Genomic DNA, 57,284 nt, shown 5'->3' on the forward strand with positions numbered 1-57,284 from the left:
CTGAGACGAGATCAAAGTCGATGTGATAGGCCAACGTCTATGGCAAACGGAGCGGGGCCCGCGCCGCGGAGTGCGGCGGGGCCCCGGTCGGGGGTGTGGGGCGGGGTCAGCGCAGGCGGGCGATGACCGTGGAGCCGCCGGAGACGCGGTCGCCGGGGGCGACCAGGGCCTCGGCCTTGTCGGCGGGCAGGTAGACGTCGGTGCGCGAGCCGAAGCGGATCAGGCCGAAGCGCTCGCCCTTGGCCAGCAGCGCGCCGATCGGGGCCCGCTGCACGATGCGCCGGGCGATCAGGCCGGTGCGCTGGGCGACCACGACCCGGCTGCGCTCGGGGGTCTCCAGCACGGTGTACGCCGCCACGTTGTGCTCGGCCTCGGGCTTCATCGCGTTGGCGTACCCGCCGTCCTCGACGAAGTAGTCCACCACCTTGCCGGCCACCGGGGCCCGGTTGACGTGCACGTCGAACACGGACAGGAACACCGCGATGCGCAGGAACTCCTCGTCGGCGAAGCGCTCGTCGTAGATGTGCTCCACGCTGAGGACCTTGCCGTCGGCGGAGGCGACGACCGCGCTCGGGTCGGCGGGCACCTCACGCTCGGGGTCGCGGAAGAAGGCGGCCACGGGGGCGGCCAGCAGCGCCGGGAGCACCCACGCCTTCGACTTCGGTCGGGTGGCCTTGAGGAACGCGGCCGCGCCCAGCGCGATGCCGGCCGCCGCGACGCCGTTGGAGTCGATGTTCATGGTGCCGTAGAGCGGCACGCTGGACGGCCGGAACGCCGGGCTGAGTTTGGCGGCCACGGCCGGGTCGACGTCGGTGAAGCGCAGGCGGTGCACGCGTACCGGCGGGGTGTTGCGCAGCACCAGGTCGGAGCCGACGCCCTGGCGGGCCGCGATGCGGTCGAGCTCGTCGGTCGCGCCGCCGGACAGGCCGGGCAGGGCCACCGCGGCGATGATCAGCAGACCGCCCTCGGCGACGTACTTGCTCAGCTGCTCGACGGTGTTGCGGGCCTCCTCGCCGGAGCCGACCACCGGCTCGGCGACGATGACCAGGTCGGCGGCCTCGGCCGCGGCCAGGTCGTCGACGACCTTGACCCGCTCGGCGAGGAAGCTGCCCAGGGTGGTCAGGTGGCCCGCGACGCCCGTGTCGGCGGCGACGACGGTGAGCTTGTCGCCGGGCAGCAGCGCGTCCAGCGCCTCGGCCAGCACCAGCGAGTCCGCGGACGCGCCGACCAGCAGGGCCGTCTTGGGGCCGGCGTGGCGGGCCAGCTCGGTGGTCAGGGTGCGGGCGGCGCGGTCGCCGATCCGGATCTGGCCGAGCGGGCCCAGCGCGGGGGCGCCGGGACGATCGGTCGGGTGCTGGCTCATTCCTTCTCCTCAGTGCGCTCTTCGGCGGCGTGACCGGGCGTCGTGGTCGGTTCGCTGCGCTCGCTCACGCCTGCTGCTCGCTGCGCTCGTCGGCAGCCTGGCCGAGCGGGTCGTGCTCGCTCACGGCGGCTGCTCCTCGTCGTCGTCGACCGGTGTGTGTCTCACCGGTCAGCATAGAGCGCCCCTCACCGCGGGCTCGCGCGGTGAGGGGCGCTTGGTGGGGGATGCTCAGCCGGCGTGCTCGGGCTCGGCCCGTTCCGCCTGCTCTGCCTCGTCCGGCGCGGGCTCGACCGCGGCGGGCTCGGCGGCCCGCCGGGGCGACAGGGCCCCGAGCACGGCCAGCACACCCAGGATCATCAGGCCGCCGGCGATGAACCAGCCCAGCGAGGGCAGCTCCACGTCGATGACCTCGCGGGCCAGGAACGCGCCCGCGACGAGCAGGAAGACCAGGCCGAAGAAGAGCGATACCGAGTCGGTGCGGTGGTTCTTCACCGGATCACCTCCGCGTGACCGAGGTTGACGTCGAGTACGAGCTTGAGCTTGCCGGGGCCCGGCTTGCCGTCGTCGCCGAGGCTGGTCTGGGTGTCGCGCTGCCCGGCCCCGCTGATGCTGCGGCCGAACACGTCGGCGTCGGCCAGGTTGACCTCGGTGACGACCGTGACGTCCACGTCCGGCGGCACGATGACCGTCAGGTCGCCGCCGGTGATCTGAGCGGTGACCTGGATGTCCTTACCGGTCAGGTCGAGCCCGGTGAGGTCCAGGGTGGCCTCGCCGAAGCGGTGCTCGTATCGGTCGTGCAGGTCGTCGAAGGTGGTCGGGGCCCAGGTCACGCTGCCGGCCTGGGTGCGCTCGCGGCTCCAGTCGCCGCTCGCGGCGGCCATCGGCAGGGCCAGGGCGAGCGCGATGCCGATCACGATGTAGCCGCGGGCGCGGCCGAACCACGCGCCGATGACCAGGCCGACGCCCACCACGGCGAGCGCGGCGGCGACGTAGGTGCTGCCCGGCACGGACCGGCCGGTCATGTCGATCATGGCCAGGGCACCGAGCGTGAGCATGGCCAGCCCGAAGATCAGCCGGCCGAGCCGGGACGGCTCCCGCTTCACCTTCGGCGCCTTGAGCGGGGGCGGCGGAGGAGGCGGGGCGGCGGGGGCGTACGGCCCGTGCGGGGCGAACGGGGGCCGGTAACCGGTCGGCTCCACGGGCGGTGCCGGCACGGTCACCGGGGCCGGTGCGGCGGCCGGCACGGTGACCGGCTGCGTCGCGTAGTCCGGGGGCAGGTAGGTCGCGCCGGGCCGGCTGCGCGGCTGCTGGCCTGCCGTGTTGCGGCTCACCACCAGCGCGGCGATGACCAGCCCGATCGCCGCGATCACGGCGACCTCGAAACTGTTGGTCACCGCCCCGATGAGGATCACCGTCAGCACGCCGATCACCAACGTCAGCGTCGACGAGGTGCTGGAGTAGCCGCGGCCGAACAGCGCCTCGACCGGCGAGGAGCTGTCGCCCTCGGCCGGGGTGAGCAGCCAGGCCGCCAGGTAGATGACGACGCCCACCCCGAAGACGCAGAGCACGCCGATCAGCACCCGCCACAGCAGCGGGTCGGTCTTGGTGGCGCGGCCCAGCGCGCCGCACACGCCGGCCAGGTAGCGGCCGTGCCGCGGCCGGATCAGGCCGTACGGCGCCGCCCAGGACACGTACGGTGAGGTGGGCTCGCCCTGGGGAGGGGGTGGAGCCTGCGCCGCGGGCGGAGCCTCCTCGGAGGGCGCCGCGCCGGGGGGCGTCGGGGTCTCATCGCTCATGCTGTCGATAGTCCCGCTGAGCAGGCCTGACCTGCCTCAGGCGGCGACCCTGAGCGGACCCTGAGAATGTCGCACGGCCCATCTCCGGGGCCTCACCCGTGGGCGATGGCGCACCTCCCGTGAAACCATCGGTGCTGTGCAGCCCTCCGTGCCGGAATACCCCCGCCTGACCCGCTCCCGCTCCGACCGCCTGGTCGCCGGGGTGGCCGGGGGCATCGCCGCGAACACCCGGCTGTCGCCGACCCTGATCCGGATCGCCTTCGTGCTGCTGCTGCCGATCAACGGCCTGGGCGCGCTGCTGTACGCCGCCTTCTGGGCGGTACTGCCGGCCGGACCGGGGGAGACCCGGCCCCGCTCGCTGCTGCGGCTGGCTCCCTTCGTGCTGGCCGGGCTGGCGCTGATGACGGTCAGCACGCTGATCAACCACAACGGCGGGATCGGGATGACCGTCGGCTGGCTGGTCGCCCTGGTCGCGGTCGGCGCGGGCATCATCTGGCACCAGAGCGACCCGGACCGCCGCCAGCGCTGGTCCGACGAGTCGCCGTCGGCGCCCTGGCTGGCCGCCCTCTCCGACGGCGACCGCCGGATCTACCTGCTGCGCTTCCTGGCCGGCGGGGTGCTGGTCGCGGTGGGCATCCTCGGGCTGGTCTTCCTCTACTCCCCGGTCGCCAACATCTCCTGGGCCGACATGTGGCGGGCGATCGCGTTCGCGCTGGTGGCGCTCGCCGGCGTCGGCCTGGTCGCGGCCCCGGTGCTGTGGCGCACGCTGACCGCGCTGCGCGCCGAGCGCGAGGGCCGCATCCGCGAGCAGGAGCGCGCCGAACTGGCCGCCATGGTGCACGACCAGGTGCTGCACACGCTGGCGCTGATCCAGCGCAACGCGGGCGACCCGGCCGCGGTGCAGCGCATCGCCCGCGGCCAGGAGCGCAGCCTGCGCAACTGGCTCTACCAGCCCACCGGGTCGCCGACCGAGCATTTCGCCGCCGCGCTGCAGCAGGCGGCCGCGGAGGTGGAGGACACCTACGGCATCGCGGTGGAGGCGGTGGTGGTCGGCGACCGCATGGTGGACGACAAGGTGACCGCGATCGTCGCCGCGGCGCGCGAGGCGCTGGTCAACGCGGCCCGGCACGCCAAGGTCAAGACCGTGTCGTTGTACGCCGAGGCGGAGCCGACGATGCTGAGCGTGTTCGTCCGCGACCGGGGCGTCGGGTTCGACCCCAACGGTGTCGAGGAGCGGCGGCACGGCGTCCGTGGTTCGATCATCGGGCGCATGTCGCGGCACGGCGGCCACGCGGAGATCCGCAGCGAGGTCGGAGAGGGCACCGAGGTCAGACTGACCATGACGGTCACCTCCCCGAAGGAGCCCAAGGAGACGCCGGCATGAGCGCGGTCACCGGAGATGAGCGGGCATGAGCGAGCGCAGCGAGGCAATCATCGGGCACTGGGCGGCTCAGGCACGTGACGAGCGCAGCGAGGAGAGGGCATGAGCGAGCAGCGGTTGCGGGTGTTCCTGGTCGACGACCACGGGATGTTCCGGGCGGGTGTGCGGGCCGAGCTGGGCGCGCACGTCGACGTGGTCGGCGAGGCGGCGACGGTGGCCCAGGCCGTGTCGATGATCGGGTCGGTGGTCCCGGACGTGGTGCTGCTGGACGTGCACATGCCCGACGGCGGGGGCCGCGCGGTGCTCGACGCGGTGCGCAAGACCCAGCCGCAGGTGCGTTTCCTGGCGCTGTCGGTCTCCGACGCGGCCGAGGACGTGATCGGCCTGATCCGGGCGGGCGCGCGCGGTTACGTCACCAAGACGATCTCCCCGGACGACCTGGTGGACGCGATCCGCCGGGTCGCCGACGGGGACGCGGTCTTCTCGCCGCGGCTGGCCGGCTTCGTGCTGGACGCCTTCGCCGCGCGCCCGGACGCCCCCGTGGCCGACCCGGAGCTGGACCAGCTGACCAACCGGGAGCGCGAGGTGCTGCGGCTGCTGGCGCGGGGGTACGCGTACAAGGAGATCGCCAAGGAGCTGTTCATCTCCATCAAGACGGTGGAGACGCACGTGTCCAATGTGCTCCGCAAGCTGCAGATGTCCAACAGGTATGAATTGTCGCGTTGGGCAGCAGATCGACGCCTCGTGTGACTCTCGGTATCGCCCACAGGCTGGGATGCCAGTTACCATCGTGTTTCGTTCCTCGATCGACTACGGCGCTGACCAGCACAAAACCCGCTGGTCAGGGGGCGACGTAGAGATGTGAAGCATTTCTTTGCGGGATATCGGCGTCGTCCCGTCTCGGTAACGGGTTGGTATCAGGCCCTTCCGGCGCGTGCTCGCGGGGTGCGAAAGTGTGGCCACCTCACACCCCCTCGTGAGCGCCTGAGGAGGCACACGCATGCGTGGGATTACCCCATGGAAGGTGGCAGTCGGTCTGACCGCTGTCGCCCTGGCCGCGGCTGGTTGCACCAGCACGCCTGAGCCGGAGACCCCCAAGAACGACGGCTCGTTCATCATCAGCTGGGGCGAGCCCCAGAACCCGCTGGTGCCGGCCGGTACCTCGGAGACCCAGGGCGGCGTGGTCATCGACGCGCTCTTCACCGGTCTGACGAACTACGCGGCCGCCGACGCCAAGACCGAGATGGCGAACGCCGAGTCGATCACCTCCGCTGACGGCGGTACGACCTGGACCGTCAAGCTCAAGTCGGGCTGGAAGTGGCACGACGGCACCCCCGTCACCGCGAAGAACTACGTCGACGCGTGGAACTACGCCGCGTACACCCCGAACGGCCTCATCAACGGCACGTTCTTCGGTGACATCAAGGGCTACGCCGACGTCACCAGCGAGGACCCGGACGGCGAGGGCCCGAAGGAGGCTCCGAAGCCGGCCAAGGACAAGATGGACGGTCTGAAGGTCGTCGACGACACCACGTTCGAGGTGACCCTGGGCGGCCCGTCGAACCTGTGGCCGATCAAGGTCGGTTACTCGGCGTTCATGCCGCTGCCGGACGTGTTCTTCAAGGACCCGGCCGCCTTCGGCCAGAAGCCGGTCGGCAACGGCCCCTTCAAGCTCGAGTCGTGGACCAAGAACGTCGAGCTGAAGGTCACCCGTAACGACGACTACCAGGGCACCGACAAGCCGAAGGTGAAGGACGTCATCTTCCGCGTCTACACCGACGACTCCGCCGCCTACGAGGACGTCAAGCAGGGCCAGATCGACTTCCAGCAGCAGGTTCCGTCGGCCAAGCTGATCGGCGACCTGTACAAGACGGACTTCCCGTCGGCGTCGAGCAACAAGCCGGTTTCGACCTCCGCGTTCATCGCGATGCCGACCTGGCTGCCGGGTTACAACGACCCGAAGGTGCGCCAGGCGCTGTCGATGGCGATCGACCGCAAGCTGATCACCGAGAAGATCTTCAACAAGACCCGTATTCCGGCCAACGGCTGGGTCAACCCGAACATGGCCGGCTACAAGGCCGACGTGTGTGGCGAGTTCTGCACCTTCGACGCCGCCAAGGCCAAGGCCCTGTTCGAGTCGGCGACCACCAAGCCGAAGGAGATCTCGCTGGCCTACAACGGCGACGCCTCCCACAAGGACTGGGTCGACGCGGTCTGCAACAGCATCCAGACCTCGCTGGGTGTGCCGTGCGTGGGCAAGCCGTTCCCGACCTTCGGTGAGTTCCGCACCCTGGTCACCACCCAGAAGATGACGGGCATGTCCCGCGCCGGCTGGCAGGCTGACTACCCGCACATCGAGAACTGGCTGAACCCGCTCCTCAAGACGGGTGCCTCGTCCAACGACGGCAAGTTCTCCGACGCCGCCTTCGACGCCAAGCTGAAGGAGGCCGACGGCACCGCCGACCTCGCGGCCGCCGAGAAGCTCTACCAGGAGGCCGAGGCGATGCTGCCGGCGCTCATGCCGACCATCCCGCTGTGGCACTCGTCGCAGCAGTCGGTGTGGTCCGCCAAGCTCGGCACCGTCACCATCAACACCTTCGGCGAGCTCGACCTGGCCACGGTCACGGTCAAGTGAGCTAGACACCGGATATGAACCGGCGTGCCGGGCCTTCGCGGGCACGGCACGCCGGCGGGTCCGACCCCAGGTGACGCGGCGGGTGACCGCTGTGGCATGTGGGGTCGGCCCTATCTCGGCGAGGCTCAGTGAGGAGTAGTCATGGGGCGATATGCCCTCCGCCGTTTGCTGCAGGCGATCCCTGTCTTCATCGGCACCACCTTTCTCATCTGGTTCCTGGTGTGGGGACTACCAGGTGACCCCTTTGCAGGACGATGCGGCGAGCGGCAGTGCCCGCAGGCGTACGTCGACTTCATGACCGACAAGTTCGGCCTGGACGACCCGCTGCCGATCCAGTACCTGAACTACCTGACCAACCTGATGCAAGGCGAGTTCGGCCAGACCTTCAACGGCACCGAGATCGGCGAGCTGCTGGCGCAGGCGTTCCCGGTGTCCATCAAGCTCGCGCTGGTGGCCGTGGCCGCGGAGGCCCTGATCGGCATCACCGCCGGTGTGCTCACCGGCCTGCGCCGGGGCAGCTTCATCGACAACCTGGTGCTGGTGTCGACGCTGGTCCTGATCGCGCTGCCGATCTTCGTCATCGGCCTCGTGGCCCGCTACTCGCTGAACCTCTCCTCGGTGTCGCCGGAGGCGCCGCTGGTGGAGCTGATCATTCCAGGACTCATCCTGGGCAGCGGGTCGCTGGCCTACATCACCCGGCTGACACGGGTGAACCTGGTCGAGAACCGGCGGGCCGACTACGTGCGGACCGCGGTCGCCAAGGGCCTGACCCCGAGCCGCGTCACCGGTGTACACACGCTGCGCAACTCGATGATCCCGGTGGTCACCTGGCTCGGCCTCGACCTCGGCTCGCTCATGGGCGGTGCCATCGTCACCGAGGGCATCTTCAACATCCGCGGCATCGGCGGCCTGCTGTTCGACTCGATCAACCGTAGGCAGTCCGGCGTCGTGGTATCGATCGTGGCGATCCTTGTGCTCGTCTACCTCGTCGTCAACCTGCTCGTGGACCTTCTGTACGGGGTCCTGGACCCGAGGATCCGCTATGAGTAGCCCCGAAGTGGCCACCCCCACGGCCGAAGCCGTCCCGATGCCGGTGACCCCGGCCCCCGTGGAGTCGGCTCCCAAGAAAGACAAGAAGGACAAGCCCCGTAGCTTGTGGACGGACGCCTGGTACGAGCTGCGACGCAAGCCGCTGTTCGTGATCTCGGCGATCCTGATCATGATCTTCGTGCTGATGGCTGCGTTCCCGTCGCTGTTCAGCTCCGTCGACCCGGCTGCGGCGGACCTCAACCGGAGCCTGACCAAGCCCGACTTCGGGGCCTGGTTCCAGTTCGGCAAGGGTGGCCAGTTCGGCTACAACGTGCAGGGCCAGGACATCTACGCCCGCACGATCTACGGCGCCCGCGCCTCGATCGTGGTCGGTCTGTCCGCCGTCATCGGCAACATGCTGCTCGGCGGGTTCTTCGGCATCCTGAGCGGCTACCTGGGCGGGTGGACGGACACGCTGCTGGCGCGGTTCGGCGACATCTTCCTCGGCCTGCCGTTCGTGCTCGGCGCGCTGGTGATCCTGTCGACCTTCGCCCCGGTGCAGAGCAACCCGAGCGCGTTCCGCATCACCAGCCTGGTGATCGCCACGTTCATCGCGCTGGGCTGGCCGTCGTTCGCCCGCATCATGCGGGCGGCGGTGCTGTCGACCAAGCAGCTGGATTACGTGCACGCCGCGCAGGCGCTGGGCGCCCGGCCGGGCCGGGTCGTCTTCCGGCACGTCCTGCCCAACTCCGTCGCCCCGATGGTGGTCGTCGGCACGATCACGCTCGGCGCGTACATCGGCGCCGAGGCGACGCTGTCCTTCCTCGGTGTCGGCCTGCGGGAGCCGGTCGTCTCCTGGGGCATCATGATCGGGCAGAGCCGGCAGTTCATGGAGGCCGCTCCGTACATGATGGCCTTCCCGGCCGCCTTCCTGGCCATCGCGGTGCTCAGCTTCGTCATGCTCGGCGACGCCGTGCGCGACGCACTCGACCCGAAGCTGCGCTAGGAGAGCGACGTGAGTGACATCAAGGTGAAGACGGCGCCGGTCCAGGGCGTCGACGGCCGCTCGGGCGGCCACCTGCTCGAGGTCGAGAACCTCCACGTGGAGTTCCGCACCCGCGACGGCGTCGCGAAGGTGATCAACGGAGTGTCTTACCACGTGGACGCGGGTGAGACGCTGGCGGTGCTCGGCGAGTCCGGGTCCGGCAAGAGCGTCACGGCGCAGACCATCATGGGCATCCTCGACACCCCGCCGGGCTTCGTGACGGGCGGCTCCATCCGCTTCCGCGGCAAGGACCTGCTCACCATGGGCAAGGACGAGCGCCGGCTGGTCCGCGGCGAGGGCATCGCGATGGTGTTCCAGGACGCGCTCTCGGCGCTGAACCCGGTCTTCACGGTCGGGTTCCAGATCGCCGAGCTGTTCCGCAAGCGGCGGGGCATGAGCCGCGCCGACGGGTACAAGCGCGCCGCGGAGCTGCTGGACCTGGTGAAGATCCCGGCGGCGAAGACGCGCCTGAAGGACTACCCGCACCAGTTCTCCGGCGGCATGCGCCAGCGCGTCATGATCGCCATGGCGCTGGCGCTGGACCCCGAGGTGCTGATCGCGGACGAGCCCACCACGGCGCTCGACGTGACGGTGCAGGCCCAGATCATGGACCTGCTGGCGGAGATCCGCCGCGACCGGAACATGGGCATGATCCTGATCACCCACGACCTCGGCGTGGTCGCCGACGTCGCGGACCGGATCGCGGTCATGTACGCGGGCCGGATCGTGGAGCAGGCCGACGTGCACGCGCTGTACGGCAAGCCCTGCCACCCGTACACGCTGGCCCTGCTGGACTCGCTGCCGCGCCTGGACCTCAAGGGCCAGGAGCTCAACACCATCAAGGGCCTGCCGCCCAACCTGCTGCGCATCCCCTCGGGTTGCGCGTTCCACCCGCGGTGCCGGATGGCGAAGGACATCTGCTCGACCGAGCGTCCCGCGCTGATCGAGCTGGGTGGCGTCCGGTCCAGTGCCTGTCACTTCGCAGAGGAGCTGTACGGCCGTGAGTGAAGTGATCCTCGAAGTACGCGACCTGGTCAAGCACTTCCCGATCCGCCAGGGCATCGTCTTCAAGCGCACCATCGGGCAGATCAAGGCGGTCGACGGCGTCTCGCTCGACCTGCACAAGGGTGAGACCCTGGGCATCGTCGGCGAGTCGGGCTGCGGCAAGTCGACGCTGGCCAAGCTGCTGATGAACCTGGAGAAGCCGACCTCGGGCGAGGTGCGCTACCAGGGCCGGGACGTGCTGCGGCTCAGCCCGGCGGACCAGCGCAAGCTGCGCCGCAACATCCAGCTCGTCATGCAGGACCCGTACACCTCGCTCAACCCGCGGATGACCGTGGGCGACATCATCGGGGAGCCTTTCGAGATCCACCCCGATGCCGCGCCCAAGGGCGACCGGCGGCGCAAGGTGCAGGAACTGCTCGACGTGGTCGGTCTCAACCCCGAGCACATCAACCGGTACCCGCACCAGTTCTCCGGCGGCCAGCGCCAGCGCATCGGCATCGCCCGGGCCCTGGCGCTCAAGCCGGAGGTCATCGTGTGCGACGAGCCCGTGTCGGCACTCGACGTGTCGATCCAGGCGCAGGTCATGAACCTGCTGGACCAGCTCCAGAAGGACTTCAACCTGTCGTACATCTTCATCGCCCACGACCTGTCGGTGGTGCGCCACATCGCCGACCGGGTCGGTGTGATGTACCTCGGCAAGATGGTCGAGGTCGGCACGGACGACGACATCTACGTGCGGCCGACGCACCCGTACACGCAGGCCCTGCTGTCCGCGGTGCCCGTGCCGGACCCGACGGTGCGTCAGCACAAGGCGGTCATCCGGCTGGAGGGCGACGTCCCGTCGCCGGCCAACCCGCCGTCGGGCTGCCGTTTCCGCACCCGGTGCTGGAAGGCCCAGGAGATCTGCGCGACGGAGCCGCCGCTGCTGCAGATCCGCCCCACCTCGGGCCACCCGAGCGCGTGCCACTTCGCCCAGGAGAAGGACGTGGTGCACGCGGGGTAGGAGTGTCTCCCGGTGGCGAACGGTCAGGTGGGGTTGAGCCTCCGGCCGGACCGCCCGCCACCGGGTCAACATAGAGCAGGGCACCGTCCGCGTAGCGGGCGGTGCCCTGTGCATGTACGCCCGACCGCATGATCCGTGCCCGGCCGCGTGCTCCGCGACCGCATGTTGCTCGGCGCCGGCGGGGCGCGACCCGTTTTGCATAAACGGTGGCCTATGTCATCGAGTTTGATCTGCGTGCAGTCGATGTAATAGGCCAGCGTCGATGAAAATAGGGCGCGGCGCGCGGCTGTGCTGCGCCGGGTACCCGGGTCGGATCAGAGCGGGCCGCGGCCGGCGCGGAGGATGAGGAGGGCCAGCTGGGTGCCGTCGGGGCCCAGTTCGGCGCGGAAGCGGTCCATGATCTCGCGCTCGCGGCTGAGCACCAGGCGGGTGCCGCCTGAGGCGACGCGGGTCTTGCCGACCTGCTGCGAGATCGCGGCACGCTCCTTCCACAGCGCGATGAGGGCGGCGTCGATCTGGTCGATGCGCTCGCGCATCGAGGTGATCTCGGTGGCTGCCTCCGGCGCGGTGGTGCCGGTCTCGTGGGCGATGGCGCTCATGTGGGACTCCTCAGTGGGATTGTCGCTCACCAGTGGCCGGGACAAGGCGAAAAGCCCCGGGCTCTGGGAGCCCGGGGCTTTTCGTGAGGTCTGTGTGCTCAGGCGCGACCTACGACTGCCGGGTTCCCGGAGCCATAGGTAAAGTAGAACGCCTGGTTGATCACGTTGCCAAGTATGCCACGGATACCTCGCCGCGCAAGCACGTCGACCATCATGTGAGACCTTGATCTATCCGCGCCGCGCTCAGCCGAGCTTGGTGATGCGGTTGGCCGGCCCCGGGTTGACCGGGCCCGTGGCCAGGTGCGCCACCAGCGCGTCGACGTCGAAACCGGGCGCGTAGACCCGGCCCGTCCCTGCGGTCAGCGCCGTGAAGTTGTCGCCGCCGTTGGCCAGGAAGTCGTTCGTGGTGACCTTGTAGGTCGCCGCCGGGTCGATCGGCGTGCCGTTCAGCGTCAGGCCGGAGACCCGGCTGCCGAGCGGCAGGATGCTGTCGTACGAGTACGCGAAGCCCGCCGAGATCTGAAGGATCTTGGTGGTGTTCTGCCCGGCGTGGCCGGCGAACTGCTGCTCCAGCACCGCGTCGAGCTGCGCCCCGGTCAGCGAGTAGGTCACCACCAGGTTGTTGAACGGCTGGACGGTGAACGCCTCGCCGTACGTGACCTGGCCCGGGGCTTCGCCGCCGGGCGAGTTCGCGTAGGTGATCGCGGCCCGGATGCCGCCCGGGTTCATCAGCGCGAGCTGCGCCCCGGCAGAGGCGGTGTAGGCCAGCTGGGCGTCGGCGATGACGTCGCCGAGCGGGCTCTCGCCGCTGGGCTGCACGTCGCGCACGATGTCGGCGGAGACGCTGCCGACGACCCGGTTGGCCAGCGGCGCCACGGCGGTGCGGTACTTGTCCGCGATCGCCTTGGCGGCCGGGTCGACCAGCGCGGGGTTGCGCACGAACACGCCCGGCGCGGTGGTCTGCCAGGTGCCGTCGGCGTTGCGCACGCCGTTCTCGGTCACGACGTTGTGCGCCTCGATCGAGGTGAAGGTGCGGCTGCGCCGGTCCATGGTCAGCGTGATGTCGGTGACCAGCTGGCCGTTGGTGCCGGCGCTGGTGACGACGACGGGCTTGCCCGACTTGTTGGGCAGCGAGCACGAGTAGAAGCGGTGCGTGTGGCCGGAGACCACGACGCCGATCTCGTCGCGCAGGCCGGCCACGATCGGGGAGATCACGCCGGTGAACCCGTCACAGGTGGAGACGTTGCCGGTGGCGCCCTGCTGGCCGCCCTCGTGCAGCAGCAGCACCTGCGCCTTGACGCCGAGCAGGCGGAGCAGGCCGCTCCACAGGTTCGCGGTCTCGACCTCGTCGCGGAAGTCGACCGTGGTGATGCCCGCCGGGTTCACGATGCCCGGGGTGCCCTCCAGCGTCATGCCGATGAAGCCGACCGGCACGCCGTCGATGATCTTCACGTCGACCGGCGGCAGGATGGGCAGCTTGGTCCGCTTGTCGGTGACGTTCGCGGCGAGGTACTGGAACTCCGCGCCGTCGAAGCCGTCGCCGGCGAAGCAGCCCTCGACCGGGTGGCAGCCGCCGTGCTGCATGCGCTTGAGCTCCGTGACGCCCTCGTCGAACTCGTGGTTGCCGACCGAGGACACGTCCAGGCCGAGCTCGCTGAGCAGCTCGATGCTGGGCTCGTCGTGGAACGCCGCGCTGACCAGCGGGGTGGCGCCGATCATGTCGCCGGCGCCGACGGTCACGACCTCCTGGCCGGCCGCCTCGCCCTCGGCGCGCAGCTTCTTGACCCAGTGGGCCAGGTATTCGACACCGCCCGCGGGGGTGCCCAGCACCGCCGCGCCGCTGCCGGTCGGCGGGTCGATCGCGCCGTGGAAGTCGTTGAACGCGAGAAGGTTTCCGTACGCCGTGTGGCCGGCCGGAGCCGCCGCGGCCATGTTCACCGACACGGGCGTGAGGGGGTTCCACGCCGGGGTGGAAGAGGCGCTCGATCCGCTGCTCAGCGGGATCGTCGCCACAACGGCCAGTGCCAGCGCCGGTAGCGCCAGGTGCCGCATCGTGCCTGCCCAGCCCCGAGAACGGGGGTGATTCATGGGGGGCCTCCAGAGTCGGCATCGCGCGGGGGTGCGCGATGATTTATGAAGGCATCCTTGCGTATGCGTATCCGCCGCGCCACCGCCCATCGGTGACACCTGCACGACCGTCTCGCTACGGACCGGTTTCACGCTCACCGGTGGCGGGCTGGGTCGATGTCGGTGGGGGCGCATAGACTCTCCAGACGATGCATGCGCTCTTCGATCTCCCCGAGATGACGCCGTCCGAGACGACGCCCGGGGCCAGGCCCGCCACCGCGAAACCGCCCGCCGAGAAGGCCTCCGGCGGTTCCTGGCCGTCCCAGGGCGACCGCGCCCCCACCGAGTCCGGCCCGCGTGTAGCGGCGCTCCTGGAGGGCCTCAACGAGCCCCAGCGGGCGGCCGTCACCCACGAGGGCACCCCGCTGCTCATCGTCGCGGGCGCGGGCTCCGGCAAGACCCGGGTCCTCACCCAGCGCATCGCCTACCTGCTGGCCGCCCGGGGCGTGCACCCCGGCGAGATCCTGGCCATCACGTTCACCAACAAGGCCGCCGGCGAGCTGCGCGAACGGGTCGCGGCGCAGGTCGGCAACCGGGCCCGGATGATGTGGGTCTCCACGTTCCACTCGGCCTGCCTGCGCATCCTGCGCGCGGAGCACGAGCACGCCGGCCTCAAGTCGTCCTTCTCGATCTACGACGCGGACGACTCGCGCCGGCTGATGCAGCTGGTCGCGCGCGAGCTGGACCTCGACCCCAAACGCTACCCGCCGCGCAGCCTCGCCGCGCAGGTGTCGAACCTGAAGAACGAGCTGGTCGACCCCGAGGCGTTCACGCCGCACGGGCCCGCCGAGCGGGTGCTCGCCGAGGCGTACACGCTCTACCAGCAGCGTCTCCAGCAGGCCCAGGCGCTCGACTTCGACGACATCATCATGCGCACCGTGCACCTGCTGCAGGCCAAGCCCGAGGTGACCGAGAAATACCGGCGGCGCTTCCGGCACGTGCTGGTCGACGAGTACCAGGACACCAACCACGCGCAGTACGTGCTGGTCAAGGAGCTGGTCGGGGACACCGGCGAGCTGTGCGTGGTGGGTGACGCGGACCAGTCGATCTACGCGTTCCGCGGCGCGACGATCCGCAACATCCTGGAGTTCGAGCGGGACTACCCGCAGGCGCGCACCATCCTGCTGGAGCAGAACTACCGCTCGACGCAGACCATCCTGTCCGCCGCCAACTCGGTCATCGACCGCAACAGCGATCGCAAGCCCAAGCGGCTGTGGAGCGACCAGGGGGCGGGCGAGCAGATCGTCGGCTACGTCGCCGACAACGAGCACGCCGAGGCCGACTGGGTGGCCCGCGAGATCGACCGGCTCACCGACGCCGAGTCGGCGCGGCCGGGCGACGTCGCCGTGTTCTACCGCACCAACGCGCAGTCCCGGGTCTTCGAGGACATCTTCATCCGGCTGGGCCTGCCCTACAAGGTCGTCGGCGGGGTGCGCTTCTACGAGCGCAAGGAGGTCCGCGACGCGCTGGCCTACCTGCGCGCGGTGTCCAACGAGGACGACACGGTCAGCATGCGCCGGATCATCAACACGCCCAAGCGGGGCCTCGGCGACCGCGCCGAGGCCGTGGTGGAGGCGCTGGCCGCCCGCGACCGGATCTCGTTCGGGGCCGCGCTGCGCCGGGCCGCGGACGCGCCGGGCATCTCTACCCGCGCGGTCAACTCGATCGGCGAGTTCCTGACGATGATGGACTCCGCTCGTGAGCTGGCCCGCACCGCGCCGCCGGAGCAGGTGCTGGAGCTGCTGCTCACCGAGTCCGGCCTGCTGTCGGAGCTGGAGGCGAGCCTCGACCCGCAGGACGAGGGCAGGGTGGAGAACCTCCAGGAACTCGTCAGCGTGGCCCGGGAGTACGCCGAGCGCACCGCCGCGGCCGACGAGACGCCGACCCTGGCCGGGTTCCTGGAGCAGGTCGCGCTGGTCGCCGACGCCGACCAGGTGCCCTCCGACGATCCGGAGCACCAGGGCGTGGTCACGCTGATGACCCTGCACACGGCCAAGGGCCTGGAGTTCCCGGTGGTCTTCCTGACCGGCCTGGAGGACGGGGTCTTCCCGCACCTGCGCTCGCTGGGTGAGGTCAAGGAGCTGGAGGAGGAGCGGCGGCTGGCCTATGTCGGCATCACCCGCGCCCGCCGACGGCTCTACCTGTCCCGGGCGGTGACCCGCTCGGCCTGGGGGCAGCCGCAGTACAACCCGGCCTCGCGCTTCCTGGAGGAACTGCCGCCGGAGCTGCTCGACTGGCACCGCACCGAGGGGGCGTACACCTCCTGGGGTTCGCGCGGCGGCGGCATCGGCGGCCGGGAGCGGGCGCAGGAGCGAGGGAGCGGCAGTTTCGTCGGCGGCACCGCCCGCGCCGCAGCGCTCGCCAGCAAGATCGGCATCGACCCGAGCAAGCTGGCCACCGCCAGTGATCTGGCCGCAGCGCCGTCGCTGTCGGCCGGCGACCGGGTCAACCACCAGCGCTACGGCCTGGGCCGGGTGCTGGCGGTGCAGGGTGCCGGAGCCCGCGCGCAGGTCCAGGTCGACTTCGGCGACCAGGTCCTCTGGCTGGTCCTGCGGCACGCCCCGATCGAGAAGATCTGACCCGGCCACGTCCTGACCCGGCCACGTCCTGACCCGGCCACGTCCTGACCCGGCCACGTCCTGACCGGTCCGGCCTCTGCCAGGCCCTGCCGCCCCGTGATCGGTTCGGCCCTGTTCGGGCCGCGCCCCTTGATCATTCGACTTGCCGGGCAGGTGTGCGTATCTTGATCGCGCATTCGCACAGGTGCCTGGCAAGTCTGACGATCAAGGATCGCCGTGCCGCGATGGGTGTGCGAATACGTGTGGCCCGGATCTCGTGATCCGGGCCACACGTATTCGGGGGGAAGGGGTTTTCGCTGGGGGGACGCGGTGCGCGCGTGTGCGCGCACCGGCGTCCGGGATGGGTGACCTGCAGGGAGGGCGGGGTCAGCAGTTGATCGGCACGCCGCGCGACTTCAGCCACGCGCTGGGCTCGATCTGGTTCCACATGCCCTTGTGCACCTCGAAGTGCAGGTGGGGGCCGGTGGAGTCGCCGGTGGAGCCCTCGTAGCCGAGCAGGTCGCCGGCCTTCACCTTCTGGCCGATCTGCACCGCGTCGCGGCTCATGTGGGCGTAGTGGGTGAAGTAGCCGTCGCCGTGGTCGATGACCACGGAGATGCCGTAGCCGCTGTAGGCCCAGCCGTTGCTGAACACGGTGCCGGGGCCGACCGCGCGGATCGGGGTGCCGGCGGGCTCGGCGAGGTCGACGCCGGCGTGCAGGACGCCCCAGCGCTGACCGAAGCAGGAGGTGACCTGCGCGCCCGGCATCGGGCTGCCCCAGACGGGGCGGACCTTGACCGGCGCGGCGGCCTTCGGCGCGGCCTTGGGCACGGAGGTGCCGGCCTTCGCCTTGGCCTGCGCGGGCTGGACCGCCTTGGGCGCGATCGCCTTGGGCGCGGCCTTCGGTGCCGCCTTGGGCGCGGCGAGCTGGGTCTTGGCGGTGGCGCGCGCGGCGCGGTCCGCGCGGTCGGCGGCCGCCTCCCGGTTGACCGTGGACGTCGCCGCCACGGGGGTGACCTCGGTGGGTCCGTTGTCGATGTTGGCTGCGACCAGGCCTACAGACGCGATGCCGGCCATCGCCGCGATGGCCACGACATGACGCGAGCGGCCGCGAAGGCCGCTTCGGATCTTGTCGTTCACCACGTCGAACTTGGCGCGGGCTGCCTTGAGGATGTCGGTACTGCTGCCTTGCATGAGGTGGGAACCTCCGGGTCTACGTTGACACGGGCTCGAGCTATGTTGCCTGGTCAAAGCAGGTATGGCCAGCCCGGCCAAAAGCCGGAACGGACATCCGGGCAGGTAGCACGCGGGAGTTATGTACCTTTTACGTCCTCGCACCGACCCTGAGTCCCGTCAGGGTTAAGTGACCTGCGCCACCGGATTCGGGTGACCGGGGCCACCGGCCGCGATGTTCGAATACGACAAAGCCGCCCGGATTTGGCGATACCGGGCGGCTTTGCGGAGGAAAATCAGCTCACCGAGCCGTCGTAGGCCTGTTCGATCTCCAATTCGAGGTCGACGCCGTGTGCCTTGAACCACGGGAGTGGGTTCACGGCCACGTCGTTGACGTGGATCTCCAGGTGCACGTGCGGGCCGGTGGAGTGGCCGGTGCTGCCGGAGATGGCGATGATGTCGCCCGCCTTGACCCGCTGGCCTTCCTTGACCATCAGTCGGCTGTTGTGTCCGTAGGTGGTCTTGATGCCGTTGCCGTGGTCGATGATCACCTGGTTGCCGTAGCCGCCGTTGTATGAGGCCAGCACGATGATGCCCTCGTGCATCGCGGCGACCGGGGTGCCCTCGGGGACCGCGATGTCGACGCCCTTGTGCGCCTTGCCCCAGCGCTGACCGAACAGGGAGGTCAGGCGGTAGTCGTGGTTCGGCAGGACCCAGGCGTTCGGGGACTGGGCGATCGAGGTGGACAGCGAGCGGTCCTCGCCGCGGCCGGCGCGCTCGGCGGCCTCAAGACGGGCACTGCTGAGCTCGGAGGCGGCGGTCTCACCGACGAGAGCGTCGGTCTTCGCGTCCTTGATGCCGGCTCCGGCGCCGAAAGCGACAACCCCGGCACCTACGAAAGCGGTCGTGACTACGGCGAGATATCTGCTCCGGGGCGGGGCGGGAGCCCGTCGGCGGCCGCGGTAGCGGTCACCCTCCCGTAACAGTGTTGGCCTGTATTGCACGTACAGCCTCCGTCATCGGTGGCGCCGCGGATTCCGACGCTCTGTCACCCATTTTTGGATGGCACTTCTGGTTGGCACTGCGGCACAACTTAACCAACCCGTAGGGGTAGGCACAAGCTCCTGTACGGCATCTCTTCGCTATGAGTGCGACTGTCCGGCCCGTAATGCCCGATAGTGCCGTTAATTGTCCTGATATGCGATACATACGCTGCGTAATTGGCTCCCGGGCGGCGCGTATATATAGGTGTCGCGGACAGAGACCGCTGGACCGCTGGCGGTGACCGCCGGTGGGTGGGTTACCGTTCGTTAAGGTCAGTACGGCGGAGAGGTGAGCACTGATGGGCACTCGTATTCGCGTGGTCGTCGCCAAGCCCGGGCTCGACGGGCACGACCGCGGCGCGAAGGTGGTGGCCAGAGCCCTGCGCGACGCGGGCATGGAGGTCATCTACACCGGCCTGCACCAGACCGCCGAGCAGATCGTGGAGACCGCGATCCAGGAGGACGCCGACGCCGTCGGCCTGTCCGTGCTGTCCGGCGCGCACATGACCCTCTTCCCGCGCGTGGTCGAGCTGCTGCGCGAGCGCGGCGCCGGCGACATGGTGGTGTTCGGCGGCGGCATCATCCCCGACGCGGACATCCCCGAGCTGGAGCGGCTCGGGGTGGCCAAGGTGTTCACGCCCGGGGCGACCACGCACGCGATCGTGGACTGGGTGCGGGCCAACGTGGCGACCGCGCAGCCTGCCTGACCGCCCACCCCTGAAGACTTCCGCACCCCCGCGCCGGAACGGCTCGGGGGTGCGTGCGTTGCGGATACGCAAAAAGGGAGGAGCCGGACGCACCCCTCACACGTCCGGCTCCTCTATGCACGATGCCCCGCCGCCACCCCTCGACCGACAGGGCATCGGCCGTTTGTGTCATCCTGCCTCGGCCGTTCCGGCCTCAGCTCTCTGACATCAGACTCAACGAGGCCCCGAGCCCGGGGTTACGGGCATTCGCGGGGTCACCGAAAAGAGTGACGGACTGCTAGGTTCACGCGCCATGACCAGCCCCCACACCCCGGCGGGCACCCCCGCCCCCACGCCGACGATCCGGCAACTCATCCCGACCGGCCAGCCGGTCACGGTCCAGCTCTCCGGCGCCGGACGGCACGTGCTGGCTCACCGCCGCGGCGAGCTGGTGATTCTGACCCTGCTCGCCCTCTTCATGGTGCCCACCGGGATCTACATGCTGTTGCACTCCGCGGAGACGGTGCACAGCAACAGGTACGGCGACATGAACAGCGGTCTGGTCGGCGGCGCCGCGCTGCTGCTCGTGCTGGGCCTGCTGGCCTGGCTGCCGTTCTCGGTCGTGCGCCAGCTGCGCCCGGCGCAGCTCGCCGCCGACGCCGACGGGGTGTACGTGCGGCCCTTCCTCGACAAGGCCCGGGTGCTGCACCTGCCGTGGGCGGACGTCGAATCGGTGTACGTGCGGAACTGGCACGGCCCGCAGCTGTGCGTGAAACCCCGCGACGCCCGCATCGAACCCCAGTTCAACCTCGCCAAGCAGGGCGACGCGGGCAGCCGGGCGGGTGTCGCCGTCGCGCAGAAGCGGCGCATGAAGAAGCTGGGCACCAACATCCACGTGCCGATCGGCGCGGCCCCGGGCACCGCCGCCGACCTGCTGGCGGCGCTGCGCTACCAGTCCGCCGGCCGGGTGCCGGTCGAGACGTCCGCCTGAGCGGGGAGCCGGGACGGGGCGGCCGTCAGGTGCCCCGTCCCGGGCGCGGAGGGGGTGTGCAGTTGGGCACACCGGGCGGTCGTGCCGATACGTTGCGCTGACCGACCGTTAGGCTGCGCGGAAGGCCCAGCCAGCGGAGGATGGGCAATGGTCCCTACGCGTCGCAGCGGGCGTCCAGCCCGCGACGCCATGGGCTGGACACACGAAGAGGTATCGGTGGACCTGTACGAGTACCAGGGGCGCGATGTCTTCGAAAAGCACGGCCTGCCCGTGCTCGCCGGTGGCGTCGCCGAGACCCCGGAGGAGGCCCGCGCGATCGCCGAGCGACTGGGCGGCCGGGTCGTCGTCAAGGCGCAGGTGAAGGTCGGCGGACGCGGCAAGGCCGGTGGCGTCAAGCTCGCCGCCGACGCGACCGAGGCGTACGACCGCGCGAACGACATCCTCGGCATGGACATCAAGGGCCACACGGTCCACAAGGTGATGCTGGCCGAGACCGCCGACATCGTCGAGGAGTACTACTTCTCCTACCTGCTGGACCGGGCGAACCGCACCTTCCTGTGCATCGCCAGCGTCGCCGGCGGCATGGAGATCGAGACCGTCGCCGAGGAGCAGCCGGAGAAGGTCGCGAAGATCGCGATCGACGCCAACCGCGGCGTCGACGAGGCGCTGGCCCGCGAGATCGTCGCCGCCGGCCACTTCCCGGCCGAGGTCGCCGACCAGGTCGTGGACATCGCCATCAAGCTGTGGCAGACCTTCCGGGCCGAGGACGCGACCCTGGTCGAGGTCAACCCGCTCGCGAAGATCAGCTCTGGCAAGGTGCTGTGCCTGGACGCGAAGGTGACGCTGGACGAGAACGCCGGCTTCCGCCACGCCGACCACGAGGCGCTGGAGGACAAGGCCGCGGTCGACCCGCTGGAGCAGGCCGCCAAGGCCAAGGACCTCAACTACGTCAAGCTCGACGGCGAGGTCGGCATCATCGGCAACGGCGCGGGCCTGGTCATGTCCACGCTCGACGTGGTCGCGTACGCCGGTGAGCAGTTCGGCGGCGTCAAGCCCGCGAACTTCCTCGACATCGGCGGCGGCGCGTCGGCCGAGGTGATGGCGAACGGTCTGGAGATCGTGCTGTCCGACCCGGCCGTGAAGAGCGTGTTCGTCAACGTCTTCGGCGGCATCACCGCGTGCGACGCGGTCGCCAACGGCATCGTGCAGGCGCTGGCCATGCTGGACAGCCGCGGCGAGACGGTGACCAAGCCGCTGGTCGTACGCCTCGACGGCAACAACGCCGAGGCCGGTCGCGCGATCCTCGACAGCGCGAACAACCCGCTCGTCGAGCGGGTGGACACCATGGACGGCGCCGCCAAGCGCGCCGCCGAGCTCGCTGCGGCTGGGAAGTGACATAGACATGGCTATCTGGCTCACCAAGGACTCCAAGGTCATCGTCCAGGGCATGACCGGCTCCGAGGGCTCCAAGCACACCCGGCGCATGCTGGCCGCGGGCACCCAGATCGTGGGCGGCGTGAACCCGCGCAAGGCGGGCACCTCGGTCGACTTCGACGGCACCGCGGTGCCGGTGTTCGGCTCGGTCGCCGACGCGATGAAGGAGACCGGCGCGGACGTCACGGTCATCTTCGTGCCGCCGGCGTTCACCAAGGACGCCGTCGTCGAGGCGATCGACGCGGGCATCGGCCTGGCTGTCGTGATCACCGAGGGCGTGCCGGTGCACGACACCGCCGCCTTCTGGGCGCACGCCGTCGAGACCGGCAACAAGACCCGGATCATCGGCCCGAACTGCCCCGGCGTCGCGTCCCCGGGCGCCAGCAACGCCGGCATCATCCCGGCCGACATCTCCGGCTCGGGCCGCATCGGCCTGGTGTCGAAGTCCGGCACGCTGACCTACCAGCTCATGTACGAGCTGCGGGACATCGGCTTCTCGACCGCCGTGGGCATCGGCGGCGACCCGATCATCGGCACCACCCACATCGACGCGCTCGCGGCCTTCCAGGACGACCCGGAGACCGAGGCCATCGTCATGATCGGTGAGATCGGTGGCGACGCCGAGGAGCGCGCGGCCGAGTTCATCAAGAACCACGTGACCAAGCCGGTCGTCGGCTACATCGCGGGCTTCACCGCCCCGCCCGGCAAGACCATGGGCCACGCGGGCGCGATCATCTCCGGCTCGTCCGGCACCGCCGACGCGAAGAAGGCGGCGCTGGAGGCGGCCGGGGTCAAGGTCGGCAAGACGCCGTCGGAGACCGCGCGCCTGATGCGCGAGGTCATGTCCGGCCGCTGACGCCGTACGCACACGAAACGGTGGGTGTCCTCCCGATCGGGGAGGACACCCACCGTTTGCGTTCGGCGTCAGTAGCCGCGGTTGTTGACCGACATGCTTCCGCTGAACGCGCCCGCGACGCAGGCCAGGATCCCGGCGATCACCTGTAGCGCGGTGAACGCGATGCCGAGCCAGAAGGCGACCTTGCCCAGCGTCTGGTCGGTGCCGCGCTCCCGGGCCTCCTTCATGGACAGCCAGCCGAACAGGATGCCCAGCGGGGCGCAGCAGAACACGGCGGTGACGATGCCGATGATGCCGTAGATCAGCGGCATGTCCTTGCCGCCGCCGCCCGGCGCGGGCGTCACGCCGTACGGTGGAGGCGGTGGTGGCGGTGGTGGTGGCGGGTTGAGCGGCGGCGGTGCCGGTGGAGGAGTCACCGGCGGCGGCTCGTACGGCGGCAGCGGGTCGTTCGTCATGGGTTTCCCCTATCCCGACTAGGTCAGTTGAACTTCATCCCGCCGCTGGACACGCGGATGCCGTAGATGATGTTCCAGATGATGCCGATAACACCAAGGGCGATCGCGACGTAACCCAGCGTCGGCTTCTTGCCGACCTTCTTCGCCTCCTGGACGGACAGCCAGCCCAGGACGATGCCGATGACGCCGCAGCAGCAGAGGCCCAGGACGATGCCGAGCACGCCGTACAGCGTCACCTTGTCGCCGCCGCCCTTCGGTGGCATGCCTGACCCGTAGGGCGGCGGGCCCGGCGGCGGTGGCGGGACCGGTGGCGGCGGAGGGGGCGGCGGCACTGAGGGCGGTGGCGGTGTGTAGGTCACGGCAAGCCTCCTCGATGAACGACCTTGTTCGCAGCGTAACCCTCCTAACTCGCATATCGGGTCGAAATGGCCACGGGGTAGGGTTCGTAGTCAACCCGGCTCGTTTGTGGTTAGGTAGCGCCTGATGACGGAGCAAGGTGAGACCCTCGGCGTGCAGCCTGAGCTGCGGCGCGCTGCGCCCGGCGAGGGTCCGGACGCTTACTCGCGCCCGGATTCCGGCGGTTCGCGTGCAACCGCGCCCCCCACTCGTGTGCCCGGCCCGTACCCGTCCGAACGCGATGCCGCAGCGCCGGACACGATGCGCGACGACACGCCGGACGAGACCGCGGCGGACAGCGGCGTGTCCGAGCAGGAGGCCGAAGCCGGTCCGTCGGCGCACGCCGCTGACGCCCACACGTCCAGCCGAGCTGCCGACGCCGCCCCGTCCGAGCGTGCGCGCCCCGTCGCGGATCAGGACGCCGACGTGGGCGCCGGGCACGACGGCGCCCCTGATCGGGGCGTCGCCGAGGCCGATCCGGACGCCGCCGGGTTCGAAGACGACGCCGCGTACCTGGCCACTCGGGACACTGTCAAGATCGATCTGGCGCAACTGGCGGCGCGCGACACCGTCAAGATCGACCTGAGTCGCCCCCTGCAGCGCGAGCCGGTCGACGACGAGATCGCCACCATGGACACCGTGCTGCTGCCGCGCGGCCGGCCGGCCGGCATGCTGCGCCCGCGGGGCGCGCCCCTGCCGATTGCCGCGCTGGTCAACACCGGGTGGGCGGCGCTGCTGACGCTCGGGCCGCTGCTGCTGCTGACGGTCGCCGCGCGATTCGCCGAGGGAGCCGTCGACTGGGGACTGTCCGCGCGGCTGATGTTGGCCGGTTGGCTGCTCGGGCACGGCGTGCCGATCACCGTCGGGGTCGACGGCCGGCTGGGCACCATGGAGCTGGCCCCGCTGGCGCTCACCGCGTTCGCGTTGTGGCGGGTCAACCGGGCCGGAGTGCACACCACCCGGGCGATGGGAGCCCAGGGCAGCGGCTCGATCCGACACGCGGTGCAGGGCACGCTGGCCGTCGCCGCGGTGTACGGCTGCTTCGGCGTGCTCGCCGCGGTGCTGGCCGACGGTCCGGGGCTGTTCGTGACGCCGTGGCGGGCCGGGTTGCACTGCACGGTGCTGGGCGCGGCTGCGGGCGCGATCGGGGTGCTGCGCAGTGGAGGAGTGCTGCGTCGGCTGGCCCGGCGTACGCCGGTGGTGCTGCGCGACGGCGTACGGGCCGGGGTGGTGGCCGCGCTGCTGGTGCTGGCGGTCGGCGCGGGCGCGGTGGGCCTCGCGGTGGCCATGAACGGTGCACAGGCCACCCACGACCTCGCGGGCTTCCACACCGGAGTGCTCGGCCAGGGCGGGCTGACCCTGCTGAGCCTGGTGTACGGGCCGAACTTCGCCGTCTGGGCGGCCTCCTACCTGCTCGGTCCGGGGTTCGCCGCGGGCACGCTGCCGCTGACGCAGCTGCCGGTGTTCGCCGGAGTGCCGACCGGCCCGCTGCGCGGCCTGGGCTGGCTGCTCACCGTGCTGCCGCTGCTCGGCGGCGTGGCCGCAGCGGTGCTGATGGCGCGGCGACGGCTGCGCCCGCGCCGGAACCGGCGCGGTGACGTGCTCACGCCCGAGCCGCGCTGGCTGCGGCTGTGCGGCTCGGCGCTGACCGCGGGGGTGGTCGCCGGGGTGCTGCTGGCTGCTGCCGCGTACGCCTCCGGTGGGGTGCTGCCGGTGTCCGGCCCGGTCCGCACCGGTCCGGTGGTGTGGCAGGTCGCGACGATGGCGGCGCTGGTGGTCGCGCTGGGCGGCCTGCTCGGAGTCGCCGGGTTCTGGGTGCTGCGCGGTCTGAAACAGACCGAAGGGCGGCCCGCCGTGCGGACCGCCCGTCAGCTGGTGCAGTAACTGCTGATCACATGCCCGCGGCGCCGTTGGCGCCGATCACGAACACCTGCAGGGCGCAGCAGATGCAGCCGAGCGCCCAGCCGATGCCACCGACGATCAGGGCGAGCTTCGACCACTTCTTCGACTCGGCCGCCGCGGCCTGGGCGCCCGCGTAGTCGCCCGCCTGCAGCAGCGGGTTGACCTTGTTGGCGTTGATGATGGCCGGGATGGCCAGCGGCCAGAAGAGGAAGATCGAGACGATCGACATCGTCAGGTTGTTGTCGATCTGCGGCTGCGGCTGCTGAGAACCGTAGGTCATGGAGACTCCAGGGGTGTTGGGGTGGTGGCTCGGAGTGAGCCGTTGCCAAACGTGCGGAGTCTAATAGCAAGTTGTGACGGACGTGACTGGTGGGACAGCTGATATCCGCTGTCCCACCAGTCGGCGCGAGTCGATCAGTTGAACTGCTGGTACTGGTCGTAGATCCGATCCTGCCAACCGGTGGCGATACCGCAGATGGCGGCGATCATAGCGATGACGCCCAGCGCGATGGCGACCCAGCCGAGCCAGGACATCGAGGCGGCGCCCTTCTTCACCTTGTTGAGGTGCATCGCGCCGAGGATGACTGCGGGAATGCCGCCGATGAACGGCGCGCCGTTGAGCCACGGGCAGCAGCAGCAACCGGTGCCGATGATGCCGCAGGCCAGCGCGATCCAGCCGAACAGGTTGTTCTGCCCGCCCGCCTTCTGGTAGACGGTGCCCTGGGCGGGACCCAGCGGTGGTGGCGGCGGTCCGCCGATCGGCGGTGGCGGAGGGACGGGCGGCAGCGGGGTGCTGCCCGAGGTGTACACCGTGCCGCCACCGGCGCCGTACGGGCCGGGCACCGGCGGTGGCGGCACGGGCGCCGGGTACGGCTGCTCCGCGGGCTCGGGCCAGCCGGGCGGGGTGGGCGTGCTCGCGCCGATCGACGGCGGTGGAGGCACCGGCGGCATCGGCGGCGGCGGTCCCGGCGGCGCGGGCGGCGGTGGGGGAGTCGGCGGAGGCGGTGGCACGGTCGGGTCGCTCATGGCGGTCGGCGGTGGCCCGAACTCCGGCGCGGGTGGCGGGCTGAACGGGTTGTCGACGCTGGCCGGCGGTTCAGGCAGGCTGCTGGGCGGCTCCGGCCAGACCCCGCCTGCGGTGCCCGGCGAACCCGACTCCGGTGCGGGCTGCTCGCGGGTGGTCGGCGCTTCGAACTCGGGCGCGGACGGCGGCTCGGCGGCGCTCGGCTGGTACGCCGGTTCGGCGGCCGGGGAGACCGGCTCGGAGTGCCCGGTCGCCCCTTCGGGGGGTGCGGGAACCGGCTCGCCCGGCGGCGGCGGCACATCGGGCGAGGGCGGCGCGGGCGGCTGGTCCTCGCGCGACGGCGGCTGCGGCGGCCACGACGGCGGCTCCTCCGGCGGCTCCGGTGGTGTCGGCGGTTGCGTCAAGATCGGCTCCTCGCGTTCGGCAGCACGTGCGGGGTGACGGCCACCCGGTGTCCGGGTAGGGTCGGCACGTTCTGGAATGCAGTTCTTCGCCCAATATCTACTTTATTTTCTCGTTTGTCGGGCAAAACGCCGTAAGTGCCCGCCGCACCCGACGCGAGCAGCGTCTGCGCTGCCCGATAGGGTGCAGAGGTGACCGCTCGCCTCGTCGTCCTGGTCTCCGGTTCCGGTACCAATCTCCAAGCTCTGCTCGATGCCTGTGCCGACCCCGCATACGGGGCGGCCGTCGTCGGCGTCGGCGCGGACCGCCACGGCATCGCGGGCCTGGCCCGTGCCGAGGCCGCGGGAGTGCCCACCTTCGTCGCCCGAGTCCCCGACTTCGCCACCCGGCAGGAGTGGGACGAAACGTTCACCGAGCTGACCGCGGCGCAACGGCCCGACCTCGTGATCGGCGCGGGCTTCCTCAAGCTGGTGGGCAAGGCGTTCCTGGACCGGTTCGGCGGACGTTATGTCAACACCCACAACGCGCTGCTGCCGGCTTTCCCGGGCATGCACGGCCCACGCGACGCCGTTGAGTACGGCGTGAAACTCGCCGGAGCCACGCTGCATTTCGTGGACGGCGGGGTGGACACCGGTCCGATCATCGCGCAGGTCGCGGTGCCGGTGCTCGATGACGACACCGAGGACACCCTCTCCGAGCGCATCAAGGACGCCGAGCGTGCGCAGCTGGTCGAGTACGTCGGCCGCATGGCGCGTGACGGCTGGACCGTCAACGGCAGGAAAGTGATCGTCGGCTGAACGGCCGCCCTCCCGTGCCGTGACAGCCGGCCCGGGACGGCGACGACCGGGCGCGACGAGCGGACCACGGGGCCGGCGGTTCAGACCGGCCCTGAATTAGCGAGGAGAAGGCATGAGCGAGCCTGCGGAGCGTAAGCCCATTCGACGCGCGCTGATCAGCGTGTGGGACAAGACCGGGCTGGAGGCCCTCGCCGCGACGCTGCGGCGGCACGGGGTCGAGATCGTCTCTACCGGCAGCACGGCGCAGCAGATCGAGACCACCGGCTCGCCGGTGACCCGGGTCGAGGAGCTGACCGGCTTCCCGGAGACGCTGGACGGGCGGGTCAAGACACTGCACCCGAGGGTGCACGCGGGCCTGCTGGCCGACGTGCGCCTGGACACGCACCGCGCGCAGCTCACCGAGCTCGACATCGAGCCGTTCGACCTGCTGGTGTCGAACCTGTACCCGTTCACCGAGACGGTGGCCTCCGGCGCGTCCATGGACGAGTGCATCGAGAAGATCGACATCGGCGGTCCGGCCATGGTGCGCGCGGCGGCCAAGAACCACGCGAACGTCGCGGTGGTCACCTCGCCGGCCGACTATCACCTGATCGCCGCGGCGCTGGAGACCGGAGGTTTCACGCTGGGCGAGCGCCGCGCGCTGGCGGCCCGCGCCTTCGCCGACATCGCCGACTACGACGTCGCGGTGGCCAACTGGTGCGCCCAGGAGCTGGCCCCGGCCCCGGCGGAGGGCTTCGCCTGGCCCGAGTACGCCGGTCTCGGCCTGTGGCGCGGCAACGTGCTGCGCTACGGCGAGAACCCGCACCAGGCGGCGGCGCTGTACATCGACCCCGTCGCCGCGCCCGGCCTGGCCCGCGCGCAGCAGCTCGGCGGCAAGGAGATGTCGTACAACAACTACATCGACGCCGACGCCGCCTGGCGCACCGTGCACGACTTCGAGGGCGTGTACGCCGCCGCGGTGATCAAGCACGCCAACCCGTGCGGCATCGCGATCTCGTCGGCCTCCATCGCCGACGCCCACGCCAAGGCGCACGCGTGCGACCCGCTGTCGGCGTACGGCGGCATCATCGCGGTCAACAGCGAGGTCACCGCGGAGCTGGCCAAGCAGATCGCGGAGATCTTCACCGAGGTCGTGGTGGCCCCCGCGTACGCGCCGGAGGCCGTGGAGATCCTGACCGCGAAGAAGAACCTGCGGGTGCTGCTCGCCCCGCCGTTCCGGCCGAACACGGTCGAGCTGCGGCAGGTGTCGGGAGGCATGCTGGTGCAGACCCGCGACGACTTCGGCGCCGAGGGCGACGACGCGGCCAACTGGCGGCTGGCCACCGGCGAACCGGCCTCCGAGGAGCTGCTGCGCGACCTGGAATTCGCCTGGGGCGCGATCCGGGCCGTCAAGTCCAACGCGATCCTGCTGGCCAAGGACGGGGCCAGCGTGGGCATCGGCATGGGCCAGGTCAACCGGGTCGACTCGTGCCGCCTGGCGATCTCGCGGGCCGGTGACCGGGCCGCCGGTTCGGTGGCCGCCTCGGACGCGTACTTCCCGTTCGCCGACGGACTGCAGCTCCTGCTGGACGCGGGCGTGACCGCGGTGGTCCAGCCCGGCGGCTCGATCCGCGACGAGGAAGTGATCGCCGCCGCCAAGGCCGCCGGGATCACCCTCTACCTGACGGGCTCGCGCCACTTCGCCCACTGACAAAGCGAAGGAAGGGCACCTTCTTAACGGACGTCCGTTAAGAAGGTGCCCTTCCTTCGCTTTTGACCTGGCGCTGCGGCGCGAGGGTCAGCCGACCACCTGACGCAGCTCGGCGAAGTGGCACGCGCTCGGGTGCGGGTCGACGCCGCGGCGGATCAGCAGCGGCTCCTCCACCGAGCAGCGCTCCTGCGCCTTCCAGCAGCGGGTGCGGAAGCGGCAGCCCGACGGCGGGTTGGCCGGGGACGGCACGTCGCCGACCAGGCGGATGACGTCGCGGTGGGCGCGGGCGTCCGGGTCCGGCACCGGCACCGCCGACAGCAGCGCCTGGGTGTACGGGTGCGTCGGCCGCTCGTAGATCTCCGCGTCGGTGCCGACCTCGACCATCTTGCCGAGGTACATCACGCCGACCCGGTCGGAGATGTGCCGCACCACGGACAGGTCGTGCGCGATGAAGATGTAGGACAGGTCCAGCTCGCCCTGCAGCTTCTCCAGCAGGTTGATGACCTGCGCCTGGATCGACACGTCCAGCGCGGACACCGGCTCGTCGCAGACGATGATCTCGGGCTTGAGGGCCAGCGCGCGGGCGATGCCGATGCGCTGGCGCTGGCCGCCGGAGAACTGGTGCGGGTAGCGGTTGATGTGCTCGGGGTTGAGCCCGACCAGCTCCAGCAGCTCCTGCACCCGGCGCTGGCGGTCGCCCTTCGGCGCCACCTCGGTGTGGATCTCGTACGGCTCGCCGATGATGTCGCCGACGGTCATCCGCGGGTTCAGCGAGGTGTACGGGTCCTGCATCACCATCTGGATGTTGCGGCGCATGCGGCGCAGCTCGGACCCGGACACCTTGAAGATGTCCTTGCCCTTGAGCATGGCCCGGCCGCCGGTCGGCGTCTCCAGCCGCATCAGCAGCTTGGCCAGCGTCGACTTGCCGCAGCCCGACTCGCCGACGATGCCCAGCGTCTCGCCGCGGTGCAGCTCGAAGCTGACCCCGTCGACCGCCTTGACCGCGCCGACCTTCTTCTTGAAGAGGATGCCCTGGGTGATCGGGAAGTGCTTGACCAGGTTCTCGACCCGCAGCAGCGGCTCGCCGGCCGGGCGCACGCCCGCGACGTTCTCAGCGGAGTGTGCCATCGAGCATCTCCTTCGCGAAGTGGCACGCGCTGGTCCGGCCGTGGCCGAGGTCCAGCGAGAGGGGTGTTTCGGTGGTGCAGACCGCCTTGGCGTACTTGCAGCGCGGGTGGAACGCGCAGCCCGTCGGCGGGCGCATCAGGTTCGGCGGCAGGCCCTTGATGGTCGCCAGCTCGGTGCCCTTGGAGTCCAGCCGCGGGATCGAGTCGAGCAGGCCCTCGGTGTACGGGTGCGCCGGGTGCTTGTAGACGCTGCGCACGTCCGCGTGCTCGACGATGCGGCCGGCGTACATGACCGCGATGCGGTCCGCGACGTCGGCGACCACGCCCAGGTCGTGCGTGATCAGGATCAGGCCCATGTTGAGGTCGCGGCGCAGGTCGCCGAGCAGGTCCATGATCTGCGCCTGCACGGTCACGTCGAGCGCCGTGGTCGGCTCGTCCGCGATGAGGACCTTGGGGTCCATGGCCAGTGACATCGCGATCATGACGCGCTGGCGCATACCGCCGGAGAACTGGTGTGGGTAGTCCTTCACCCGGGCTTTGGCGGCCGGGATCTTGACCAGGTCCATCAGCTCGACGGCCCGCTTGAGCGCGTCCTTGCGGGACAGGCCGGCCCGGGTGCGCAGCGTCTCGGAGATCTGCCAGCCCACCGGGAAGACCGGGTTCAGGGCCGACAGCGCGTCCTGGAAGATCATGGAGATCTCCTTGCCGCGCACCTGCCGCCGCTTCTCCTCCGGCATGGCGAGCAGGTTCTCGCCCTGGTAGAGGATCTGCCCGCTCGGGATCTTCGCCGGCGGCATGTCCAGGATGCCCATGATCGCCTGCGCGGTCACCGACTTGCCGGAGCCCGACTCGCCCAGCACGGCCAGGGTCTCGCCCGGGTCCAGGTGGTACGACACGCCGTTGATCACACGGGCGACGCCGTCGCGGGTGTGGAACTCGACGTAGAGGTCCTTCACCTCGAGCAGATGCCGGCCGCCGCGGGTCGGGGTCGAGGAGGTGACGTGGATGTCGGTCATGTGCTTCACCGCAGCTTCGGGTCGAAGGCTTCGCGGATCGTGTCGCCCAGAATGACGAAGGCGAGCACGGTCAGCGCCAGGAACGTCGACGGCACGATCAGCGGGAGGGCGTTCTCCCGCATGTACGCCCGCGCGGTCGAGATGTCGATGCCCCAGGACTGGGCCGGGGGCCGCAGGCCGATGCCCAGGAAGGACAGCGTGGCCTCGGCGGCGATGAACGAGCCCAGCGCCATCGTGATGATCACGATGAACGGGGCCAGCGAGTTCGGCAGGATGTGCCGCCACATGATGCGGCCGCTGCCCGCGCCCAGCATCTTCGCGGCGTGCACGTAGTCCTGCTGCTTCGCGGTGATCACCGAGGAGCGGATGACGCGGGCCGCGGTGGTCCAGCCGAGCAGGCCGAGGATGGAGATCAGGGCGATCAGGATCGCGGTCTGGCCGCCGCCGGCGTTGGTGACCCGCTTCATGAACACGATGCCAGCCAGCAGCAGCGGCAGGCCCAGCACGATGTCGATGATCCGGGAGACGGTGACGTCCCACCAGCTGCCGAAGTAGCCGGCGGTGACGCCGAGCAGCATGCCGAGGATTCCGGCCAGCAGCGCCGCGCCCGTGCCGACCAGCAGCGAGTTCTTGGTCCCGTAGATGGACTTGGCGAACACGTCGCAGCCCTGGACGTCATACCCGAAGATGGCCGCGCCCGACGGGTCGCCCATGCGGTTGCTCAGCGAGCACGAGGTCGGGTCGGCCGAGGTGAACAGCGACGGGAAGGCCGCGATCAGCAGGACCAGCGCGACGATGACGAGCGCCACCCAGAACAGCGGGCGGCGGCGCAGCTCGCGCCAGGCGTCCGCGCTGGCGCTGCGGGGCTTGGACACCTCGAGGGTGTGTGGCTGGCCCGGTGCGTTGGGCGCGCCGGCTGGACCGGGGGTGGCCGTGTGCAGCTCGGTCGCGGCCACGGATTCGAAGTCACTCATGTCAGGAAACCTCTTACTCGTACCGGATCCGCGGGTCGAGCACCGCGTAGAGCAGGTCGACGATCAGGTTGGCCACCAGGAAGACGATCACCAGCACGCTGACGATGCCGATCACCAGCGGGGTGTCCTCGGTCTTGAGGCCGCGGGCCAGCTGGAAGCCGACGCCGGGGACGTTGAAGACGCTCTCGGTGACGATCGCGCCGGCCATCAGGCTGCCCAGCTCGACGCCGAGGAAGGTCACGATCGGGATCAGCGAGTTGCGCAGCACGTGGATGCCGATCACCCGGCGGCCGGGCATGCCCTTGGACCGGGCGGTGCGCACGAAGTCGGCGCGCAGGTTCTCACTGACCGAGGCGCGGGTCAGCCGCATCGCGGTGGCGACGGACAGCGAACCCAGCACGATGCCGGGCAGCAGCAGTTCGTACCACGTCGGGTTGCCGCTGGCAGTGGTGGGGAAGATCTTCCACTGGATGGTGAAGAGGTACTGCGACAATGGCGCGAGCACGACCGAGGGGATGCCGATCACGAGCAGCGTCAGCACCAGCGTGGCGTTGTCGAAGATGCTGCCGCGCCGGATGCCCGCGATGACGCCGGCGGTGACGCCGAAGACGATCGTGACGACGATGGCGATGAGCGCCAGTTGCATGGTGATCGGCCAGGCGTCCACCAGGATGTCCTTGATGGGACGTCCGGTCAGGGTGGTGCCGAAGTCGAGGTGCAGCAGGTCGGTCAGGTAGTTCCAGTAACGCTCGTAGAACGGCTGGTCGAGTCCGTAGATCCTCGTCAGCTGGGCGCGCTGGAGGTCGCTGACCGGCTTCTCGCCGGCCAGGGCCTGGATGGGGTCGCCTCCGGTCCAGTACATCAGCGAGTACACGATGAACGTGGTCGCGATGAACACCATGATCATCTGGAGGAAGCGCCGCACAAGGTAGCGGAACATCGTCGATTTCTTCTCTCACCAGGCAGCCCGATTGGCACGAAATATCCGTGTTCTTCGTACCATGGGGGCCGCGGTCGACGTGGTGGTGGTGCGCCTAACCGGGTCGGAGGACGCGGGGGCGAGGGGTCTCGGCGCGATGGTGGTGCCGGCCCGAGCGGACCGGCACCACCACCGTCAGTCGACCGTCAGGCTTTTCAGCCGGCGATCTGGATCTTGTTGAGGTCGACCCGGTTGAACAGGTCGATGTGAACGTCCTTGACGTTGGTCGAGTGACCGTAGACGTTCTGGCCGAAGCGCAGCGGAAGCACCGGCATGTCCTTGGCGAGGATGTCCTCGGCCTCCTGGTACTTCTTGATGGCCTCGTCCTGCGTCGCCGCGGCCGAGCCCTCCTTCAGCAGGTTGTCGAAGGTGGGGTTGCTGTAGCCGTAGTAGTTCGAGGAACCACCGGTCGAGTACAGCGGGCCGAGGTAGTTCTCCATGGACGGGTAGTCCATGACCCAGCCCATGCGGAACATGCCGACGTCCTTCTTCGCCTTGGCCTTGGTGAGCAGGTCGGCGAACTTCGGCTCGGGGGTGCCCACGCACTCCACGCCCAGGTTGGTCTTCAGCTGGTTGCAGGTCGCGTCGACCCACTCCTGGTGGCCACCGTCGGTGTTGTACGTGATGTTGATCGACTTCGGACCGCCCGCGGCGTCGTACTGCTTCTTGGCCTCGGTCGGGTTGAACTCGCACGCCGCGCCACAGGTCTTGTCGCGGTAGCCCGCGACGACCGGGGAGACGAAGGAGTAGGCGGCCTTCTGCGAACCCTGGAAGACCTTGTTCGCGATCTCCTCGCGGTCGATCGCCATGGAGATCGCCTTACGGACCTCGGGCTTCTCGAAACGCTTGTCGAAGGTCGGGAAGGCCAGCACCTGCAGGGTCGACGCCGGGCTGGTCTGGTAGCGGTCACCCAGGTCGCCGGCGGCCGTGGACAGGCTGGCGGTCGGGATCTGCTTCACCACGTCCAGGTTGTTGGCCTGGAGGTCGGCGTACTCGGCATCGCTGTTCTGGTAGATCTTGAACAGCGCGCCGCCGACGGTCGGCTTGGTGCCGGCGAAGGCGTCGTACTTCTCGACCTCGACCTGGGCGTCGTGCTGCCACGAACCCTTGATCTTGAACGGGCCGTTGCCGATGGGGGCGTCCTCGTAGGCCTTGGTGACGACCAGCGGCGAAGCGGTCGCGCTCTCGAACGCGGCGTTCGGCAGGGGGTAGAACGCGGTGTAGCCCAGCAGCGCCTTGAACTCGCTGAACGGCGCGTTCAGGGTCACCGTGAAGGTCTTGTCGTCGACCTTCTTGAGACCGGTGAGGGCGGTCGCGGTGGGGGTGGCCTTCGCGTCGGCGGGGTTGAGGTCCTTGTAACCCTCGACCTTGTCGAAGAAGTAGTTGTTGTCCTGGGCGTTCGGGCCGTAGGCCGCGTAGTTCCAGGCGTTGATGTAGCTGTCGGCGGTGACCGGCTCGCCGTTGTGGAACGTCCAGCCGTCCTTCAGCTTGATCGTCCAGGTCTTGTTGTCGGTGGTGCTGATCTCCTGCGCGGCCACCTCGAAGGGCTTGTTGGCCTCGTCGAAGTCGACCAGGGGGGCGAACAGCGCGGCCAGCACCTGGGAGCCACTGGTCTCCGAGGTGTTGGACGGGATCAGGTGCTTCGGTTCGGCGATGCCGATGGAAACCACACCATTGGGGTTGGCGCTACCCGAGTCGCTGCCACCGCTCTTGCCACAGGCCGACAGGCCGAGAGTGACAGCAAGCGGGAGAGCAGCCCAGGCTGCGAGCCTACGGACCTGCATTGAGCCTCCTCATCTCCTACGTCGCACCTCACGACGGCAGGCTGACCAGCCGTTGTCACGCAGTGCAACGTCCGGCAAAGGTAGGACGAAGCTCGGCCCGGCACCAAACCCACGGGTTGCAGATTCGCAACAGTCTACGGGTGGAGTACTTGCGGATCCTGTCCCGACTCTGGTATTAGAGAGCAGCCTGTCATATGGGCGGAACTAAGTCAGTATGCCCGATTCTGACCGTGACCCCGGTAATAGTCGCCGGTCACATAGTGGGACTGTCGGGAGCCCGATTTGACCCCTTATGGCGTCCCGGATGCTGGAAGATCCTGCAACCAAGGCCACGCGGTGATCTATCCCACTGTCACCCACAGTTAGTTCCCCAGCTAAAGGGCCAAATGATCGACGCCGGTCATCGCAGCCGCTAGCCCCCCAGTACGCCATGATCCTCGGATTTGCCTGGCAAACGGGCGTATCGCTGCTGCGCATTCGCCCCATTGCCCGGCAAGTCGGTCGATCATGGCGGGCGGTGTGTCGAACGGGATGTCCTGGTTTCGGGTGGTCGAAGTCGTGATGGCAGGATCGACGGCATGACGGCGACGATCCTCAACGGCACCGAGACGGCAGCGGCGATCAAGGCGGACCTGCGGACGCGGGTGGCCGCGCTGCAAGCGCGCGGCGTGACCCCGGGCCTGGGCACGGTGCTGGTCGGCGACGACCCGGGCTCCCAGTGGTACGTCAACGGCAAGCACAAGGACTGCGCCGAGGTCGGCATCGCCTCGCTGCGCCGAGACCTGCCCGCCGACGCCACCCAGGCCGATGTGGAGCATGCCGTCGCGGAACTCAACGCCGACCCCGCCTGCACCGGCTACATCGTCCAGTTGCCACTGCCCAGGGGGCTGAACGAGCAGCGGGTGCTGGAGCTGATCGACCCGGACTCCGACGCCGACGGGCTGCACCCGGTCAACCTCGGGCGTCTGGTGCTGGGCGTGCCCGCGCCGCTGCCGTGCACGCCGCGCGGCATCGTCGAGTTGCTGCGGCGGTACCACGTGCCGATCGCGGGCGCGGAGGTCTGCGTCGTCGGTCGCGGCGTCACCGTGGGCCGCCCGTTGGGGCTGCTGCTCACCCGGCGTACCGAGAACGCGACGGTGACCCTCTGTCACACCGGGACCAAGGATCTGGCCGCGCACACCCGCCGGGCCGACATCATCGTCGCCGCGGCCGGCGTGCCGGGCATCATCACCCCGGGCATGGTCCGGGCGGGCGCGGCCGTGCTCGACGTCGGCGTGTCGCGGGTGGAGGGACCGGACGGCAAGAAGCACATCGTGGGTGACGTGCACGCCGACGTCGCCGACGTGGCCGGGTTCGTGTCACCGAACCCGGGCGGGGTAGGGCCGATGACTCGCGCCATGCTGCTCACCAACGTGGTCGAGAAGGCCGAGTCGGCGCTCTAGCCCACACCCGCCGCACCCGACCGGCCGTCGATAGACGCAGCGGACTATGGTGCGGATCGTTACACCTTCGTCACAGGGCTGTGCTGGTCACCACCAGACATCCGCCAGCAGGGAGTATGTGCCAATGGGCAAGAAGGTCACCGTCGTCGGCGCCGGTTTCTACGGCTCGACCACCGCGCAGCGCCTCGCCGAGTACGACGTCTTCGAGACCGTCGTGCTGACCGACATCATCGAGGGCAAGCCCGAGGGTCTCGCCCTGGACCTCAACCAGTCCCGCTCCATCGAGGGCTTCGAGACCAAGGTCGTCGGCGCCACCACGGGTGTCGACGGCTCGGGCTACGAGGCCATCGCCGGTTCCGACATCGTCGTGATCACCGCCGGCCTGCCGCGCAAGCCGGGCATGAGCCGCATGGACCTGCTCGGTGTCAACGCCAAGATCGTCCGCGGGGTGGCCGAGCAGGTCGCCAAGCACGCGCCCAACGCCGTCGTCATCGTGGTGTCCAACCCGCTCGACGAGATGACCGCGCTGGCCCAGATCGCCACCCAGTTCCCGAAGAACCGGGTCATCGGCCAGGCCGGCATGCTGGACACCGCCCGCTTCACGCACTTCGTTGCCGAGGAGCTGAACGTCCCGGTCGGCTCGGTGAAGACGCTGACCCTGGGCTCGCACGGCGACACCATGGTGCCGGTGCCCTCGCGCTGCACCGTCGACGGCAAGCCGCTGTCCGACCTGCTCCCGGCTGACAAGATCGAGGAGCTGGTCACCCGGACCCGCAACGGCGGCGCCGAGGTCGTGGCGCTGCTGAAGACCGGCTCGGCGTACTACGCCCCGTCGGCCGCCGCCGCCCGCATGGCCAAGGCCGTGGCCGAGGACTCCGGCGAGGTCATGCCGGTCTGCGCCTGGGTCGACGGCGAGTACGGCATCTCCGGCGTCTACCTGGGCGTCGAGGCCGAGATCGGCGCCACCGGCGCCCGCAAGGTCGTCATCACCGACCTCACCGAGACCGAGCTGGCCGGCCTCAACGAGGCCGCCGAAGCCGTCCGCGCCAAGCAGGCCGACGTCGCCGGCATGTGATCGCCCAAAGGAAGGGCACCTTCTTAACGCTTCGCGTCATAGAAGGTGCCCTTCTTGACGCCTGGCGGCAGCTGACCTGCGGCAGCAGGCTACCGTGACGGCAGGTGGGCGGGTCGGCACCCGGAAGCGGGTCGGCCGCGGGGCGGGTCGGCGGATCGCCGAGGACCGGGCGCCAAGGCGTCGGCAGGGAAGTCCGGATAGGGCACAAACGCCGGCCCGACGGTGGATAACCGCAGGCCAGGCTGAGCAAACCGCCGGGGCGGGGCTTAGCCGCACGGTTGTCGGACGCGGGCACTATGGTGTCCCGCATGGCATTGGACCTGCTCGACCTGCTGCCCGCTGAGTGGCGCGACGTGATGAAGCCGCACCTGGACCTAGACGCCACGGCCCGGCTGTCCTCGTTCGTGGAGAACGCCTACGCCACCGAGACGGTGTACCCGCCCCTCGACGACCTGTTCACGGCGTTCCGGCTCACCTCGCCCGCGCACACCCGGGTGCTCGTCCTCGGCCAGGACCCCTACTTCAAGCCGGGCCAGGCGCACGGCCTCAGCTTCAGCGTGCGCCCCGGCGTGGCCGTGCCGCCGAGCCTGCGCAACGTGTACAAGGAGCTCAAGGACGACCTGGGCGTCGAGCCGCCGCGCAACGGCGACCTGACCGGCTGGGCGAGCCAGGGTGTGCTGATGCTCAACGCGGTGCTCACCGTGGGCGTCAAGCCGGGCAGCCACGCCAACCAAGGCTGGGAGGCGTTCACCGACGCCGCGATCAAGGCCGTGAACGACTCGCCGTACCGGGTGGTCTTCGTGCTGTGGGGGTCGTACGCCCGCAAGAAGGCCGCGCTCGTCGGCAACCCCCATCACGTCGTGCTGGAGGCCGGGCACCCGAGCCCGATGAACCCGAAGGGGTTCCTGGGCAGCAAGCCGTTCTCGCAGATCAAGGCCGCGCTGCAGGAAGCGGGCCGCGGCGAGATCAACTGGAGCTGATCAATCCTCCGCGCAGCGCCCGCCGCAGCACACGGCGGGCGGTCTGCCTGGTGGGCTGGTCACTGCGTGCTCAGGGCGGCGGCCAGGCCCGCGGACACGCTGATCGCGGCACCCACAGTGAACAGCCGCCACTGCACGGGGGCGATGCCCCAGAGGCTCTGGAAGAACTTCGACCGCTCGCCGCGCAGCCGCTGCCGGGTCCAGCGGACGCCGGAGAAGACAAGCGCCCACAGCACCAGCAGGGCCAGCGTCCAGAGCAGCCCGTGCGCCAGCGCCTCGCCGGCGGAGGACTCGGCGGCGACACGGTGGTCCAGCGACTCCCGCACGGGCAGCCCGCTGCTGCGGGGGCTGCGCTGCGGTCGGCTCACCATGATCACTATCTGTGCCAGCAGGAGCAGAAAACCGGCGCCCGCGAGCCCGCCCCAGGGGCGGCGGAGCGGCCTCGCGGACAGGTCGAGGGAGCCCAGCGCCATGGAGACGATGGGGAACGCGACGACCGCCCAGGCCAGCGCCGCCGTGACCGCGATCGGCGCGTCGGCCAGGAGCCTGGTCTCGGCGATGAAGAGCGGGTCTCGAAACAGGTAGACCGCGCCCCAGGTGACGAAACAGGCGGGCAGGAAGATCAGGAACGCCGGTGTGACCCGTTGCGGCGGCGCGGACTCGTTGGCTGTCACGAGCGCGCAGCGTAGTGGTGCGACGCCAGTTTCGCGGGCCGTGGCGAGAGGCACCTCACCCTGGCGGTTGCGCCAGGTGGATCTGGCAGTACGCTCGTACTGCTAAACGAGACCGCCGCCCGGCCTTCCGCGCCGGACGCCGAAGGTTTTAAGGAGCGCCCTCGCGATGGCGAAGATCAAGGTAAACAACCCGGTCGTCGAGCTCGACGGCGACGAGATGACCCGGATCATCTGGAAGCAGATCCGGGAGCAGCTGATCCTGCCCTACCTCGACGTGGAGCTGGAGTACTACGACCTGGGCATGGAGCACCGCGACGCCACCGACGACCAGGTGACGATCGACGCCGCCAACGCCATCAAGCGGCACGGCGTGGGCGTCAAGTGCGCCACCATCACCCCGGACGAGGCCCGCGTCGCCGAGTTCGGCCTGAAGAAGATGTGGAAGTCGCCGAACGGCACCATCCGCAACATCCTCGGCGGCGTCGTCTTCCGTGAGCCCATCATCATGAGCAACGTGCCGCGTCTGGTGCCGGGCTGGACCAAGCCGATCGTCATCGGCCGTCACGCCCACGGCGACCAGTACAAGGCCACCGACTTCGTGGTCCCGGGCCCGGGCAAGGTCACCATCACGTACCAGCCGGCCGACGGCTCGGAGCCGATGGAGCTGACCGTCGCCGACTTCCCCGGCGGCGGCGTCGCCATGGGCATGTACAACTTCGACGAGTCGATCCGCGACTTCGCGCGCGCCTCGCTGCGCTACGGCCTGGCCCGCAACTACCCGGTCTACCTGTCGACCAAGAACACCATCCTCAAGGCGTACGACGGCCGGTTCAAGGACATCTTCGCCGAGGTCTTCGAGACCGAGTTCAAGGCCGACTTCGAGGCCGCCGGCATCACCTACGAGCACCGCCTCATCGACGACATGGTGGCCGCGGCGCTGAAGTGGGAGGGCGGGTTCGTCTGGGCCTGCAAGAACTACGACGGTGACGTGCAGTCCGACACCGTGGCGCAGGGCTTCGGCTCGCTCGGGCTGATGACCTCCGTCCTGATGACGCCCGACGGCAAGACCGTCGAGGCCGAGGCCGCGCACGGCACGGTCACCCGGCACTACCGCCAGTGGCAGAAGGGCGAGAAGACGTCGACCAACCCGATCGCGTCGATCTTCGCCTGGACCCGGGGCCTCGCGCACCGCGGCAAGCTGGACGGCACCCCGGAGGTGACCAACTTCGCCGACGTGCTGGAGCAGGTCATCATCGAGACCGTCGAGGGTGGTGCGATGACCAAGGACCTCGCGCTGCTGATCTCGCGTGACGCGCCGTGGCAGACCACCGAGGAGTTCATGAACACCCTCGACACCAACCTGGCCCGCCGCCTGGCCGCCTGATTTTCACCGGGTACGGCGCCAAGCCGTCTCCTGCCTCGCCTGCGATCGTTTGACCAGGTGAAACAGCAGAAGAATCCCGCCTGAAAGTCCCTTCCCGAACAGTGCCGACCCGCGATCCGCGGGTCGGCACTGTTTTTACGCCCGGGGCCCGCCCATGATCGCCGTTTCCGGTCAGAACCTCGGGTCTCACCGCAGATCCTGACCCAAAACAGCGATCATGCTGCCGTTGCCGTTGCCGTTGCCGTTGCCGTTGCCGTTGCCGTTGCCGTTGCCGTTGCCGTTGCCGTTGCCGTTGCCGTTGCCGTTGCCGGGCGGGCCGTGGCCGAGGGTCGGTTCAGAGGGTGCGGAGCCAGACGGGGCCGTCGGGGGTGTCGCGCAGTTCGATGGAGGCGGCGGCCAAGGCGTCGCGGACCCGGTCGGCAGCCGCCCAGTCGCGCTGCTCGCGAGCCTTCTCCCGGAGGCCGATCAGTGCGTCCACCAGCGGGGTGAGCAGCGGCGTCGGGTCCGCGGTGCCCGCGAGCGCGCCGAGCCGCACGATCATGCCGCGCAGCAGCCCATGCGCGTGCTCGCCGGAGTCCGAGGTGAGCGTGTCGGCGCTCCAGTCGGTGATCGCCTGCTCCAGTTCCAGCACCGCCGCGACGCAGCCGTCCACGTCCCGCTCGGCCAGCGCGGTCGAGAACCGGGCCTCGGCCTCGTCGGCGGCCTCCCGCAACGTGGCCGCGACACCACCGGGCATGGCGTTCTCGGCGTCGACCTCCTCGGCCGGGCCGCCCGTGGCTCTGCCTCCGCCCGCTGCCCCTCCGCCCGCCGTACCTCGGCCCGGACCGCCTCGGCCCGGACCACCCGGGCCTGGACCACCCAGGCCCCTGCCGCTGCCCGCCACACCGTGCCCGACCCCGTCAGCGCCCCCGACCTCGCCGTCTGCGCCCTCAACGTTAAGAAGGTGCCCTTCCTCTACGAATAACGATAAGAAGGTGCCCTTCCTTTGTTCGGTGGGGAGGGGAAGGACGGAGCCGGAGGGGTACGTGCGGGTGCGGGTGCGGTGGCGGAGGGTCAGGGTGCCGTTGCCGAGGACGGTGGCGGTGCGGGTTTCGAGGTCGCAGACCAGGGCGGTGTGCTCGTCGATGCCGATGATGACGGTGTCGTCGGGCAGTTCGCGTTCGAGGCGGGCGAGGCGGGGTTCGCCGAGGTAGCAGAAGCGGGTGTCGTGGTGGCCGCCCTCGGCGTTGTCGTAGTGCGGGATGACCACGGCGGGGATGCCGGTTAGCTGCTCGAACAGGTTGAGGCCGGGTTCCCAGTGCGGATCGGCGCCGGCCTTGTAGATCTCGTACACGGGGATGGTGTGCGAGCCGAGGGTGAGTGCGGCGGCGCTGGCGAAGACGAGCACCTCGGCCTGGACCAGCAGGGACGGCAGCTCGGTGTCGCGCCATTGGCGCAGGGCGTACGTCGGCGAGCCCGGTCCCGCGAAGATCCAGCTCGCGCCGCGCAGGGCGGCCAGCGCGCGTTCCCGGTCGAGGCCGGGTGCGGGCGTGGTGCGCCAGGAGACGACGTCCACGGTGCGCCCGACGCTCTGTGCGAAGTAGCCGACGGCCCGCGCGCTGATCTCGTCGGCGTTGAGCTGGAACCCGTACGGCGTGTCCAGCAGGGCCGCCCGGTCTCCGTCGCCCAGTGCGGCGAAGAACTGCCGGTGCGGTTTGATCATGGTGGGGGTGGTCTCGCCGGACCCCATGACCACGAGCAGCTTCGTCACGTCGCCTCCTTGCGCCGGGCACCGGCCAGGGTGAGCAGGTCGGCGGCGACCATGGCCGGGTGCTGGGCGTGCAGATCGTGGTCGCTGCCGGGATACCAGCGCACGTCCGCGTCGGGCAGTGCCGCGGCGGCGCGGCGGACCGGTTCGGCCCGCTCGTCGTCGGGCCCGAGCGCGGGCAGCAGCACGGTGGGAACGGCGACCAGGGGCAGGTCGGGGCCGGGCGGGCCGTCCCACATCGAGCGCAGGATCTCCACGTGGTGCGGGATGGTCAGCCGCCGCTCCATGGTGCCGTCGGGCCGGACCCGCATGTTCGCCAGTGTCGCCGTGCGGGCGGTGTCCGACCAGTCGGGGTGCGCCGAGTCCAGCCACTGCCGCATGGCGGCGGCGGGGCGGCCGTCGATGTCCTGCGGGCGCAGCGCGCGCTCGCAGGACTCCCAGTCGGGGAAGGCGGCATGCAGATCGATCCAGCCGCCGTCGACCAGCCCGAGCGCGCCGGGCAGCTCCGGATGCTTGGCGGCCAGCCGCACCACCACGTTGCCGCCCCACGACTGGCCGGCCACCGCCGGGCGGTGCAGGCCCAGCGCGGTGATGACGGCAGCCAGGTCCGCGGCGGCGGTGCCGGTGTCGTATCCGGACTCCGGCGCGTCGGACTCGCCGTGCCCGCGCAGATCGACCGCCCAGCTCGGGTGCCCGGCGGCGGCCAGTGCCCCGGCCACCTCGTCCCACAGCCGGGCGTTCGACGACAGCCCGTGGACCAGCAGGAACGGCACCTGCCCCGGGCCGGGACCGGCTGCGGCGCGGTGGCGCAGGCGCAGCCGGACGCCGGGTTCGACCTCGACTTCGGTGACCTCGTAGTCGTTCACATGTACGAACTTAGAGGGAAACCGCCCTCAGCGCAGCAGCGGCCTGCTCCGGCGCGATGTCGTTGACCCACGCGCCCATCGCGGACTCCGACCCGGCCAGGTACTTCAGCTTGCCCGGTGCGCGCCGGGAACTGATCAGCCGCAGGTGCAGGTAGCCGAGGTCGCGGTCGGCGTGCACCGGGGCCTGGTGCCAGCCGGCGATGTACGGCATGGCCACGCCGAACAGTCCGTCGAGCCGGTTGGTGATCTCCGACCACAGCGGGGCGCACGCGTCGAGTTCGGCCTCGGTGAGTGCGGCCAGGTCGGGGACCTGCCGGTGCGGGGCGAGATGGATCTCGTACGGCCAGCGGGCCGCGTACGGCACGAACGCCGTCCACAGCTCGTTGGACGCGACGACGCGCGTGCCCTCGGCACGTTCGCGGGCCAGCAGGTCGGCGTACAGGTTGCCGCCGTGCTCCGCCCGGAACTTGCGGGCCGCCTCCAGGTAGCGCCGGGTGACCGGGGTGACGTACGGGTACGCGTAGATCTGCCCGTGCGGGTGGTGCAGTGTCACGCCGATCTCGACGCCCCGGTTCTCGAAGCAGAACACCTGCTCCACCCCCGGCTGGGCGGACAGCTCGGCGGTGCGGTCCGCCATCGCGCCCAGCACGGTGCGCACCCGCGACACGGGCAGCTCCCGGAACGACGAGTCGTGCTGCGGCGAGAAGACGACCACCTCGCAGCGCCCGGCGTCCCCGGAGAACGAGGGGAAGCGGTTCTCGAACACCACCACGTCGTAGTCGTCGGCGGGCACCTCGGTCAGGAACGCGCTCTTCGTGGGGCAGAGCGGGCACTCCTCGGTGGGCGGCAGGAAGGTGCGGGCCTGCCGGTGCGCCGCGACCGCGACCCAGTCCTCGGTGAGCGGGTCGAAGCGCAGCTGCGCGGGCGCGGGCGGCGGGGGCAGCTCCCGCTTGTCCACGGTGGCGCGTACCGCGTCGTCGTGCTCGTCGAAGTAGATCAGTTCGCGGCCGTCGGCCATCGTGATGCTGGTGCGTTTCATGGGGTGATCTCCACAAGGGTGAGCTCGCTGATGTCGACCGGCGGCTCGGCGTCGGTGATGAGCAGGTCGACGGCGCTGAGCGGGACGATCGACGCGATGCCGAGCGTCTCCCACTTGGTGTGGTCGGCGAGCACGATCAGGCGGCGGGTGGCCGCGATCAGTGCCCGGTTCGTCTCTGCTTCGAGCAGGTTCGGGGTGGTCAGCCCGGCTTCGACGCTGAGCCCGTGCACGCCGAGGAACAGCTGGTCGACGTGCAGGTCGCGCAGCGAGGCGACGGCGATCGGGCCGACCAGCGCGTCGGAGGGGGTGCGGGTGCCGCCGGTGAGCACGACGGTCTGGTCGGGGCGGCCGGCGCGGTAGAAGACGTCGGCGACCGGAATCGAGTTGGTGACCACGGTCAGCCCGGGGACCTCGACCAGGGCCTGCGCCAGCCGCACCGTGGTGGTGCCCGCGGACAGCGCGATCGCGCTGCCGGGGGCCACATGGGCGGCGGCGGCTTCGGCGAGCTTCGCCTTCTCCGTACGCTGGCGTTCGGCTTTCGCGGCGAAGCCGGGCTCGTCGGCCACGCCGGACGGGGGCGCGGTCGCCCCGCCGTGGACCTTGACCACCAGGCCGCGTTCGGCGAGCACCTCCAGGTCACGGCGGATGGTCATGTCGGAGACGCCGAGCTCGGCGACGAGGTCGGCCACGCGTACGCCGCCGGAGCGGCGCACCTGGGCGAGGATCGCCTGCTGGCGTTGCGGGGCGAGCATCCCGTCTCCTCACCTGCCGGCTCCCGAGGGAGCCTAAGTCACCGAAATCCAACAAGGTTCAACACCGTATCGTACGCGGACGCGCACGGGCAACGGTGGAACGTGGTGATCGGTGCAGGTGTGACTGTGCGAACGCGTTCAGATGCCGTGGCCGCGCCGGTGCAGCGCGGTCAGCACCGTCTCGACCTTGACCGCCCCGGTGAGGGCGGCCAGGGCGATGGCGGCCCGCGGCTCGCGCCAGTTGTTGCGTACCGTCTCCCGGGTCCAGCGCCAGGCCTGCCGCTTGTCCCCGGCCGCCGCCGACCAGCAGGCCAGCTGGCCGTAGACCCGGGCCGCGCCCGGGCGGCAGCCGGAGATCTCCGGGTGGCGGGCCATCATCCAGCGCAGCGAGGAGATCTTGGTGGAGTACTCGTACGCGTAGAAGCTGCTGCGGCCCCACAGCACCCGCACCAGCGGCTCGTCCACGTGCACGATCGGGTGCCGGCGGGCGGCCCGCAGCAGCAGGTCCCAGTCCTCGTTCTGGCTGCCCGGGGCGTCCTCGGAGACCGGGCCGATGACGCCGGACTCCAGCAGCGTCTCGCGCCGGGCCAGGAAGCCCGACGAGTGCAGCATCGACATCCGCGAGCGGGCCAGGTGTTCGACGGTCACCGAGCCCGTGCCGGCCAGCCGGGGGTGGGCGGTTCCCTCGAACTCCACCTCGATCGCACACGTGGCGAACTCCGCGTCCGGCGTGCGGACCAGCGCGCCGACCTGGCGGCGCAGCTTGCCCGGGTGCCAGCGGTCGTCGTCGTCGCAGAACGCCACCAGCTCGGTGTCCAGCGCCGCGATACCGGTGTTGCGCGCCCCGGCCAGGCCGGGCTGCCGCCAGTTGGCCAGCACCAGCACCGGACGGTCGTCGGTGGTGGCCAGCTCCGGGTCCGGCTCGGCCTGGTCGAAGACCACGATGATCCGCAGTGGGCCGGGGTAGTCCTGGGCGCGTACCGCGTCGAGGGTCTTGCGTAGCAGCTCCGGGCGGTTGCGGGTGGGAATGACCACGCCGACCGCTGGCCACTCGCGGCGCTGCGGCATCGCGTCGTGTGCCGGACCGTCGAGCACCGACGGCGTGCCTGCCGATGCGCCGTCGGCCTGCGCACGTCGTGCCGCCGTGCCGGCGGCTGGGGAGGTGCCCGCGGCCGTGCCGACCTGTGGGGCGGCCGCCTGCGCGGTGCTGCCCTGGACCCCGGCGGGCGGCTCGCCGGAGACGGCGGCGGTGGCGCGCTCGGTGCCGGCGGGGCGGGCCCCGCGTGTGCCGTCGAACCGGCCGGTGTTGACCTTGACCCTCATCGGTGTGCTCCCACTATCTCAGCGCTACTGCTCAGCGGGTACCCGTACGCCCGCAGCAGCGGCGCGCACACGGCCCCGACCAGGGCGCGCTGGCGCGGCGGCAGTTGCCGGCGCCAGGCGTCGTCGCGACGCAACTCGATGCGCCCGACCGTGAACCGCATCGGGTTGCCCGCGGCGCTGTGGCCGCGCGACAGCTCGACGGCCTCGTCGTCGACGAAGCCGAGGTCCATCACGGACGGGTCCAGCCCCATGAACGCGGCGATGCGCTGCACGCTGCTGCGGGGCCGGGCCAGGAACTCCTCGTACCGCACCCGGCGCACGGCCACGCCGCGGCGGCGCAGCAGCCCGAACGCGGCGTTGTGCGCGTTCCACAGCAGCGCGCTGCGTGTCGGGGCATACCGGGTCATTTCTTCGGTGCCGTCCGTCTCCGGCCGCGACACCGTCTTGGTCCACGAGTACGCCACCCCGCGGGCGTCGCGTACCACGTGCAGCACCCGCAGGTCCACCGCGTCCGACCAACGCAGGCAGTGGGCCAGCGCGCTGTGCTTGGACGAGTCGATCACGACACTCGCGCCGGAGGTCTCGGCCGCCGCGGCGTAGATACGCGCGTAGTAGTCGGCGTACTCGGTGACCAGGGCGGCGAAGTCCTTGGCGGCCAGCCGGCTCGACCCGGCCAGTCGGGGGATGTGCCGGGTGCGCTCGACCAGGTCGCGCAGGGCCAGGATGCGGTGCACGTCCACCCGGTGCCAGCCGCCGAAGGCGGCCTTGCCGACGTGCTGCCAGAAGTCGCAGCCGCTGAACCGCTCGCCGCAGCCGCAGCGCTCGTCGTCGCGCAGGTCGCGCTGCCACAGGTGGACGATCTCGCCCAGAGCGCACACGCCGGGCAGCTCGCCCAGCACGCGTTCGATCAGGGTCGTGCCGCTGCGGCCGAGCCCACCGACGAAAAGAACCCTGGTCGTCATACATCCCCCACTGCGGCGTCGCGGTGCGACGCGCCCTCGTGCGGTATAACGACCGAACAGTGTTGTTGGTCTGTATTGTCTGAATTCATGGCTTTTACGGGGACTGTTTATGGCCGAAAGGTCCACCTCGCCGGCACCTGGTTCGACGCCGTCACCGAGGAGGCCGTGGCCGAAAGAGTGATCGCCGCCCTGGAACGCGGTGACGGGGGACGCATCCTCACCCCGAACGTCGACATCATGCGGCTGGCTTCGGGGCGCGGCGTGCGCGCCGCCGAAGTGCGCGGCTTCCTGGAGGACGCGACCCTGGTCGTCGCCGACGGCATGCCGCTGGTCTGGGCCAGCAAGCTCTCCCGCACCCCGCTACCCGAACGGGTGACCGGCTCCGGTCTCATCTGGAGCCTGTCCGCCGCCCTCGGCCGCGCTGGGCGCTCGGTCTACCTGCTCGGCGGCACGCCCCCCGACGAGACCGGCACCGACGGCGCGGTCAAGGCGGCGGCGGTGCTCGCCGCCGGGTGCCCCGGACTGCGCATCGCCGGGCAGGTCGCCCCGCCGTTCGGGTTCGACCTCGACCCGGACACGTGCGCCCAGGTGTACACCGACGTCATCGAGGCCAAGCCCGACTTCGTCTTCGTCGGCCTGGGCTTCCCCAAGCAGGAGCGCGTCATCTCCGACCTGCGCGCCGAGCTGCCGTTCACCTGGTTCATCGGCTGCGGCGCGGCGATCGGCTTCGTCGCCGGGGAGCTGCACCGGGCTCCCATCTGGATGCAGCGCAGCGGCCTCGAATGGGCCCACCGCCTGGCCCAGGAGCCCGGCCGTCTCGCCGGCCGCTACCTCGTCCACGACCTCCCGTACGCCGCCCGCCTCCTCGCCGGCGCCGCCCTCCGCCGCCGCTAGGGACGAAGGAAGGGCACCTTCCCATCGCTCCGCGATGTAGAAGGTGCCCTTGTTAACGCTTCGGGTCTGTGACCAGCGGGTTCGTCCGCGGTTCGGGGCGGCGATGCGGCTCGGGCCCACCGCGGGGCCTGACCGGGCTCGCAGGGTAGGCCGCCTCGACTGCCACACCCGGCATGGCGTCTCTGCCCCCGAACGCCGATCGACCAAGATCTGTTTTTGTGGACGCTGGATGCCCCTATAGGGGCGTCGGGCGTCCACAAAAACAGATCTCCACCCCGCCGCCGCGGTGATCATGAAGTTGGGGCAGTGATACGCCGTCGAACCGTGCCATAAGTTCATGATCAACGCGGCGATGCGGGCGGTGGCGCGGTGGCGCGGTGGTGGGGTGGCGCGGCGGTGGGGCGGTGGGGCGGTGGGGCGGTGGGGCGGTGGGTGGGGTCAGCGGCGGAAGTGGGGGTGGGTGGCGGTGTCGCGGAAGGCTTCGAGGGGGGCCTGGTCGGGGCGGAGGGCGAATTCGCCGGCCGGGGTGCGGTTGTCGGGGTTGGACTCGAAGTAGAGGACGGCCTTGATCTGGGTGTTGCGGCGGAAGACCGCGGCGGCGTCGCGGAGCCAGGAGGCGCGCTGGCCGGCGGTCCAGGCGCGGGAGACGCCGTACTCGCCGATCATGATGGGGTGCGGGTGGGCGGCGGCCCAGCGGAGGAACGGTTCGAGCAGGTCGCCGAGGGGGGTCAGGTCGGAGCCCGCGTACACGTCGACGCAGGTCCAGTCGACCTGGTCGTCGCCGGGGTAGTAGTCCGGGGCGCGGCCGGCGGTGAAGCCCTCCTCGGTCGGGCACCACACCCAAGACACGTTGTCCGCGCCCTCGTCCGCGAACAGGGCGCGGGTGTGCCGCCAGGCGGCGACGTACTCCTGCGGCGAGCCGACCTCGGCGGCCAGGTTGGGCCGGTCCATCTCCCAGCGCAGCCGCACCAGCACCGGCACGTCCAGCTCGCGCGCCTGCCGGGCGCGTTCGCGGATCTCGTCGTCGTGGTCGCCGAGGACGACCTCGGCGCTGGGCCCGCCGGTCCAGCTGAACATCAGCGTCGCCCCGGACTCCAGGAACGTCCGGTCGGAGCTGGTGCCGAACTCCTCGCGCAGTCGGCGGTACGTGTTGACGACGTCGAGCCGCCGCCCCAGCTCCTGCTCGAACTCCACGACGCCGGTGACCCGGCCGGCCTGGGTCAGGCTGTCGGGGCGCACCCATGCGCCGAGCAGCGCGCCGGTCGCGGGCGCGGCGACGGGCCCGCCCGCCGCGGCGGGCGCGACGGGGGAGCCGGGCGGCGGGGACACCGCGATGCCGCGGTCCGCCGGGGGAGGGGAGCCGCACGTGGCGAGCATGGCCACGGTGGCCACCCCGGCGAGGATCCGCAGCGGGCGGGTCATGTCAGTCGACGGGCCGGGTGCGGCGGGCGACGTACAGGACGTTGACGGCCCACTTGCCGCCCCAGCCGGTGCGGGCGACGACGTCGTCGACGAGCTTGGCCAGGGTGCGCAGCCCGCGCCGGCCGTACCAGCCCTGCGTGAACAGGGCGAAGCCGCGCTGCTCGACGATGGTGAAGCCGTGCCGGTCGAGCAGTTCGGCGACCTCGGTGTGGTCGAGTTCGGCGAACCAGGGCGAGCCGGTGTGCCGGGCGTGGCGCAGGTGGCGCAGCGAGTGCCGGTTGCCGTGGTTCTCCACCACGAGCAGGCCGGCGTCGTAGTTGGGCAGCACCTTCGCGGAGAACGCGATGGCCCGCTCGCGTACGTCGTTGTCCACGTTGAGCAGCAGCCGGAAGATGGTGACCAGGGCCGGGATCTCGGTCGGCGTCGGGTCGGGAACCTCGCCCTCGGCGGCGACCAGGTGCAGCTCGGCGTACGCGCCGACCTCCTCGGCCTTGGCCAGCATCGCCGCGGACGTGTCGTAGCCGTGCGCACCGCGGACCAGCCCGTGCAGGATGCGGATGGCCCGGCCGGTGCCGCAGGCGAAGTCGTGCTGCACGGGACGGCGGTAGGGGAACGCCCGTTTCGCCAGGCGGCGCAGGTAGGCGCGTTGGCGCCGATTTATCGCCGAGGCGTAGCTGTCCGGGGCGTATACGACGTGCTCGTACTTCTCGACCGTCGCCTCGTCCTGGAAGATCTCGGTGTAGTCGGCGCGCATGCGGTTCGTGTTCCTTTTCTTCTCTGAGTGGTGCTGTCGGTGCTTCCGCTCCGCTAGCCCTGCGAAGCGGTCTTGACGGTGTTCCGGCGGCCGGGCCGGGCGGCGGCGAGCAGTGCCGGGAGTCCCAGCCGGTCCTGGAAGCGGCGCAGCCCGCCGAAGTAGACCCCGGCGGCGAGCACCAGGGCCGCGCCCGCGCCCACCGGCTGGCTCGGCACGACCAGCCGCACCAGCCACGGCACGACGCCGAAGCTGGTGGCGGCCAGTGCCATCGCGGTACGCGTGCCGGAGCCGAAGGGGTGCAGCCGCATCGAGGTGGCGAGCTGGGCCAGCGGCAGCAGGTTGTTGACCGCGACCGCGGCGGCCAGGCCGATGGCGGCTCCGAGCACGCCGAGCCGGGGGATCGCGACCAGGTCGATGGCGACCATGGTGACCAGCGCCAGCAGCACGTTCATCAGGTTCCAGGTGGTGCGCCCGGCCATCGAGAGCACCATGTCGACCATGCCGCAGCCGGTGCTGATCAGCATCGCCGCGGCGAGCACCTGCACGGCCGGGGCGGCCGCGGTATAGGTCGCGCCGAACAGGCCGAGGTAAAGGTCGGCGTAGGTGGCCACGATGAGGTGCAGCGGCCAGCTGATCATCACGAGCCAGGCGGTGGCGGTCTGGTAGAGCCGCAGGGCGCCCGCCCGGTCGCCGACCGCGAGGGTCTCGGCCAGCCGGGGCTGCACCACCTGGGCGATGGAGCCGTTGGCGAGCTGTCCGAGCACGACGAAGCGCCCGGCCACGGCGTACGCGGCGGCGGGCGCGAGCCCGGCCAGCCCGGCGACCATGAGCACGTCCACCCGCTGCAGCGCGGTCTGCGCGGCGTTGGCCAGCGCGCGGGGGGCGGTGTAGCGCCAGAACGCGGAGCCCACGGTGCGCCCCTCGATCCGGGCGGCGATCCGGTCGCGGCGGGTCAGCGTCGGCTCGTGGTGCCAGCGCCGCCACACCAGGAACGCGGCGATCGCGGCCCCCGGCACATACGGCAGCACCCAGGCCAGCGCCCAGGTGGACGGCGGCGAGACGATGTCGGACAGGGCCAGCACGGCCAGCGAGCCCACGCACAGCAGCTGCGTGGCGGGCCGCATGATCTTTTCGAGCAGCACGGTCGGGCGCATCATGCGGTAGCCGCGGGTCGCCGCGAGCAGCGCTTCCGACAGCGCCGCCACCGGCAGGAACAGGGCCAGCATGGTGAGCGGGGCGGCGTACTCGGGCACGAAGTGCTCCGCGGTCAGCCATACCGCGATGCCCAGCGCCAGGCCGAGTACCGCGACCGGGACCAGGCCGCTGCGCAGGCACGGACCGATCAGCTCGGGGCGGCCCTGGGCCCGTAGCCGGGCCGGCCAGTAGACCAGCGCCGTCGTCGTGCCCAGCCGCGCGATGCCGCCGACCAGCACGAACGCCGAGGTGGCGGCGAAGAAGGACCCCGCCGCGACCGGGCCCAGCCCGCGCGCGACGAGCCAGGTGACACCGACCCCGGCGACGGCGGCCAGCGCCGCGCCCGCGAGGTTGGCGACGCCACCCCGGGCCAGGCCGGCGGTGTCGCCGGAACCGCCCGGTGGTGGCGACCCTGCAGGACCCGTCCGACCCGGCAGACCTGGCGGAACGTCGGCGAGCCCGACGCTGCCGCTGCCGCGCGCCGCGCCGGTGGCCGGTGCTGCTCGGCGCGCGCTCATGCGCGCCAACTCGGGGTGCGGCCCAGCCAGGTCGCGAGTTCAGCGTCGTGCGGCGCGTAGTGGGCGGTCAGCTCGGCGCGCAGCCGGGCCGGCATCGGCGCGCTGCGCGGCCGGGCGTTGTGCTGCTCGAACTGCGGGTAGCTCAGCTGCGGCAGGTCGAGGAACGTCAGCACCTCGTCGTAGGTCGGGCGCGGGTCGCTGAAGAAACGTTCGCTCTCCACCACCAGGATCCGGTCGCGGCCCACCTGCTCGGCGAGGCGGCGCAGGTAGACGGCGTACTCGCCGCGCGAGCGGTAGCCGTGGTGCTGGTGCGAGAAGGAGTACGCGTGCTGGTCGGCGAGCAGCCGCTCGCGCTGCCCGCGCAGCCGGGCCGGTTCCAGTTCGAGCGCCTGCGCAAAGTCGGCGACGGTCTCGAAGCCTCGCGCGACCTCGTGCGCGTGCTGGGAGTAGGCGCGCTCCACCGGGTCGCGGACCAGCACGATCAGCTTGACGTCGGGCAGGTCGCGGGCGATGCGCGCGCCCGCGTGCGGGTGGTACAGGTAGTACGGGCTGGACTCGAAGGTCTGCGGGCGTACGCCCAGTTCCCGCTCGATGCGGGCGGCGGTGCGCCGCAGCGGGAAGTGCCCCTGGTACCAGGCCCGGCCGCGGTGGTAGCTGGTGTCGAAGTAGTGCACACCTTTGTGCAGCACCGCTTTGAGCACGGCGGGGTGCGCGGCCAGCGCCCGGTAGAGCGAGGTGGTCCCGCACCGCTGACCGCCGCAGATCAGGAACGACGGCAGCATGCGCGCGCCCGAGGTCATCCAGCCGACCGAGCGGGAGCCGATGTGGACCACCCGCTTGACCGACTCGGGCACGTTCGACGTCTTCACTGGCTCTCCATGGGCGGGTTGGCGCGAGACCCGCTCCGGATCCCGCGCAGTCGCCGGGGCGGCGTCAGCTGCACGGGAACCGGAACGGGGTTCATCTAGAGGGACCGGACCTTGCGGATCAGCACGGGCAGCAGCCAGGTGCCGGTGACGCCGAGGCGGGCCCCGGCCTCGGCCTGGCGGTCGCTGAGGTACCGCGTGGCGAGGTCCACCAGGTACAGCAGCGCCACGATCTCGGCGCTGCCGGGCGCGACGTCGAACGGGGCGAGCAGCGCCGGCGCCTGCCGCACCGTGGACTCGACCGCGGTCTGCGCGTCCACCCCGTCCTGGATCTGGCGCTGCAGGTCGTGATGCACAGCGTCGAAGCCGAGCGGCACCCCGGGCGTGAACCGCTCCCAGTCCCAGATCAGCAGCGACTCGGCGACGTTGGCCATGTTCCACGGGGCCCAGTCGCCGTGCCACGCGCCGAAGCGCAGGTTCAGCTCCGCGGCGTGCTCGACCAGCGCCCGCGCCGCCTCGAACAGCTGCGCCACCTCGGTCGCGGCCCGGCCCGAGCCCTCGGGGGTGTCGGCGACCAGCTGGCACAGCCGGTTGCGCAGGTCCGCCCAGTACGGGCTGGTGGCCAGCCAGCCCTGGGTGAGTCCGCAGGCGCCGGCGACCTCGGCCATGGCGCGCTGCAGCCGGGCAGGCGACAGCGGCACCCGTGGCTCCCACACCGGCAGCGCGGACTGCACCAGCACCTGCATGCCCCGCCACTGGCCGGCGTGCAGGATGCTCGGCACCACGATCTCGGGCAGCTGCACGTGGGACAGCGCGGACAGGGCCGCGGTCTCGGCGCGCACCAGCCGCCGGGTGAGCGGCCCGACCCCGAACTTGGCGAAGCCGATGGTGCCGCCCCGCGGGTCGAGCAGCTGCAGCACCGGCTTGCGGTTGGCGCGTACCGGTCCGATGTGGATGCTGACCTGCAGTGGCGTGCCGAGCGCGGTGGACAGGAAGTGGTCGACGGTGTCGGTGCCGCCCTCCCGGGAGGTCAGCCGGACCCGGTCGCGCACCAGCGTGGACCAGGCGCCGGAGCGCAGCGCCATGGCGACCGCGTCGCGCTTGAGCCGGCCGAGCCGGCCCTGCGGTTCGGAGAACCGGCGCACCGCGGCGGCGGCGACCCGGCGGGAGCCCGCGGGCACCAGCAGTTTGCACCGCCGGGCGTCCGGGATCGCCAGGTACTCCACCACGCGGCGGCCCTCGGTGGCGGTGGAGCAGCCCGGGTAGAGCAGTTCCAGCACCTCGCGCAGGTACTGCCCGCGCAGCTGCGCGTCGCCGGTGTCCACCGCGGCCGTGCCGACCGCGGTCACGCGGGACCCCGGGTTGAACGCTCGCTGCTTGTCACGTCAGCTCCTCCGCTGGTGTCCGTTATGTCCCACGGGCTCAACGGAGCTGGGCGCGATCTGGAAGCGGGAGTTGCGCCACAGCACCACATATCCGAGGAAGGTGAAGGCCAGCGGCGTGACGAGCGAGTTGTACCAGAGCGCGGCGACGAACGAGCCCGCGATCGCGGCCGAGGCGGCCAGCCCGAGCGCGGAGCGGTCCCGGCGGAACCGCCACAGCGCGAGGCCGAAGAAGCCGAAGTAGGTCAGGGTGCCGGCCAGGCCGTGCGCGTACAGCAGCTGCCACAGCTGGCCGTTGCCGCCGACGGTGAAGTTGCCGCAGCGCTCGCACGCCGCCGACTCGCCGACCGCGATCGACTGCCGGCCGCCCTGGGTGCTGCGGGTCGAGCCGAAGCCGAGCACCGGCGACTCGGCCACGCCCGACACGGCCCGCTCGGTGAGGAACATGCGCACCCCGTTGGACTTGCCGTTGTCGAGGCGGCGCTCGATGACCCCGCCGAGCGGGGTGGTGGCCAGCGCGACGGCCAGCCCGGCCAGCACCACTCCCAGGGCGACCAGCGCCCGCAGCCGCCCCGCGAGGGCCTGGCGCACCGCGATGAAGACCGCCGTCGCGCCCAGGCCTATCCACAGTCCGCGGTTGAGCGAGTGCACGACGGGGATGACCGACACGGCGAGCACGCCGACGGCCAGCAGCCGGGTGCGGGGGCGGCTCGGGAAGGCGAACACCGCCGCCACGAACCACACCACCAGCAGGCAGAAGTTGTTGCCCCAGGTGTTGGTGTAGCCCCAGGGCGCGGCGGGGCGCGGCAGCGGGTCGCCGACCAGGTCCATGATCTGTGCGGCGTACGGGTGGACCAGCGACTTCACGAAGCCCTTGCCGCGCACCCCGTCGGGCAGCAGCAGCTCGACCGGCGAGGTGAACTCGAAGTGCCCGGCGAACGTGCCGAGCAGCCCGCCGGCCACGGTCACCGCGAACATCCAGGCCAGCAGGTTCACCAGCCGCCGCTGCGGCAGCACGGCCGCCGACAGGTTGCCGGCGTACACCAGCAGCACCGTCAGGGCCAGGTGCTGGACGAGCTTGTAGACCGGTGCGGTGATCCGCTCACCGAAGGTGGCGCCGACGGTGCCCGCCGGGTCCACGTCGAGCACGCCGAAGCCGACGACGGTCACCGCGCAGAACGCCAGCCACAGCCAGAACGCGGGCGGCAGCCGCACCGGCAGCCCCGACGCGTGCCGCCGGTAGAGCTGCCAGGCCATCGGCACGGCCATGATCGGGAAGATCAGCACGCCCAGGCCGAGCGCCCACCACAACGGGTACAGCGCGAGCAGCGCGGTCAGCGGCCAGGCCGGTCCGAACAGCAGGCTGGGGCGGGCCGGTGCGATGGTCGGCGCGGCGACGCCGTCCGGGGCACCGGCCCGCAGGGCCCGGGAGCCCGTCGGAGCGGCCGCTCGGTGTACATCCGGAGCGCTGCGGAGGATGGACGACCGGTTAAGGCCGCGGAGCGGGCTCCGCATGTCGATCATTGCCGATGGGCCTCGTCCAGCTCGGTCAGGGCCGAGGCGTCCAGTGGGGCCAGCATGATCGTCTGCTCGTCGGCGTGCGGCTTGTGGCCGTTGGTGGCCGCGTCGACCGGTCCCTCGTCCTCGCTGAGCAGCGGCCGTCCGGTCGGCTCGGCGGGCGTGGTCTCGCTGTCGGTCGTGGACGGCGTGCGGCGGGCCCGGTGCGGCAGCCGCGGCATCATCACGCCGCCCAGCAGGGGCGTGCCGACCCGGCGCAACTGCTCGGCGGCGTCGGCGACCTCGGGGCGGCTGGTGCGCCGGGTCTCCACCGCGAGGATCGCGGCGTCGGCCAGGCTGGCCAGGCTCTGCGCGTCGGCGCTGGCCGACGTCGAGGGGGCCTCGACCACCAGGTAGTCGGCGTGGGCGCGCAGCGTGCCGATGATGTCGCGAAGCGCGTGCGACTGCAGCATGCCTGCCGCGGTGGCGGTGCCGCCGGTCGTGATGACGTGCAACGAGGGGGTACGCGCCGCGCGCTGCGTCGCCTCGGCCAGGCTGACCCGGCCGGCGAGCACCTCGGACAGTCCCGGGGTCGGCGCGACGCCGACGAGCCGGGCCAGCGGCGCGGCCTCGGTCAGCGAGTCGGGCAGCTGCGCGCCGATGAGCACCACCTCGGCGCCGGTACGCGACAGCGCGGCGGCCAGGTTCGCGGCGACCAGCGTGGCGGCCGGGCCGCGGCTCGCTCCGGTGACCACGACGACCTGCTCGCCGGGGCGGAACGCGGCGACGACCTCGTTGCGCAGCCGGTTGAAGGCACGCCCGCCGGGGCTGAACGGGGTGAAGACCTCCGTGCAGCCCGTGCCCTTGCCGGGCACCGCGCCGAGCACCGCCACGCCGCTGCGGGCCAGGTCACGCCCGGCGCGTACGCGCTTGTCCAGGCGTTCGCGCAGGGCCGCGACGCCGAGCCCGGCCAGCAGCCCGAGCAGCGCGCCCGCGGCGTAGTTGACCGCCGCGGTCGGCTTGACCGGGCGGCCGGGCACGCGGGCCTCGCGGATGACCGTGCCGGCGCTGACCGTCTCGGTGGCCAGCTGGTTCACCTTGTTGTTGAGCTGGTTGATCTGGGTCACCGTGGTGTCGCGCTGGCTGTCCAGGGTGGCGTAGTTCGAGCTCTTCGGGCTGGCGTCGGAGAGCTTGCTGTTGATCTTCGTGAGATCTTCGGTGAGGTCCTTGATTTTGTCGCGCA

50 protein-coding genes (1 of these 50 running past the window's edge) are annotated in these 57,284 nt (G+C 70.8%); 20 read left to right on the forward strand and 30 right to left on the reverse strand.

Annotated elements, in window-relative coordinates:
- Positions 1–106 precede the first annotated feature (106 nt).
- The 3 genes from AB0B66_RS02620 to AB0B66_RS02630 all read right to left on the reverse strand — a co-directional run bounded on the left by AB0B66_RS02620 (position 107) and on the right by AB0B66_RS02630 (position 3,159).
- The gene (locus AB0B66_RS02620; RefSeq protein ID WP_360521798.1) at positions 107–1,363 is read right to left on the reverse strand and encodes a phosphatidylserine decarboxylase; all 1,257 of its coding nucleotides are present in this window, start codon (positions 1,361–1,363) and stop codon (positions 107–109) included.
- 228 nt (positions 1,364–1,591) lie between these two features.
- Positions 1,592–1,855 (reverse strand): hypothetical protein, encoded by a 264-nt coding sequence (locus AB0B66_RS02625; RefSeq protein ID WP_360521801.1) that lies wholly within the window; start codon positions 1,853–1,855, stop codon positions 1,592–1,594.
- The gene (locus AB0B66_RS02630; protein ID WP_360521804.1) at positions 1,852–3,159 is read right to left on the reverse strand and encodes a PspC domain-containing protein; all 1,308 of its coding nucleotides are present in this window, start codon (positions 3,157–3,159) and stop codon (positions 1,852–1,854) included. Before AB0B66_RS02630 ends, AB0B66_RS02625 begins: the two co-directional genes overlap by 4 nt.
- A gap of 148 nt (positions 3,160–3,307) precedes the next feature.
- On the opposite strand from AB0B66_RS02630, the gene AB0B66_RS02635 reads away from it, so the two are divergent.
- From AB0B66_RS02635 to AB0B66_RS02665, 7 genes are all read left to right on the forward strand, one after another.
- Positions 3,308–4,543, forward strand: coding sequence for a PspC domain-containing protein (locus AB0B66_RS02635; RefSeq protein ID WP_360522899.1), 1,236 nt, complete (start codon positions 3,308–3,310; stop codon positions 4,541–4,543).
- Positions 4,544–4,642: 99 nt separating this feature from the next.
- Positions 4,643–5,290, forward strand: a complete 648-nt coding sequence (locus tag AB0B66_RS02640) for a response regulator transcription factor (protein ID WP_360521807.1) — start codon at positions 4,643–4,645, stop codon at positions 5,288–5,290.
- A gap of 274 nt (positions 5,291–5,564) precedes the next feature.
- On the forward strand, positions 5,565–7,175 hold the full coding sequence (locus tag AB0B66_RS02645) for an ABC transporter substrate-binding protein (protein WP_360521810.1): 1,611 nt from the start codon (positions 5,565–5,567) through the stop codon (positions 7,173–7,175).
- 141 nt (positions 7,176–7,316) lie between these two features.
- A complete protein-coding gene (locus AB0B66_RS02650; protein ID WP_360521813.1) occupies positions 7,317–8,225 on the forward strand; it encodes an ABC transporter permease in 909 nt (302 codons plus the stop codon).
- Positions 8,218–9,210, forward strand: coding sequence for an ABC transporter permease (locus tag AB0B66_RS02655; RefSeq protein ID WP_360521816.1), 993 nt, complete (start codon positions 8,218–8,220; stop codon positions 9,208–9,210). The genes AB0B66_RS02650 and AB0B66_RS02655 overlap by 8 nt, the downstream gene beginning before the upstream one ends.
- A gap of 18 nt (positions 9,211–9,228) precedes the next feature.
- Positions 9,229–10,257, forward strand: coding sequence for an ABC transporter ATP-binding protein (locus AB0B66_RS02660; RefSeq protein ID WP_360522902.1), 1,029 nt, complete (start codon positions 9,229–9,231; stop codon positions 10,255–10,257).
- Positions 10,250–11,257, forward strand: a complete 1,008-nt coding sequence (locus AB0B66_RS02665) for a dipeptide ABC transporter ATP-binding protein (RefSeq protein WP_360521818.1) — start codon at positions 10,250–10,252, stop codon at positions 11,255–11,257. Before AB0B66_RS02660 ends, AB0B66_RS02665 begins: the two co-directional genes overlap by 8 nt.
- Before the next feature lie 314 nt (positions 11,258–11,571).
- Here the strand turns inward: AB0B66_RS02665 and AB0B66_RS02670 are convergent, their stop codons facing one another.
- Entirely contained in the window at positions 11,572–11,889 is a 318-nt protein-coding gene (locus AB0B66_RS02670; protein WP_275412097.1) for a chorismate mutase, read from the reverse strand.
- Positions 11,890–12,099: 210 nt separating this feature from the next.
- Positions 12,100–13,944 (reverse strand): bifunctional metallophosphatase/5'-nucleotidase, encoded by a 1,845-nt coding sequence (locus tag AB0B66_RS02675; RefSeq protein ID WP_360521821.1) that lies wholly within the window; start codon positions 13,942–13,944, stop codon positions 12,100–12,102.
- Positions 13,945–14,132: 188 nt separating this feature from the next.
- Between AB0B66_RS02675 and pcrA the strand changes: the two genes are divergently transcribed.
- Entirely contained in the window at positions 14,133–16,562 is a 2,430-nt protein-coding gene (gene pcrA, locus AB0B66_RS02680) for a DNA helicase PcrA (protein WP_360521824.1), read from the forward strand.
- Positions 16,563–16,928: 366 nt separating this feature from the next.
- Here the strand turns inward: pcrA and AB0B66_RS02685 are convergent, their stop codons facing one another.
- The gene (locus AB0B66_RS02685) at positions 16,929–17,735 is read right to left on the reverse strand and encodes a M23 family metallopeptidase (RefSeq protein ID WP_360521827.1); all 807 of its coding nucleotides are present in this window, start codon (positions 17,733–17,735) and stop codon (positions 16,929–16,931) included.
- 275 nt (positions 17,736–18,010) lie between these two features.
- Positions 18,011–18,718 carry a M23 family metallopeptidase gene (locus AB0B66_RS02690; protein WP_360521830.1) on the reverse strand — a complete coding sequence of 236 codons (708 nt, stop codon included), beginning with the start codon at positions 18,716–18,718 and terminating at the stop codon, positions 18,011–18,013.
- Between the two features lie 338 nt (positions 18,719–19,056).
- Here AB0B66_RS02690 and AB0B66_RS02695 point away from each other — a divergent pair, with 338 nt between their 5' ends.
- The 4 genes from AB0B66_RS02695 (at position 19,057) to sucD (ending at position 22,724) form a co-directional block, all read left to right on the forward strand.
- Positions 19,057–19,464 (forward strand): cobalamin B12-binding domain-containing protein, encoded by a 408-nt coding sequence (locus tag AB0B66_RS02695; protein WP_120317046.1) that lies wholly within the window; start codon positions 19,057–19,059, stop codon positions 19,462–19,464.
- 292 nt (positions 19,465–19,756) lie between these two features.
- Positions 19,757–20,434, forward strand: a complete 678-nt coding sequence (locus AB0B66_RS02700) for a hypothetical protein (protein ID WP_360521833.1) — start codon at positions 19,757–19,759, stop codon at positions 20,432–20,434.
- 216 nt (positions 20,435–20,650) lie between these two features.
- A complete protein-coding gene (sucC, locus tag AB0B66_RS02705) occupies positions 20,651–21,829 on the forward strand; it encodes an ADP-forming succinate--CoA ligase subunit beta (protein ID WP_203698001.1) in 1,179 nt (392 codons plus the stop codon).
- A 7-nt stretch (positions 21,830–21,836) separates the two neighbouring features.
- Positions 21,837–22,724: a succinate--CoA ligase subunit alpha gene (sucD, locus tag AB0B66_RS02710; RefSeq protein ID WP_360521836.1), complete on the forward strand. Its 888-nt coding sequence runs from the start codon at positions 21,837–21,839 to the stop codon at positions 22,722–22,724.
- Between the two features lie 68 nt (positions 22,725–22,792).
- Here sucD and AB0B66_RS02715 read toward each other — a convergent pair whose 3' ends face one another.
- Positions 22,793–23,179 carry a hypothetical protein gene (locus AB0B66_RS02715; protein WP_360521839.1) on the reverse strand — a complete coding sequence of 129 codons (387 nt, stop codon included), beginning with the start codon at positions 23,177–23,179 and terminating at the stop codon, positions 22,793–22,795.
- A 23-nt stretch (positions 23,180–23,202) separates the two neighbouring features.
- Complete coding sequence (locus AB0B66_RS02720; protein WP_360521842.1) at positions 23,203–23,442, reverse strand: hypothetical protein; 240 nt, start codon at positions 23,440–23,442, stop codon at positions 23,203–23,205.
- Between the two features lie 220 nt (positions 23,443–23,662).
- Between AB0B66_RS02720 and AB0B66_RS02725 the strand changes: the two genes are divergently transcribed.
- Complete coding sequence (locus AB0B66_RS02725) at positions 23,663–25,459, forward strand: DUF6350 family protein (protein WP_360521845.1); 1,797 nt, start codon at positions 23,663–23,665, stop codon at positions 25,457–25,459.
- Positions 25,460–25,466: 7 nt separating this feature from the next.
- Here the strand turns inward: AB0B66_RS02725 and AB0B66_RS02730 are convergent, their stop codons facing one another.
- Both AB0B66_RS02730 and AB0B66_RS02735 read right to left on the reverse strand, forming a co-directional pair.
- Positions 25,467–25,757 carry a CD225/dispanin family protein gene (locus AB0B66_RS02730; RefSeq protein WP_360521848.1) on the reverse strand — a complete coding sequence of 97 codons (291 nt, stop codon included), beginning with the start codon at positions 25,755–25,757 and terminating at the stop codon, positions 25,467–25,469.
- Positions 25,758–25,891: 134 nt separating this feature from the next.
- On the reverse strand, positions 25,892–26,905 hold the full coding sequence (locus tag AB0B66_RS02735) for a DUF4190 domain-containing protein (RefSeq protein WP_360521851.1): 1,014 nt from the start codon (positions 26,903–26,905) through the stop codon (positions 25,892–25,894).
- Positions 26,906–27,094: 189 nt separating this feature from the next.
- On the opposite strand from AB0B66_RS02735, the gene purN reads away from it, so the two are divergent.
- Positions 27,095–27,700: a phosphoribosylglycinamide formyltransferase gene (gene purN, locus AB0B66_RS02740; RefSeq protein ID WP_360521854.1), complete on the forward strand. Its 606-nt coding sequence runs from the start codon at positions 27,095–27,097 to the stop codon at positions 27,698–27,700.
- 112 nt (positions 27,701–27,812) lie between these two features.
- Positions 27,813–29,390 carry a bifunctional phosphoribosylaminoimidazolecarboxamide formyltransferase/IMP cyclohydrolase gene (purH, locus tag AB0B66_RS02745; protein WP_360521857.1) on the forward strand — a complete coding sequence of 526 codons (1,578 nt, stop codon included), beginning with the start codon at positions 27,813–27,815 and terminating at the stop codon, positions 29,388–29,390.
- A gap of 87 nt (positions 29,391–29,477) precedes the next feature.
- On the opposite strand, the gene AB0B66_RS02750 is transcribed toward purH, so the two are convergent.
- The 5 genes from AB0B66_RS02750 to AB0B66_RS02770 all read right to left on the reverse strand — a co-directional run bounded on the left by AB0B66_RS02750 (position 29,478) and on the right by AB0B66_RS02770 (position 35,270).
- Complete coding sequence (locus AB0B66_RS02750; RefSeq protein WP_360521860.1) at positions 29,478–30,518, reverse strand: dipeptide ABC transporter ATP-binding protein; 1,041 nt, start codon at positions 30,516–30,518, stop codon at positions 29,478–29,480.
- Positions 30,502–31,533: an ABC transporter ATP-binding protein gene (locus tag AB0B66_RS02755; protein ID WP_360521863.1), complete on the reverse strand. Its 1,032-nt coding sequence runs from the start codon at positions 31,531–31,533 to the stop codon at positions 30,502–30,504. Before AB0B66_RS02755 ends, AB0B66_RS02750 begins: the two co-directional genes overlap by 17 nt.
- A 5-nt stretch (positions 31,534–31,538) precedes the next feature.
- A complete protein-coding gene (locus AB0B66_RS02760) occupies positions 31,539–32,507 on the reverse strand; it encodes an ABC transporter permease (RefSeq protein ID WP_360521866.1) in 969 nt (322 codons plus the stop codon).
- A gap of 13 nt (positions 32,508–32,520) precedes the next feature.
- On the reverse strand, positions 32,521–33,447 hold the full coding sequence (locus AB0B66_RS02765; RefSeq protein WP_360521869.1) for an ABC transporter permease: 927 nt from the start codon (positions 33,445–33,447) through the stop codon (positions 32,521–32,523).
- A gap of 194 nt (positions 33,448–33,641) precedes the next feature.
- Complete coding sequence (locus AB0B66_RS02770; RefSeq protein ID WP_360521872.1) at positions 33,642–35,270, reverse strand: ABC transporter substrate-binding protein; 1,629 nt, start codon at positions 35,268–35,270, stop codon at positions 33,642–33,644.
- 578 nt (positions 35,271–35,848) lie between these two features.
- On the opposite strand from AB0B66_RS02770, the gene AB0B66_RS02775 reads away from it, so the two are divergent.
- From AB0B66_RS02775 to AB0B66_RS02785, 3 genes are all read left to right on the forward strand, one after another.
- Positions 35,849–36,712 (forward strand): bifunctional methylenetetrahydrofolate dehydrogenase/methenyltetrahydrofolate cyclohydrolase, encoded by an 864-nt coding sequence (locus AB0B66_RS02775; RefSeq protein ID WP_360521875.1) that lies wholly within the window; start codon positions 35,849–35,851, stop codon positions 36,710–36,712.
- 124 nt (positions 36,713–36,836) lie between these two features.
- A complete protein-coding gene (mdh, locus tag AB0B66_RS02780; protein WP_360521878.1) occupies positions 36,837–37,787 on the forward strand; it encodes a malate dehydrogenase in 951 nt (316 codons plus the stop codon).
- A 308-nt stretch (positions 37,788–38,095) separates the two neighbouring features.
- Positions 38,096–38,767: a uracil-DNA glycosylase gene (locus AB0B66_RS02785; RefSeq protein WP_360521881.1), complete on the forward strand. Its 672-nt coding sequence runs from the start codon at positions 38,096–38,098 to the stop codon at positions 38,765–38,767.
- 59 nt (positions 38,768–38,826) lie between these two features.
- Here AB0B66_RS02785 and AB0B66_RS02790 read toward each other — a convergent pair whose 3' ends face one another.
- A complete protein-coding gene (locus AB0B66_RS02790; protein ID WP_360521884.1) occupies positions 38,827–39,441 on the reverse strand; it encodes a hypothetical protein in 615 nt (204 codons plus the stop codon).
- A gap of 166 nt (positions 39,442–39,607) precedes the next feature.
- Here AB0B66_RS02790 and AB0B66_RS02795 point away from each other — a divergent pair, with 166 nt between their 5' ends.
- Complete coding sequence (locus AB0B66_RS02795) at positions 39,608–40,825, forward strand: NADP-dependent isocitrate dehydrogenase (RefSeq protein WP_360521887.1); 1,218 nt, start codon at positions 39,608–39,610, stop codon at positions 40,823–40,825.
- A gap of 334 nt (positions 40,826–41,159) precedes the next feature.
- Here the strand turns inward: AB0B66_RS02795 and AB0B66_RS02800 are convergent, their stop codons facing one another.
- The 6 genes from AB0B66_RS02800 to AB0B66_RS02825 form a co-directional block, all read right to left on the reverse strand.
- A complete protein-coding gene (locus AB0B66_RS02800) occupies positions 41,160–42,575 on the reverse strand; it encodes a hypothetical protein (protein ID WP_360521890.1) in 1,416 nt (471 codons plus the stop codon).
- Positions 42,572–43,438: an alpha/beta hydrolase gene (locus tag AB0B66_RS02805; protein WP_360521893.1), complete on the reverse strand. Its 867-nt coding sequence runs from the start codon at positions 43,436–43,438 to the stop codon at positions 42,572–42,574. Before AB0B66_RS02805 ends, AB0B66_RS02800 begins: the two co-directional genes overlap by 4 nt.
- A 10-nt stretch (positions 43,439–43,448) precedes the next feature.
- A complete protein-coding gene (gene galT, locus AB0B66_RS02810; protein ID WP_360521896.1) occupies positions 43,449–44,477 on the reverse strand; it encodes a galactose-1-phosphate uridylyltransferase in 1,029 nt (342 codons plus the stop codon).
- A complete protein-coding gene (locus AB0B66_RS02815) occupies positions 44,474–45,229 on the reverse strand; it encodes a DeoR/GlpR family DNA-binding transcription regulator (protein WP_360521899.1) in 756 nt (251 codons plus the stop codon). Before AB0B66_RS02815 ends, galT begins: the two co-directional genes overlap by 4 nt.
- Positions 45,230–45,367: 138 nt before the next feature.
- The gene (locus tag AB0B66_RS02820) at positions 45,368–46,552 is read right to left on the reverse strand and encodes a glycosyltransferase (protein WP_360521902.1); all 1,185 of its coding nucleotides are present in this window, start codon (positions 46,550–46,552) and stop codon (positions 45,368–45,370) included.
- Entirely contained in the window at positions 46,549–47,514 is a 966-nt protein-coding gene (locus tag AB0B66_RS02825; protein WP_360521905.1) for a sulfotransferase, read from the reverse strand. The genes AB0B66_RS02820 and AB0B66_RS02825 overlap by 4 nt, the downstream gene beginning before the upstream one ends.
- Positions 47,515–47,601: 87 nt before the next feature.
- Between AB0B66_RS02825 and AB0B66_RS02830 the strand changes: the two genes are divergently transcribed.
- Positions 47,602–48,408 (forward strand): WecB/TagA/CpsF family glycosyltransferase, encoded by an 807-nt coding sequence (locus AB0B66_RS02830; RefSeq protein WP_360521908.1) that lies wholly within the window; start codon positions 47,602–47,604, stop codon positions 48,406–48,408.
- Between the two features lie 438 nt (positions 48,409–48,846).
- On the opposite strand, the gene AB0B66_RS02835 is transcribed toward AB0B66_RS02830, so the two are convergent.
- The 7 genes from AB0B66_RS02835 to AB0B66_RS02865 form a co-directional block, all read right to left on the reverse strand.
- The gene (locus tag AB0B66_RS02835; RefSeq protein ID WP_360521911.1) at positions 48,847–49,830 is read right to left on the reverse strand and encodes a glycosyl hydrolase; all 984 of its coding nucleotides are present in this window, start codon (positions 49,828–49,830) and stop codon (positions 48,847–48,849) included.
- A gap of 1 nt (position 49,831) precedes the next feature.
- Entirely contained in the window at positions 49,832–50,584 is a 753-nt protein-coding gene (locus tag AB0B66_RS02840) for an SAM-dependent methyltransferase (RefSeq protein ID WP_360521914.1), read from the reverse strand.
- Between the two features lie 53 nt (positions 50,585–50,637).
- Positions 50,638–52,296 (reverse strand): polysaccharide biosynthesis C-terminal domain-containing protein, encoded by a 1,659-nt coding sequence (locus tag AB0B66_RS02845; protein WP_360521917.1) that lies wholly within the window; start codon positions 52,294–52,296, stop codon positions 50,638–50,640.
- Entirely contained in the window at positions 52,293–53,165 is an 873-nt protein-coding gene (locus AB0B66_RS02850) for a sulfotransferase (RefSeq protein ID WP_360521920.1), read from the reverse strand. Before AB0B66_RS02850 ends, AB0B66_RS02845 begins: the two co-directional genes overlap by 4 nt.
- 95 nt (positions 53,166–53,260) lie before the next feature.
- Entirely contained in the window at positions 53,261–54,511 is a 1,251-nt protein-coding gene (locus AB0B66_RS02855) for a hypothetical protein (RefSeq protein ID WP_360521923.1), read from the reverse strand.
- Between the two features lie 36 nt (positions 54,512–54,547).
- On the reverse strand, positions 54,548–56,059 hold the full coding sequence (locus tag AB0B66_RS02860; RefSeq protein WP_360521926.1) for a hypothetical protein: 1,512 nt from the start codon (positions 56,057–56,059) through the stop codon (positions 54,548–54,550).
- Between the two features lie 5 nt (positions 56,060–56,064).
- Positions 56,065–57,284, reverse strand: partial view of a lipopolysaccharide biosynthesis protein gene (locus tag AB0B66_RS02865; RefSeq protein ID WP_360521929.1) — the 3' portion only. It continues 448 nt past the right edge of the window; only the last 1,220 of its 1,668 coding nucleotides appear in the window; its start codon lies beyond the right edge, outside the window — the gene reads right to left on this strand; its stop codon occupies positions 56,065–56,067.

This window comes from Catellatospora sp. NPDC049111, assembly GCF_040648615.1.
In the GTDB taxonomy this organism is placed as follows: Bacteria; Actinomycetota; Actinomycetes; order Mycobacteriales; family Micromonosporaceae; genus Catellatospora; species Catellatospora aurea.

Coding starts and splice junctions, on each gene's coding strand:
- AB0B66_RS02620 (WP_360521798.1), bottom strand. CDS start 1,363: ATGAGCCAGCACCCGACCGATCGTCCCGGCGCCCCCGCGCTGGGCCCG.
- AB0B66_RS02630 (WP_360521804.1), bottom strand. CDS start 3,159: ATGAGCGATGAGACCCCGACGCCCCCCGGCGCGGCGCCCTCCGAGGAG.
- AB0B66_RS02640 (WP_360521807.1), top strand. CDS start 4,643: ATGAGCGAGCAGCGGTTGCGGGTGTTCCTGGTCGACGACCACGGGATG.
- AB0B66_RS02650 (WP_360521813.1), top strand. CDS start 7,317: ATGGGGCGATATGCCCTCCGCCGTTTGCTGCAGGCGATCCCTGTCTTC.
- AB0B66_RS02655 (WP_360521816.1), top strand. CDS start 8,218: ATGAGTAGCCCCGAAGTGGCCACCCCCACGGCCGAAGCCGTCCCGATG.
- AB0B66_RS02675 (WP_360521821.1), bottom strand. CDS start 13,944: ATGAATCACCCCCGTTCTCGGGGCTGGGCAGGCACGATGCGGCACCTG.
- pcrA (WP_360521824.1), top strand. CDS start 14,133: ATGCATGCGCTCTTCGATCTCCCCGAGATGACGCCGTCCGAGACGACG.
- AB0B66_RS02685 (WP_360521827.1), bottom strand. CDS start 17,735: ATGCAAGGCAGCAGTACCGACATCCTCAAGGCAGCCCGCGCCAAGTTC.
- AB0B66_RS02695 (WP_120317046.1), top strand. CDS start 19,057: ATGGGCACTCGTATTCGCGTGGTCGTCGCCAAGCCCGGGCTCGACGGG.
- AB0B66_RS02700 (WP_360521833.1), top strand. CDS start 19,757: ATGACCAGCCCCCACACCCCGGCGGGCACCCCCGCCCCCACGCCGACG.
- sucD (WP_360521836.1), top strand. CDS start 21,837: ATGGCTATCTGGCTCACCAAGGACTCCAAGGTCATCGTCCAGGGCATG.
- AB0B66_RS02715 (WP_360521839.1), bottom strand. CDS start 23,179: ATGACGAACGACCCGCTGCCGCCGTACGAGCCGCCGCCGGTGACTCCT.
- AB0B66_RS02720 (WP_360521842.1), bottom strand. CDS start 23,442: ATGCCACCGAAGGGCGGCGGCGACAAGGTGACGCTGTACGGCGTGCTC.
- AB0B66_RS02725 (WP_360521845.1), top strand. CDS start 23,663: ATGACGGAGCAAGGTGAGACCCTCGGCGTGCAGCCTGAGCTGCGGCGC.
- AB0B66_RS02730 (WP_360521848.1), bottom strand. CDS start 25,757: ATGACCTACGGTTCTCAGCAGCCGCAGCCGCAGATCGACAACAACCTG.
- purH (WP_360521857.1), top strand. CDS start 27,813: ATGAGCGAGCCTGCGGAGCGTAAGCCCATTCGACGCGCGCTGATCAGC.
- AB0B66_RS02750 (WP_360521860.1), bottom strand. CDS start 30,518: ATGGCACACTCCGCTGAGAACGTCGCGGGCGTGCGCCCGGCCGGCGAG.
- AB0B66_RS02755 (WP_360521863.1), bottom strand. CDS start 31,533: ATGACCGACATCCACGTCACCTCCTCGACCCCGACCCGCGGCGGCCGG.
- AB0B66_RS02760 (WP_360521866.1), bottom strand. CDS start 32,507: ATGAGTGACTTCGAATCCGTGGCCGCGACCGAGCTGCACACGGCCACC.
- AB0B66_RS02765 (WP_360521869.1), bottom strand. CDS start 33,447: ATGTTCCGCTACCTTGTGCGGCGCTTCCTCCAGATGATCATGGTGTTC.
- AB0B66_RS02770 (WP_360521872.1), bottom strand. CDS start 35,270: ATGCAGGTCCGTAGGCTCGCAGCCTGGGCTGCTCTCCCGCTTGCTGTC.
- AB0B66_RS02775 (WP_360521875.1), top strand. CDS start 35,849: ATGACGGCGACGATCCTCAACGGCACCGAGACGGCAGCGGCGATCAAG.
- mdh (WP_360521878.1), top strand. CDS start 36,837: ATGGGCAAGAAGGTCACCGTCGTCGGCGCCGGTTTCTACGGCTCGACC.
- AB0B66_RS02785 (WP_360521881.1), top strand. CDS start 38,096: ATGGCATTGGACCTGCTCGACCTGCTGCCCGCTGAGTGGCGCGACGTG.
- AB0B66_RS02795 (WP_360521887.1), top strand. CDS start 39,608: ATGGCGAAGATCAAGGTAAACAACCCGGTCGTCGAGCTCGACGGCGAC.
- galT (WP_360521896.1), bottom strand. CDS start 44,477: ATGAAACGCACCAGCATCACGATGGCCGACGGCCGCGAACTGATCTAC.
- AB0B66_RS02815 (WP_360521899.1), bottom strand. CDS start 45,229: ATGCTCGCCCCGCAACGCCAGCAGGCGATCCTCGCCCAGGTGCGCCGC.
- AB0B66_RS02820 (WP_360521902.1), bottom strand. CDS start 46,552: ATGAGGGTCAAGGTCAACACCGGCCGGTTCGACGGCACACGCGGGGCC.
- AB0B66_RS02825 (WP_360521905.1), bottom strand. CDS start 47,514: ATGACGACCAGGGTTCTTTTCGTCGGTGGGCTCGGCCGCAGCGGCACG.
- AB0B66_RS02830 (WP_360521908.1), top strand. CDS start 47,602: ATGGCTTTTACGGGGACTGTTTATGGCCGAAAGGTCCACCTCGCCGGC.
- AB0B66_RS02835 (WP_360521911.1), bottom strand. CDS start 49,830: ATGACCCGCCCGCTGCGGATCCTCGCCGGGGTGGCCACCGTGGCCATG.
- AB0B66_RS02840 (WP_360521914.1), bottom strand. CDS start 50,584: ATGCGCGCCGACTACACCGAGATCTTCCAGGACGAGGCGACGGTCGAG.
- AB0B66_RS02845 (WP_360521917.1), bottom strand. CDS start 52,296: ATGAGCGCGCGCCGAGCAGCACCGGCCACCGGCGCGGCGCGCGGCAGC.
- AB0B66_RS02860 (WP_360521926.1), bottom strand. CDS start 56,059: ATGCGGAGCCCGCTCCGCGGCCTTAACCGGTCGTCCATCCTCCGCAGC.